This is a genomic window from Sorangium sp. So ce204 (assembly GCF_051526795.1).
In the GTDB taxonomy this organism is placed as follows: Bacteria; Myxococcota_A; Polyangia; order Polyangiales; family Polyangiaceae; genus Sorangium; species Sorangium cellulosum_B.
Genome location: NZ_CP150317.1, coordinates 8085005 through 8142675, shown reverse-complemented (window position 1 = coordinate 8142675; position 57671 = coordinate 8085005). Strand labels below are relative to the sequence as shown.

Sequence of the window (57671 nt, the reverse complement as noted above, 5' to 3'; positions counted from 1 at the left end):
GTGAAGAAGACGACGTTGGCCTTCACCCCGGCGCTGTACGGCGTGAAGGTCCCGTGCGGCAGGCGGAGCACCGTGTGCAGGTCGCAGCCCCTGGCGAGGATCTCCAGCACCGCGCCTGCCTGGTCGGCGAACAGGCAATGGTCCGGCAGGACCATCGCCGCCCGGCCGCCGGGCCTCAGGATCGTCAGCACGTGCTGGATGAAGTTGAGCTGCTTGTTCGCGGTCGCGATCGCGAAATCCTCGCGGCGCGGCGTCTCGTAGGCCCCCTTCGTGCCGAACGGCGGGTTCGTCAGGATCACGTCGAACCGCTCGTCCGGCGGCGGGGCGTCGAGCGAGTCGCCGAGGGTGATCCTCGGCTCGATCCCGTGGAGGACCAGGTTCATCAGGGCGAGCCGGCGGGGGCGCGCGACGAGCTCCTGGCCGAAGAACGCCCCGGCCTTGATCCGGCGCGCCGCCTCCCGGTCGAGCGCCCCCCGCGCCTCGGCCTCGATCCACTCCCATGCGGCGACGAGGAAGCCCCCGGTCCCGCACGCCGGGTCGCAGAGGGCGAAGCCCGGCTTCCCCTGCGGATCGGGCCTGATGCACCGCACGATCGACTGGATCAGGGCGCGGGGCGTGAAGTACTGCCCCGCGCCCTTCTTGCCCTCGGCGGCGGCCTTCTCCAGGAGGCCCTCGTACGCCGCTGCCTGGATGTCCACGCCGAGGCGCGTCCACGCGATCTCGTCGATGAGGTCGACGAGCTTCCCGAGGCTCGCGGGGCTCTTGAAGCGCGGCTGCGAGCCCGCGTAGATCTCCCCGAGGACGCCGGGGGCTCCGTCGAGGGATCGGAGGACGTCGGCGTAGCGGTCGAGCAGCGCTTGCCCGCTGCGCGCGCGCAGCGCGGGCCAGGAGCAGTCGGTCGCGTCGACCTCGCCGCGGGGCGTCCTGTGCTCGACGCGCGAGAGATCGATGCCTCGCTCGGCGGCCATCTTCAGGAAGAGCAGGTAGGTGATCTGCTCGATGTAGTCCCCGTGGTCGATGCCGTCGTGGCGGAGCGTGTGGCAGAACCCCCAGAGCTTTCCAACAACGTCGATCATGCGGCGGCGGCTTCGTTCGGGTCGTGGAGCGGGAAGGCGAGGCGCGGGAGGAGCCGGCTTACCACGGCCGGGCGCCTCACGGCGGCCGCCGCGCTCGTCCATGGCGTTGGGACGCGCCGCCGCCGATGTACTAGGCTCGTCCCGTGCCGCGCGCCCTCACCTCGCTGCTCGCGCTTCTCTTGCCGCGATCGCTCCGATCGTCGCTGCCGTCGCTGCCGTCGCTGCCGCCGCGGCTGCCGCTGCCGCTCCTGTCGCTCTTGCCGCTCTTGCCGCTGTCCGGCCTCGCCTGCGCGTCGCCCTCGCTCCCCGATCCCAAGGAGGCGGTGCAGGTCTACGCCGACGCGGCGGCGCGCGGCGACGCCGACGCCATCTACGGCATGCTGAGCGACAAGAGCCGCACCGCGATGTCGCGCGACGAGGTGCGGCGGCGCGTCGCCGAGGCGCGCGCCGAGCTCGCGGAGCAGGCGCGGAGCGTCACGGCGCCCGGGGTCGTGGTCAAGACCCGCGCCCGCGTCCGCTACCCGGACGGCGAGATCGCGACCCTCGAGCTCGACGAGCGCGAGCGCGCCTTCCGGATCTCGGCCGCCGACGCGCTGCCCGCGGGCGGCCGCACCCCCGAGCAGGCCCTCGAGCAGCTCCGCCGCGTCCTCGCGCGCCGCAGCTACGCCGGCCTGCTGCGCGTCCTCACGCCGGCCACGCGCGCCGCCATCGAGAGCGACCTCCGCTCGCTCGTCGAGGGGCTCGCTCAGCCCGAGGGGCTCGAGGTCCGGATTGCCGGCGACTCCGCGACGGTGCAGATCCCGGGTGGGCACGAGGTGAAGCTCCGGCGCGAGGCGGGCGTATGGCGGGTCGAGGACTTCGATTGAGACGATGGCTCGTCCGGCTCGGCGCTCGCCGGCCGCGCGGCCGGGGCGGTGAGGCGGCGCCGCCGCCCGCGCGCCCCGCCGCCTCGGCCCGGCCGCGGCGCCTCGCCATGGCGCGGCCGCGGCGCCTCGCGGCGGCGGCGCTGGTGCTCGTCTCCGCGCTGCTCCTCCTCGCGGTGCCGCGCCCCGTGCGCGCCTTCGGCGAGGAGGGGGCGTGGAACCCGCGGCCGCTGCTGACGGGCGACGCGCGATGGGAGGGGGTGCGCGCCACCGCCCCCGCGCGCTGGTCGTTCGAGCTGGAGCGGCGGACGAGCGCGCCGGCGCGCCGCAACCCGACCACGGTCCGCGCCGACGACCCGGCGCTGCTCGCCGAGCCGTTCGCGCTCTGGGGCGGCGAGGGCGACCTCCCGCCGCTCACCGAGCGCGAGGTCTTCGGCCTGCGTCGCTTCCTCGCGCTCGGCGGCGTGCTCCTCGTCGACGACTTCGCCCCGGGCAGCGGCGCGTTCGGCCGCGCCGCGCGGCGCGAGCTCGCCCGCGTCCTGCCGGAGGGCTCTCCCATCCCGATCGGCACGGAGAACGTCGTCTTCCGCTCCTTCTATCTCCTCCCGCGCGCCGTCGGCCGCGTCGAGGGCCCGCCGAAGCTCTCCGCGATCGTGCGCGGCGGCATGCCGCAGGTGATCTTCTCCGACCACGACCTCGCCGGCGCCCTGGCGCGCTCGGAGGGCGGGGGGCCGAGCGTCGAGGTCACGCCCGGGGGCGAGGCGCAGCGGGAGCGCGCGTTTCGCCTGGCCGTGAACATCGCGATGTACGTGCTCTGCTCGAACTACAAGGACGACCAGGTGCACGCGCCGTTCCTGATGCGCCGCCGCGCCATCGACGACAACCGACCCCGCTCCGCGCCTGCGCGGCCGTGAGGCACGATGACCCCGGGTCGCCTCGCCGCTGCGCCGAAGCTGGTCTGGCAGGACGACCATTTCACCGTGCTGTTCGACGCGTCCCTGCGCGTCGTCTGGACCGTCCGCAGCTCCAGGCCGTTCGCCTCGCTGGAGGAGATCGAGGCCGTGATGGGCGAGCTCATCCGCGTCCTCGACAGGCTGGGCCGCGCCCATCACGCCCTCTTCATCGACATCCGCGCCGTCCCCGGAAGGAACGACCCGTCGTTCGAGGCGACGATGAAGCGCTTCCGGCCGCACTGGCTGCGGGGCTTCCGGCGGGTCGGCGTGCTCGTGCAGAGCGTCGCCGGCGCGCTCCAGATCCAGCGCTTCGCGAGGGATGACGGCATCGAGCGGCTGATCACGAGCGATGAGGCCGCGCTCCTCCAGTACCTCACGCAGGAGGGCTGAGCGGCCAGGAGCTCTGGTGTCTGGCCGCGCTCAGCTACCGTCTGGCGTGGCGGAGGGCGTGCGCGATGCCACTCTGCAGCGTGCTCAGCGTGGTGATCCCGGAGAGATCCACGCCGAGCGTGACGAGCGTCTGCGCCACCTCCGGGCGGACGCCGGTGAGCACCACGCGGGTGCCGAGCAGCTGGGCGGCGCGCGCGGTGCGCGTCAGCGCGTCCGCGACGTGCGTGTCGACGGCGCGCACGCCCGTGATGTCCAGGATCGCCGTGTGCGCGCCCTGGCTGCTGATGCCGGAGAGCAACGTCTCCATGATCTGCTCCGCGCGCCCGCTGTCGATCGTCCCGACGAGCGGCATCGCGACCACCCGGTCGGCGAGCGGGATGAGCGGCGTCGACAGCTCCCGGAGGGCGGTCTGCTGCGCGGAGATGATCTCCTCCTGCAGCGCGGCCCGCTCCGCCTCCGCGCGCTTCAGAGAGGTGATATCGGTCACGATGCCGCCCATGCCTATCGGCGCGCCGCGCTCGTCGTGGATCGGGAATTTGACCGTGAAGAAATGGTGTTGAGCGTCGCCTATCGGCACCACCTCCTCGAACTGCATGACCTGCCCGCCGGTCATCACCTCGCGCTCCTTCGCCACGATCATCTCGGTGGCCACGGCGTCCACGGCGGCCAGCTCGAACTCATCTCGGCCGATGACCTCGAGGACGTGCCTCTCCATCAGCTGCGCATGCAGCCGGTTGGCGAGGACGTAGCGCCCCGCGGTGTCCTTGACGAAGATGGAGCTGCGCGCGTTGTCCACCAGCTGCAGGAGCAGCTGGTACCGCCCCTGCACCGTCTTCTCCCTCCGCTGCCGGTCGCTGATGTCATCGACGAGCGCCGCGATCTCGTGCGCGTCGCCCCGGCCGTCGCGCAGCACGGCGTAGGTCCACCGGCAGAGGAACGCGTGACCTCCCTTCGTCCTGCACTCGCTCGTGGCCGCGGCGAAGCGGCTCTCCTCCCGGGCGAAGTCGAACGCCCGCGCCGCGGCGGCGGACACGGGGACCGCGCCCACGAGGTCGGCCAGCCGGCGGCCGACGGCCTCGCTCGCGCTCCAGCCGAAGAGGCGCTCGGCGCTGTCGTTCCAGTACGTCACCGCGCCGTCCAGGCGCCACTGGATCACCGCCGGCACCGCCGTGGGCAGCCCCTCGAGCGCGTCGAGGGCCTCCACGTCTGCCGTGCCTTCCGGCGCGGCTGCGCTCCGCGCATGACCGTTGGAGCGCTCCGCCAGCGCCTTCTCCAGCGCCTCGACGCGCGCGCGCAGCGCTGCGTTCTCTGCCCTGAGCCGCCCGGCCTCGTCCAGCTCTTCGCGCATCGTCACAAGAGTTCGAGCCTACGCGCGGCGCACCCGGCGTTTCAAGGTGGCGCATCGGTCGTTCGAGATCGCCCGAGAGGTCGCAGCAACGGCGCCGGGCTGGGACACCCCGCTCCGATGTACTAGGCTCCGCGCGTGTCACGCGCCCTCGACTCGCTGCCCGCGCTGTCGCTCTCCCGCGCCGGCGCGGCGAGCGGGACCCCCTCTCCTCGCGCGCTTCCCGCGCTCCTCTCGCTCCCGGAGCGGCCGTGACCCGGAGCTTCGCGCCCTCGGGCGACCTCTCGTCGCCCATCGTCGCCGTCGCCTGCGTCGTCGCGGCCCTGAGCTTCGGCCTGCTCGTGCTCGAGCTCGTCCGCGCGCGCGGCCGCGCCGCCGGGGCGGTGGGCGCCGCGCCCACGCGCGCGGCGCTCGGCACGGCGCTCACGGGCGCGCTCGCCGTGCTCGGCCTGCTCGCCGCCATCCTCCGCCCGGTCGCGGTCACGTCGCGCGGGAGCCTCGTCGGCCCCAAGGTCGTGGTGCTGGTCGACGGCTCCCGATCCATGGACCTGCCGGGCGTCGCGGGGACCCGCCGCGAGAGCGCCGAGCGCGCGCTCGAGGAGCTCGGGAAGCGCGCCGACGTCCGGCTCTCTCGCTACGTGTTCGGCGAAGGGGCGCCGCTGCCGGCCGACGGGCAGGCAGGCGAAGGCGGTGGCGCCGCGCCGGCGCCGGGCGCGAGCGCTGGCGCCGCGACAACGCCCGACAGGGACGCGGGGGCGCCGGCCGCCGCCTCCGGGCCGGCCGCGGCGCCCGCGTCGCCCGCGCGAGGCCGGCCGCAGCGCCGCTCGGATCTCAGCGCCGCGCTCGAGGCGCTCGCCCGCGCCGCCGACGAGCGGCCGTCGGCGTTCGTCGTCGTCTCCGATGGCCGGCTCGATCGCCCGGGCCCCGACGACACCGCCGCGGCGACGCGGGCCGCGCTGGAGGGGCTCGACGTCCCGGTGCACACGGTCGCGGTGGCGACCGAGTCCGTGCGCGACGCCGGCGTCCGCGCGGTCCGGACCTCCGGCGCCGCGGTCGCCCACCAGCCGCTCTCGCTCCGCATCGACATCGGCTGCAGCGGCGGCCTCGCGTGCGACGCGGTCCCTGTCGTGGCCCGCGAGCTGCGCGAGCAGGGCGCGCCCACGACGCTCGCCACGGGCACGGCGCACGTCGAGGGCGGCGTCGGCACGGTCGAGCTCGGCGTGACGCTCGACCGCGCCGGCACCCGCATCCTGGAGGTGTCGATCAAGGCGCCGGAAGGCGACGAGCTCCCCGAGAACGACGTCCGGTACATCACGCTCGACGTCGCGCGCGACCGCATCCGGGTGCTCCATGTGGCGGGCCGGCCGACGTACGACGTGCGCGCGCTCCGGATGTGGCTCAAGGCCGACGCCTCGGTCGACGTCGTGGCCTTCTTCATCCTGCGCACGCCCGGCGACGAGGTGAACGCGTCGTCGGACGAGCTCGCGCTGATCCCGTTCCCGGTCGACGAGCTCTTCAGCGTCCACCTCTCGAGCTTTGATGCGGTCGTCCTGCAGGACTTCGACGCCGCGCCGTACGGCCTGACCAAGCACCTCCCGGCGCTGGCCCAGTATGTCGACAAGGGCGGCGGGCTCATCATGGTGGGCGGCCCGAACGCCTTCGTGTCGGGCAACTATGCGCGCACGCGGCTCGCCCGCGTCCTGCCGGTGGATCTCGACATCGGCCGCGCGCCCAAGGTGGATCTCGGCGCCTTCGCGCCGCGCATCACCGCCGCCGGCCGCGCGGCGCCGGTGCTCGCGCCGCTGCTCGCGCTGATCGGCGACGAGATGCCGGAGATGCCGGGGACCAACGTCGTCGGCGATCCGCTCCCCGGGGCGACGGTGCTCATGACGCACCCGACCCGCACGACGGCCTCGGGCGCGCCGATGCCGGTGCTCTCGCTGGGCGAGCACGAGAGCGGCCGCACGATCGCGCTGACGCTCGACGGCAGCCACCGCCTGCTCTTCAGCGCGTTCGCCTCGAGCTCCGCGGGCCGCGCGCACGGCGCGTTCTGGGACGCCCTGCTCGGCTGGCTCATGCGCGATCCGCGCTTCGAGCCTGCCGCGATCGAGCCGCGCGGCGGATGCCTCGCGGGCGAGGAGACGGCGCTCGTGCTGCGCCCCCTCGCCGGGCAGCGCGGCGAGGCCAGGGTGACCATCGCGCGCCTCGGCAGCGGCGCGGTCGTGAAGACGTTGACCGCGCCGATCGGCGAGGGCGGCGAGCCGGTCGAGCTCGCCGCCGGTCGCCTCGAGCCCGGGGGCTATTCGGCCACGGTGGAGATCGTCCCGGAAGGCGCCGCTGGTGACGGAGGCGACCAGAAGCGGGCGACGACGCGGCGCGACTTCGCGTGCGAGCGCGGCGGCGACGAGTGGGCCGATCCCCGCCCCGACGTCGCCCGCCTGGAGGAGATCGCCCGCGCGACGGGCGGCGCGTCGGTGCTCCCGTCGGGCGCCGGCTCGCTGTCGCTGCCTGCAGCGACGCAGGTGGCGGCCGAGCGCCACGTCGCGCCGCTCCTGCCCCCCTGGGCCTGGACGCTGGCGGCGGCCGCGGCGCTCGGCGCGCACTGGATCGTGCGCCGGCGCGGGGGCCTCGCCTGAAGGGGAGGGCGCCGGCCGGCGCCCTGGTCTCGTCTCAAGGGAGCGACGGCTTCTCGAGCGGATCGGCCTTGTCGCCGACCCAGACCCGCAGCACCCCGAAGTGCGCGGGGTTCATGGTGAAGCTCGCGTGATTCACGATGAGCAGCGTCTGCGCCGGGTCGTTGAACGCCACGTTGGCGGGGGCGTCGAGGGGCATCTCGTCCCCTGGTGCGCTCTCGATGCGCGACACCTCGACCCCGTGCTTGTTGAGCACCGAGATCGCGTTGGCCGCCGCGAGCGTGACATAGAGCTTCCCCGACTTGCCGAACGCGAACCCGTCGGGCGCCTCGCCAGCATCGTAGTCGTGGACGAGCTCCAGATCGGCCTCTTCGGGGGCCTCGACGAGGGGGAGCCGGTAGATGGACCCCAGGCTCGGGTCCGACGGGGAGAACGACACCGAGAAATAGACGTGCTCCCGCTCCGGATCGAGCCGGATCCCGTTCACGCCGATCGGCACGTCGCCGCTGCCGACGAGGGCGGAGCTCTGGAACCAGATCTCCGGCGCGCCGCCCCCGGGCGGGTAGCGGAAGATCGTCGCCTGCATCGAGTCGGTCACATACGCATAACCCTCCTCGTCGAAGGCGATATCGTTCGGCAGCGGCGGCGCCGGGAAGGGCGCCGGCGAGCACGCCTCTCCCGGCGCGGCCATCACGCACGGAGGCAAATCCGGCAGCGGATCGCCGTAGCTCTCCTGGACATATCCGTGTCCAGTCTTCGTGAAGCGCAGGAGGCCGAGCTGCGTGCTGAGCGCGTAGACCCGGCCGTCGTCGTCGACGGCGATGCAGCTCAGCGCATGCTCCTCGGCGAGCATCTCGCCCGCCACGACGATCGTGCTCTTCTGGATTTTGGTGTCCCTGTCGAATACGATGATCTTCGACGGGCCTTGACCTGCGGTGCCGAACATCGCCGGGCCGGAGACGTAAACCCGATTCCCATGGACCGCGATGCCTTCGGGGAACCCCGGAGCCGCGGGGAACGTCGCGAACGTCTTGATCTCGCCGTAGTACCCCCCCTGCGCCAGCGCCGGACCCGGGATCAGCGGCGACACGGCGGAGAGGATCGCCAGCGCGCCGCAGGCCAACCATTTTCCGTTGGAGTGTGATGATTTTGACGTGACGGATTGCGACATGTGCCCTCCAGGGGTCCATGGTTGCCGGACCGGGGTTGTCGAAATAGGTCGCGTCCAGAAGCCAACGTGCAAATTGCCTGGCTTCGTCAGGCTGACGACGCGGCCATGATAGCTGGAGTATATGCGGTTGAGCTGATTGGCTGTCGAGTCGAAATTCTTCGGTTCATGAAATATCAGGGAGGCCGCTGCCCGGCTGACTCGTCCCGCGTCGCCCGACTCGGCCACGTCGGCCACGTCGCCCGCGTCGGCCACGTCGCCCGCGTCGGCCACGTCGCCCGCGTCATGTTTCACATGTGTGTCCGCGTAGTTGCGCGCTTGCGCCCTGCCTGCACAGCGCAGTCACGTCAGTCCAGGTTGGTCCACGTCAGTCCAGGTTGGTCCACGTCAGTCCACGTCAGTCCACGTCAGTCGACGTTGGTTACGTAGTGCACGTGGCGACGAATGTGTGCAACGGTCGGAGCGCGCGTCCTGGTGGCGTGTTGGTGAGCGCTGCCGGATGTTCCCGAAGGCAGCCTCTGGCGCGCGGCGGTCCCCGCGGTCGACGTGTCGCGCTAAGGCTGCGCCGGCCAGGCGACGCGCGTCGGCACGAGCCGGGGCTCGACGGTCCCGTCGCCCAGCTCGCCGTTCGTGTTGTCACCCCAGCAGAGCATCTCGCCCGTGCGCTTGAGCGCGCAGCTGTGGTCATTGCCGAGGGCCAGCTCGACCACATCGGTCAGGCGGATCGGCTCCGGAAGGAGCACCGGATCCTGCGTGCCGTTGCCGAGCTGCCCCTTCGCGTTGTCGCCCCACATGAGCACCTCGCCGCCCGCCAGCACCGCGCCGGAGTGCCTCGCGCCGAGCGCGATCCGGGTCACGTCCACGAGGGCCGGGATCTTCCGGGGATTCGCCTCGGGGTTCACGACGCCAGTCCCGAGGCGGAACTGCTCTCCCTTGCCCCAGCAGGAGGCCACGCCGCGCGCCGGCGCGGCGCACGTGTGCAAGGCGCCCGCGGCCGTCAGCGCGACGCTGGTGAGGCCCGCGACGGGCTGCGGGGTGTTCTGCTGGTTGAAGGTGCCGAGGCCGAGCTGGCCGCTCTCGTTGTGGCCCCAGCAGTTCATCGTGCGCTCGCCCATCCGCTCGATCATGCCCGCGCAGGTGTGCGAGAGGCCGGCGCTCACCGAGTCCACGCCGTCCAGCATCACGGTGGGCTCGACCCGATCGACCTCGTCGCCGTAGCCCAGCTGGCCGGAGCTGCCCTCGCCCCAGCAATAGAGCTCGTGCGACGCCGTCACCGCGCAGGTATGGGTCCCGCCGACGGCGACCTGGGTCGCGCCCGCGAGCTCCTTGGCGCGCACGGGGGAAGGGGAGTTCGTCGCCTCGCCGTCGCCGAGCTGTCCGCTGTTGCCCGCGCCCCAGCACGCCACCGCGCCGTCGGTCAGCACCGCGCAGGTGTGCGCGCGCCCCGACGAGATGCTCGCCGCGACCCTGGCAGCGCCGCTGAGGCCCATGACCGGCCTCGGGACGCGTCGATCCTGCTGCAGTGTCCCGTCGCCGAGGTTGCCCCAGGTGTTGCTGCCCCAGCACCAGACCGAGCCGTCGCTGAGCACCGCGCACGTGTAATCCGTGCCAGCCGCGATGTGCGTGGGCGCGACGCAGGCGCCCCGCACGCACTGGCCGCCGCAGGGCTTGTCGCACCTGCCGCAGTGCGCGGTGCTCGTGAGGAGGTCCACCTCGCACGCGTTCTCGGGGTCCTTGTCGCAGTTGCCGCGGTTCTCCTCGCACGCCGGCGACTGGCAGACCCCGTCCTGGCAGGTCGGCTCGCCGCCGAAGGTCGGGCAGGCGACGTCGCACGCGCCGCAGTGCTGCGCGTCCGTCATCGGGTCAACGCATGCGTCGCCGCAGGCCATGCCGCCTCCAGGACACCCGCCGCCGCTCCCGCCGCTCCCGCCGCTCCCGCCGCCGGTGCTCGAGCTCGTCGACGCGTCGGGCGGGCGCGCCGTGAACTCGTCGCCGCACGCGGCAAAGGCGATGGCGACGGCGGCAGGCACGTACGCCGCCGCGAGGGGCAGCGAGGCGAACGGGAGCCAGCTGGCCCGAGGTCGATGCGTGGAAGCCATGGAGGGCGCTCTTCCCTTGCGTTGAGGCGCGGCTGCGCCACGAGGCGCGGCGGCCGTGCGACATTCTAGACGAAGTCGCGCGCCGAGATCTCTCGCCGCGCGCCGCGCCTCTCGCGCCGCGCGCCTCTCGCGCCGCTCAGCGCGTCGCGACGAGCACCTCGTCGATCGGCGGCGCCTTCTCGAGCACGCCGAGGTCCACGAGCTGCTTCGCGAGCGTCTCCCAGCGCTCGCTGGTCATCACGCCGAGGCCCTTCTCCTTGGTCTCGGTGGTCTCGATCAGCGGCCGCTGCGCCTCGGCCGCGGCGACGAAGGTCTCCGCGTCCATCGAGGTGTTGAGCTTGGCCATGATCTCGTTGGACCGCGTCGGATCTTGGAGGTATGTGCGCCAGCCCTCGCGCGTCGCGCGGACGAACGCGCGGACGCGCTCCGGGTTCTCCTTCCAGAGGGCTGCGCGCGTGATCACGACCACGACGTACGGGTTGAACCCCTCGCTGGCCACCAGGAACGCGGCGGGATCGCTCCCCTTGCGCTTGGCCGCGATCGGCTCGGCGGTGATGAAGCACTGCTGGGAGAAGGCTTTGTCGGCGACGAAGCGGGCGACGCCGCCGTCGTACGGCACGACCTTCACCTTGTCGAACCCGTACTTCTTCTTGAGGTACGCGGCGTAAGGCAGCCCCGGCTCGATCGCGAGCGTGCCCGACTTGAGGATGTCGGCGATGCCCTTCGCGCCGCGGCTCTCGTGGGTCATGATGGCCTGCGGCGAGGTCTGGAACACGGCGAAGAGGGGGAGCACGTCCGCGCCGCGGGCGCGGGCGGTGAGCACCTCGTCGGCGCCGGAGATGCCGAAATCCACCTGCCCGCCGGCCACCATCTGGACGACCGGCACGCCGGCGCCGCCGCCGAGGATCTCGACATCGAGCCCCTCCTTGGCGAACGCGCCCGACTCGCGCGCGGCGTAGAACCCGCCGAACTCGGGCTCCGGGACCCAGTTGAGGGCGAGCTTCACCTTCGCGGCCGGCGCGCTGGGGGCAGCCGCGCCGGGCGCGCTCTGCGAAGGCGCGGCCGGCGCGCTTCCTTGCGGGGACGCGGACGAGGCGCGCCCGTCGCCCTCCGGCGACTGCGAGCGCGAGCAGGCGGGGGCGAGGAGGGGGACGGCGGCGAGGGAGGCGAGGCGTGCGAGGCGTCGGAGGAACGACCGGCGGCTGTCGGGGAAGTGCATCAGCGATTGATCTCCGAAGGATGCCAGCGCCGCAAGAGCCGCCTGCCGGCGAGGTCGACGGCGCCGAACAGCGCGAGGCCGAGCCCGGAGGCGAGCAGCACGGCGGCGAAGAGCAGATCCGTGCGCAGCTGGCGGTAGGCGGAGAGGACCAGGATGCCCAGGCCGGCGGCGTCCTCGGAGAAGCCGGCGACGAACTCCCCGACGATCGCGCCGATGACGGCGAGGCCCGCCGCGATCCGGAGCCCCGTCACGAGGTGGGGGAGCGCCGAGGGCAGCTCGAGCTTGCGGAGCGTGGCGAAGCGGCCCGCCCCGTAGAGCCGGAAGAGATCCCGCAGCGCGGGCTCGACGGAGCGCAGGCCCGCGAGCGTGTTCGCGATGACCGGGAACACGGAGACGATGAACGCCGAGACAGCGACCGCGCGCAGGCCGGGGCCGCACCAGAGCACGAGCAGCGGGGCGATGGCGACGATCGGGACGGTCTGCAGGAAGACGGTATAGGGATAGAGCGCCCTCTCGAGCGGGCGCGACGAGGCGAGCGCGATGGCGGCGAGCACGCCGACCGCGGCGCTGAGGACGAAGCCCGCGAGCGCGGCCTTCGCCGTCGTGACGGCGCCGGCGAGCAGGGTGGCGGCGTTCACCGCGCCCGCCCGCGCCACGTCCGAGGGAGGCGGCAGGAGGTAGGCAGGGACGCTGAGCGCTCGGGCGAGCGCCTCCCAGAGCGCCAGAAGGATCACGAGCGCGGCGAGCGGCGGCGCGACGGCTTGGAGCGGGGTGGGTCGCACGGCTCGGCCTTCTCTAGCGCGAGGCCGCCGCGCCAGGAAGATGCTGCGGTGGAAGAAATCAGGCTCGTCCGTGGCCCGGCGCCGAGCGACGCGCGCGCCGAGCCACGGGAGAGGCGAGGTGGGGTGGGGAGCTTTGTCGAAGCGGGGTGTGAACCGCGCGGAGCGCGGCCCCGCTCGATCCGGCTACTTGCCCTTCTTGGCGGGCGCGGCCGGAGCAGGCGACGCCTTGGCGGTCGCGGCTGCCTTCTTCTGGTTCTTCTCCGCCGTGTCCTGCTTCTTCTGTCGCTCTTTGGCCTTCGGAGATTTGTCACCCATGGGAGCACCGCCTCGGTGGATGTGTTGGTGTTATCCGCCTTGACCGAGGCTAGCACCATATCTCGTGGCGCCGTCACGAACTTTGTACTTCGCGAGCGCTTATGTCTCGGCTTCTCCGCCCGAGGCGTGTCCGAGGCGTGGCGCCCGCGGCCGCCGGGCTCGCTTGCCGGCATCGAGGGGCGGCGCTACGAAGGCGCCGCGTGTTCAAGGCCATCCTCTGGGACAACGATGGAGTCCTCGTCGACACCGAAGGGCTTTACTTCCAGGCAACGCGCGAGACGATTGCGTCGGTCGGCGTCGATCTCACCCTCGACGACTATCGCCAGCTGTTCCTCGTCGAGGCGCGCGGCGCCTGGCACCTCGCCAGCGCTCGCGGGGTCGACGAGGCGGGCGTGCGGCGGCTTGCCGACGAGCGGGATCGCCGGTACCTCGAGCTCGTCGCGGGCGGAGACACGCTGTTGCCGGGCGTGCGAGAGGTCGTCACGGAGCTCGCCGCGCGCTTTCGCATGGCGATCGTCACGAGCAGCAAGCCCGAGCCGTTCCACCGAGCGCACGCGGCGACGGGCCTCCTCGGGTGGTTCGAGTTCGCGCTCACGCGGGATCAGTACGCGCGCGCCAAGCCGGATCCCGAGCCGTACCGGATCGCCTGCGAGCGGCTGGGGCTCGCGGCGCGCGATGTCCTCGTGATCGAGGACTCCGAGCGCGGGCTCCGGTCGGCCAAGGCCGCGGGCCTGACGTGCTGGGTCGTCCCGTCGCCGCTCACGGCGCTGTCGGACTTCACCGGCGCGGACGCGGAGCTCGGATCGCTGCGCGAGGTGCTCGCTCGCCTCCGAGGAGCGTGAGCGCGACCTCACGTTCGCGCGATGAGATAGCTCACCGCGCCTGTGTGTGCGCGCCGCCACCGCGCTGCGTCGCCCCCTCCCTGGATTTTTGCACGCTGCACATCTGCTGGGTGCAGGAGCATCTGGCGGTTCACGAACGGTTCGTGGCACCTTCGGGCCCGTGGCTTCCGGTGACGGCATCTCGCTCATCGAGCTCGTCGTCCTCGGCTGGTCCTCGGCCACCGCGGCGCCGGCGCCGATCCCTATTCGCATCGACTTCGATGCCCCGGCGGAATGCTCGACCGCTGACCAGTTCTACGACGGCCTCCGTGCCCGGTCGGACCGCGTGCGCCTCGCGGCTGACGGAGAGGACGGCTGGGGTGTCCGCGTCCGGCTGAGCCGCGGCGGGGCCGGGGTCCACGGCGAGCTGCGCGTCGTTCACGCAGGCGGCGAGACCGACACGCGGATCGTCGATGCCACGTCGTGCGACGTCGTGGTCCAGGCGCTCTCGCTCACCGCGGCGCTCGCGCTCGACGAGGTGGTCGAGGTGACCGCGCCCCTCGCTCCCCCTGCGCCGCCGCCCGCTGTCCCCCCTGCGCCGCCGCCCGCCCCGCGAGAGGTGCCTCCGCTCAGGTTCGCGCTCGGCGCGCACGTGGTGGTGGCCCACGTCGTCGCACCTCATGCGAGCCTGGGCGCCGCCCTCGGTGCCAGGGTGACCCCGCACGTCGAGGGCCCATTGAGCCCTTCGTTCGGTCTCTCGCTGATGTACGCGCGGAACGACCTGCTGTCGGGCGGCGACAGCGCCCTCATCCAGTGGGCGGCCGCGGCCCTCTCCGCGTGCCCGGTGCGCTGGCAGCTCGGCCCTATCGTCAGCGCAGAGCCGTGCGTCGTCGCCGCCGGCGGCTGGCTCGCGGCGACGGGACGAGGTATCTCGAACCCGGAGTCCGCGGTGCGATCGTGGTGGAGCGCGGGAGGCTTTGCGCGCGCCGCTGCGCTCCTCGGCGGGGGCACCGCCCTCGAGCTCGAGGCCGGCGCCCTCGTGCCGCTCGTTCACCGGCGGTTCACCATGGGGTGGTCTGCAGAGACCGTTGGCGAGACGCCGGTGATCTCGCCGCTCGTTGGCGTTGGAATCGTGCACAACTTCTAAGCCAGGATTCTGTGATCACTCCGACTCGCGCTGGGAATTATGACCCATGGACGGCATCCGGAAGCTGGGCCGCAGGCACGCTGCCCCCCCCGACGCTAGCAATTTGTTCCGCTCCGGCTGTCGCCCATTGCTTCCCGGTAGTGTCCGTTCTTCACTGGTCTCATGCCTCGCCTCGCGGTGAGTATGGTCGCCGACGTCATGGCATCGCCTGCTTTGCCTGAAAGCGAGCCGGCGAGCGTGGCGCCATCGGCGGCCAACGTGAAGCAGCGGGACGCGCGTCTGCGACGGATGGTGGACGCTCATCTTGACTTCATCGGGCGGGTGCTCCGCAACGCGGGGACCCCTGCTGCCGAGATCGACGATGCGGTGCAGCGCACCTTCATCGCCGCCGCGCAGCGGCTGGACGACGTCCGGCCCGGCGCCGAGAAGAGCTTTCTTCTCCAGACCGCGCTTCACGTAGCCGCCCACGCGCGCCGCAGCGCCGCGCGCCGGCGAGAGTTCCCCGCGGCCGAGCCGCCGGAGGTTGTGGACGCTGCGACACCCGAGCAGCTCACCAGCCAGAAACACGCGCGACAGATGCTCGATCAGGTCCTCGACCAGATGGAGTCCGATCTGCGGACCGTGTTCGTGCTGTACGAGTTCGAGGAGATGAGCATGGTGGAGATCGCCGGCGTGCTGGGGATCCCGCAGGGCACCGTGGCCTCTCGGCTGCGAAGGGCCAGGGCCGATTTTCGTGAGCGCGTCCGCGCGCTGGAGCTCGTTTCGACGAGCGAGGTGAGACGATGATGGAACCACGTCGCCTACTGGAGGAGAGCGACAACCCGCTCGAACGCGCGCTGCTGAGCGCAGGCGCGTCGTATCCCACGTCACCGGAGACGCGCGCGAAGACGCTGGCGGCGCTGGGGCTCGCCGGCGCTGCCGCCCTGTCGGCCAGCGTGGCGGCGCCTGCGGCGCTCTCCGCGGCAGGCGGGGCCGCTACGTCCTCGTCGCTCGCCGTGAAGCTCGGCTGGACCAAGATCCTCGTCGCGCTCTCGACGGTGGGCATGCTCGCCGGCATCCCGGCGGGCTACCTCGCCTGGCGCGGGCAAGACGCGCCGGACGTCGCCGCGGCGCACCGCTTCGGCCCCGCGCTCGCCGACCCGGTCGTGCAGACGGCGGCGCGGCCCGTGCAGGCGCCTGTCTCGGCGCCAGCGCCGGTGGAGGCTCTCGCGGAGGAGACGATGGCCCCGGCGCTCGCGGGTGGCAGCAGCGCTGCGGCCACGAAGCTCGAGCCGAAGCCGTCCGGTGCGGGCGCCGCCCTGGAGGCGGAGCTCGGCGCGCTGGACGCGGCGCGCACCATGCTCGCGAGCGGGAACGCGCGAGGCGCGCTCTCGCTGCTGGACGCCTACTCCAGGGCGCATCCGCGCGGGCGGCTGAGCCTCGAGGCCGAGGTCCTGCGGATCGACGCGCTCGCGAAGAGCGGCCGCTCCGACGCTGCCTCGCAGCGCGCCGCGGCATTTCTTCGCCGGCATCCGAACAGCGTGCTTGCTTCCCGGGTACGGCGCTATGTAAACAACTAAACTCTGGGTCATGCGTTGCCCTGCCCTCCTCCGTTCGTTCCGCGCAGCTTCCGGCGTCGCCGGTGCCTGGATGGCGGTGTGTGTGCTGCCTGGGTGTGTGACCACGGTGGATTCGCTCGGCTACGACCGGATGAGCAGCGATGAGCTCGGCCCGCTGACGGGCCCTTCCGAGTATCCCAACGCGTTCCGCGACGTGCTCGGCAAGACGGACGAGGAGATCGCGGCGAAGATCGAGGACAGCTTCGATCAGCTCTTCTACGGCGATCGCGACGAAGAGACCGTCTACTACCCGGTGCCCGGCACCGAACAGGCCTACATCTGGGACGACTACCACAATAGCGTGCGCTCCGAGGGCATCGGCCTCGGGATGATCATCACGGTCGAGCTCGACAAGCGAGACGAGTTCGACCGGATCTGGAGATACGCCAAGTCCACTCTCCAGCTCAAGTCCGGTCCCGGCCAGGGATACCTCATGTCATGGTGCGACGTCCCGGGGGGCACGGCGGTGGCGTGCTTCGATCCCTTTGGCCTCCAGCAGGTCGCGATGGCGCTGTTCTTCGCCCATGGCCGCTGGGGGAGCGACACCGGGACCATCGACTATGGGCAGGACGCGATCAGCCTGCTCGAGGTGATGCGCCACAAGGAGGCCCTGAACGGGGGGGTCGCCTCGGGGGTGACCAACACGTTCGATTCGACGACGAAGCTCGTCTACGACTACCCGCACGTCTCGGCGGCGGACGTCACCCGTCCTTCCATCGAGATGCCAGCCTATTACGAGCTCTGGGCGCAGGCCATGCGCGACCCCTTCTGGTCCGAGGCTGCCGCCAGCGCGCGCACCCACTGGCAGGAGGCCGCGCACCCGAGCACGGGGCTCATCCCAGTGCGCACCCATTTCGACGGCACGCCGGTGCTCAACTGGGACTACTTCGGCTCCGAGGCCTACCGCACGCAGCTGAGCCTCGCGCTCGACCACGTCTGGTTCGGCGTCGACCCGTGGCAAGTGGAGGAGGCGGACCGGCTGCTCGGGTTCTTCTCGAAGCTGGGCATCGACAAATACGGCGCGGTCTTCAAGATCAACGGCGCGATGCTCAGCGCCACGCCGGAGTCGGCGCTCATCTTCATGAACGGGGTCACCGGGCTGATCGCGACGAACGACGATCGCGCCGCCTACATCGAGGCGGTGTGGACGACGCCGCCGGCGACCGGGGAGACCCGCTACTTCTCGAGGTTGCTCCACATGCTCTCGCTGTTGACGCTGAGCGGGCAGTTTCGCGTGTACTGATCCGGCGCGCGGGCATCTCCGCGCGGCGCGTTGGCTTTGTTGTTGATATTGAAAGTGATGTTCAACTTCAGTACACGGTGATCTCGCTGACGTCAAGCGAAAACGGGCACCGTCGAAAGGGCCGCTCCGATCGCGGGCGACGGCATGGGCGCCGGCGGGAGGATCATCGGAGACCGGCGTTGGTTACAATGAGCGCCAGATGAAGCCTCTCCGCGCAGATCGTCCTCTCGCGATCTCCATGAAGTCCGTTGTTGCCCTCGTCCTCTCCGCGTCGCCGGCCGTCGCGCTCGGCGCGGGCTGCGGCGTGGCGGACAGCGTGCCGATCCCGAGCGCCGGAGCGCACGAGGGGACAGGCCATGAGCCGACCAGCACGGGCGCCGCGAGCAGCGGCGCCGGGCCGAGCGGCGGGAGCGCCGCGGGTCCCGGAGCGAGCTCGGGCGCGGGGCGCGAACAGGTCATCGGGACCGTCGTCTCTCGCCATGATGTCGTCAGGATCATCGCGATCGGCGACACCGGCGAGGGAAACCTCGCGCAGAACCAGGTCGCCGATCGGATGAGCGAGAAGTGCATCGAGGTCGGGGGCTGTCACGCCGTGATGATGAACGGCGACAATTTCTACGACCACGGCGTGGTCGACACGATCGATGCGCAGTGGGGCCCCAAGTTCGAGCAGCCCTACGACAGACCGGGGCTGAACGGCCTCCCGTTCTACGCGGTGCTGGGGAACCACGACTACGGCCCCAGCAGCAGCGGCGTGCGGCAAGCGCAGATCGACTATTCGCAGCTGCCCGTGGGCGACGGGCCCGGCATGCGGCTGACCGATAAGTGGCACATGCCCGCCTCGTATTACGACGTTCGCGTCGGCGACGTCCATCTCTTCGGGATCGATACCGTCGACTTCACGTCCGATGACCAGGCGCGCTACATGAGCGCGCGGGTCGCCGCCTCGGACGCCACGTGGAAGATCGTCTTCGGCCATCACCCCCGCTACACGTCCGGAGCTCACGCCGCGGACAACCCGTCGCTCGGGATGAGCGGGATGTTCGCCATGCAGCAGGCCATCTACTGCGGGGCCGACATGTACATGGCGGGCCACGACCACAACCTCGAGTTCATCGACAAGGGGCGAGACGAGGGCTGCCCGAACACCTATTTTCCCATCAGCGGCGCCGGCTCGAAGACCCGCCCGGTCGCCTCCTCGATCCCGACCGAGCCGAGGCAGCTCTTCTTCACGGACAAGACCGAGGGCTTCGCGTATCTGCGGTTCGAGGGGAGGAGCCTGCTGTTCGAGTTCATCGACAAAGAAGGCGCGGTGATCTTCACGAAGATCATGACCAAGTGAGCGGGCGCCGCGCTCTGCGGCCGAGCGACGCCGCGGCCGTCAGCGGCGCTCGCCGTCGCGCGGCGGGCCGTCGTGCTCGTCGTGGCGCCGCCTCCCGAACGAGATCGTGCTCTCGGTGCCCGCGAGCATCCGCCGGATGTTCGGGATGTGCTTGAGCCAGACGAGCGCGGCGAGGAGCAGCGAGAGGCAGAGGGCCGGGGCGCCCCGCTCGCCGAGGAGCCAGAGGAAGAGGGGCAGGGCGAGGGCGCCGGCGAGGGAGCCCGCCGAGACCATGCGGGTCGCCCGAACGACGACCGCGAAGACGGCCAGCGTGGCGAGCGTGGACCGCGGCGCCAGCACGAGCAGGACACCGCAGGACGTCGCGACGCCCTTGCCGCCCCGCATCCCGAGGAAGACCGTGTAGTCGTGGCCCAGCACCGCGGTGAGGCCGCCCGCCGCGGCGACCCACCCGCCGGGCGCGACGGAGAGCCACGACGCGAGGGGCCCGGCGACGAGCGCGCCCTTCGCCACGTCCGCGGCGAGGACGGCCAGGCCAGGCCCCCAGCCGAAGGCGCGCAAAACGTTCGTCGCGCCGATGTTCCCCGAGCCGACCTCGCGGAGGTCGACCCCTTTGACGAACCGCGCGAAGAGGTAGCCTGTCGGGATCGCTCCGAGGAGGTAGGCAAGGGCCAGGTAGATTGCCGTCATCTGCCGTCACCGCGCGCCTCCATGCCCGCGCTCACGGCGGGTGTAGCACGCCGCGGCGACGCGTGAAGCGCGCCAAAGAGACCATGTCGCGACGGCGATCATGGTATTCTGCGAGCATGCCTGACCTGGCGCCCGTCTCGACCCGGAGTGGCCGCGCCCCCAAGATCGCGCTCGTCCTGGCCGGCGGCGCCGCGCGCGGCGCTTACGAGGTCGGCGTGGCGCAGCACATCCTCGAGGGCGTCTCTCGCGATCTCGGCCGCGAGGCGCCGCTCGACATCCTGTGCGGCACCTCGGTCGGCGCCATCAACGTCTGTGGGCTCGCCGCGTTCGCGGACGAGGCGCGGAGCCGCGCGCGGCGGCTCGCCGCGGTGTGGACGCGCCTGCGCATCGACGACCTCGTGCGCCTCGACGTGCGCGGCGTGCTCGCGGTGGGGCACGACCTGCTCCGCGGGGGCGCCGCGAGCGCGCCCTCGAGCGGCGGCCGCGCCGCGCTCCTCGACACGTCGGGCCTCGAGCGGCAGATCGCGGAGGCCGTGCCCTTCGAGCGGATCGACGGCCACCTCGAGAGGGGCCTCCTGTCGGCGCTTACCGTGTCGACGACGCTGGTCAAGAGCGGCCGCACCGTCGTCTTCGTCCACCGCCGCGAGCCCGGCCTGCCGCCCTGGAGCCACGACCCGACGATCTCCCCGCGCGCAACCGCGATCCGCGCGCAGCACGCGCTCGCCTCGTCCGCGCTCCCCATCCTGTTCCGCCCGGTGAACATCGACGGAGAGCTCTACTGCGACGGCGGGCTGCGCCAGAACGTCCCGCTGTCGCCCGCGCGGCGCCTCGGGGCCGACGGCGTGATCGTGGTCAATCCGCGGTACATCGAGCCCGCGTCGAGCGCGGCCGAGCGCGACGCGCCGGGCCTCCCCGGGCCCCTCTTCCTGCTCGGCAAGACGCTGAACGCGCTGATGCTCGACCGGATCGACAACGACCTGGCGCGCCTCGAGAGCATCAACGGGATCCTGGAGGCGGGGCGGCGGCGCTATGGCGAGGGCTTCATCGACGGGCTCAACGACGAGCTCGGGCTGCCGCCGGGGCGCGCGCTCCGGCCGATGCGGTCGCTGCTCATCCGCGCCTCCAAGGACATCGGCAGCCTGGCGGCGGAGTTCGTGCGATCCCCGTCGTTCCGCGCGCGGACCACGAGCGTGCTCGGCCGCGTGATGCGGCGCCTCGCCGAGGGAGACGAGCAGCGCGAGGCCGACTTCCTGTCCTACCTGCTGTTCGACGGGGAGTTCGCGGGGCGGCTCATCGAGATCGGCCGCGCGGACGCGCGCGCGCGGCACGAGGAGCTGTGTGCGTTCTTCGAGCGGGCGCTGAGGCCGGGCGGGTTCGAGGAGCGGGCGCCCTGAGGGGGCTCGGAGACACAGGGACGCTCTGGATCCGTCCGGATCCTCTCGGGCGCTGAGGCTCAGACGCCGTGGGGCGCTCGGCGCCTGGCTGGGCGCGAGCTCCGCGCGGCCGCGGCGCCCGGTGTAGACTCGCGCCGCGAGATGGCACCTTCGGATCCCTTCGGCTGGGTGGGCGCGACGATCGACGGCAAGTACCGGCTCGACGCCGTGGTCGGCGAGGGCGGGTTCGGCGTCGTCTACCGCGGCCAGCACCTCGGGTTCGACGAGCCGGTCGCGGTCAAGTGCCTGAAGCTGCTCGGATCGCTGGCCCCGGCGGAGCGCGCGTCGTTCCAGCGGATGCTCCTCGACGAGGGGCGGCTCCTCCACCGCCTCTCCCGGGCGAGCGCCGGCATCGTGCAGGCCCTCGACACCGGCGCCGCGGTCTCGCCGTCGGGCGAGTGGACGCCTTATCTCGTGCTCGAGTGGCTCCATGGCGTGCCGCTCGACCGCGAGATCGCCGAGCGGCGCGCCCGCGGCGAGGCGGCGCGCCCGCTCGCCGAGGCGATCGCCCTGCTCGCGCCCGCGGCGTACGCGCTCGAGATCGCGCACGCGCAGGGCGTCGCCCACCGCGACGTCAAGCCGGCCAACCTGTTCCTCGCCGAGATCGGCGGCCGGCGCACGCTGAAGGTCCTCGACTTCGGGATCGCCAAGGTGCTCGGCGAGCTCTCGAGCATGACGCAGGCGATGGCCGAGACAGGGAGCGCGCTCCGGGCCTTCACCGTCCATTACGGCGCGCCCGAGCAGTTTCACCACCGCTTCGGCGCGACCGGGCCGTGGACCGACGTCTTCGCGCTCGCCCTGGTGCTCATCGAGGTGGCCTCGGGCAACCGCGCCCTCCTCGGCAGCGACGTCACGCAGCTGTACATCGCCGCGACCGATCCGGCGTTCCGCCCGAGCCTGGGCGGCGCGGGCGTGAGCGCGCCCGACGCCGTCGAGGCGGTGGTGCGCCGCGCGCTCGCGATCGACCCGCGGGAGCGCTACCGCACCGCAGGCGAGCTCTGGGGAGCGCTCGAGGCCGCGATGGCGACGGCCGCGCCCGCCGGCGCGGGCGCGCTCGCAGCGGGCAGCCCGCCAGCGGGCGCGGCGCCCGGCGCTGCGGCGCTGGGCACGGCGGGGACGGAGCGCGTGGCCGCTGGCCTACCCGCCGGCGAGCTGCCCACGTCTGTCGGCGCGCCGCCAACGTTCGCCGGCGCGCCGCCCACGCCGTCGCTCACGACGATTCGCGGCCTGGCGACGAGCGCGCCGCCGCAGGCTGCCCCGCAACCGGCGTCGCCCCCTCCCACGCCCCAGGCCGCCAGGGCCGCTCCGCGGCGGCGCCTGTTGCCCGCGCTCGTCTCGGCGGCCGCCCTGGCCGCGGCCGGCGCAGGCGCCGTCGCGTTCGTCCGCCACCGCGCCCCCGACGGCGCGCGGCCGGCGCGCGCGCTCGGCGGCCTGAGCGCGCCCCCGATGAAGGCGCCGTCCCCGCCCGACATGGTCCGGATGCCGGCGGGCCGCTTCACGATGGGCAGCGCGAAGGGCGGCAAATCCGAGCGCCCGCCCCACGAGGTGACGCTGACCCGCGCGTTCGACGTCGATCGCACCGAGGTGACGGTCGCCGCCTACCAGCGCTGCGTCGAGGCGGGCCGGTGCACGCCGAGCGGCCTGCACGGCCCCCGCGCGACCGACGCCGAGGTCGCGCAGCGCGGCGCGCTCTGCACCGCGGCGGATCCCGCGAAGTCGCAACACCCGATCTCGTGCGTCGACCAGGCGCAGGCGGCCGCGTACTGCGCCTTCGCCGGCAAGCGGCTCCCGACCGAGGCCGAGTGGGAATACGCCGCGCGCGGCGCCGACGGCCGCGAGTATCCGTGGGGCAACGAGCCGCCAGGGTGCGCGCACGCGGTCGTGTCCCGGCCTCCTGGGCAGGGCTGCGGCGGGCGCGGCAGGGGCACCCAGGACGTCGGCTCGGCCAAGGCCGGAGCGAGCCCGTCGGGCGCGCTCGACATGGCGGGCAACGTCTGGGAGTGGGTGGCCGACGGCTGGGACCCAGGCGTGTATGCCAGAGGCGCCCAGACAGATCCCCAGGTGCCGGCGACTGGCAGCAGGGGCGTGCTCCGCGGAGGATCGTGGGACTTCTCCGCCAGCACGGCAAAAGCGACGTTCCGGCTGGCGTATGATCGTGAGGCAGGCGACGTCTCGACCGGGTTCCGTTGCGTTCGCTCGGTCGATTGAACATGAGGTCCCGAGAGCGGGCAGCAGGGAAGCGCGGATCAGCCGCGCCGGGCTCATTTCAGCCGCGCCGGGGATAGGCTATCTATCCCATCTTGGTCGAACGTCGATTCACACGCCCGATCGCGAGGTAGGATGTTGGGATACGTAGAGCCGTGCGATCGGGCGCACAAGCCCAGGTCACCGCGAGCACGTCCTCCCGTGCGGGCCGGCGAGGTCCACCCCGCGCATGAGCCCGGTGACTCCGCTTCCTCACCGGTCAACCCCTGCTGCGCCCACAGGAGCCCATGCAAGAATCCGAGAAGTTGATCTCCATCGAGGAAGGCCGGATGCAACGCGTCATCGACGCGGTTGCGCTCGCGTCCACGGGAGAGGTCGAGCTCGCGCTGAAGCAGCTGGCGGCGGTCGAGCACGACGCCTTCGGGGTGATCGAGGAGGCGCTGCGCGTCTTTCTCTCCGAGCTCTCCGCGACCACGCAGCAGAAGAGCCAGGCGCTCGCCGCGCTCGCCGCCTCGAAGCGCGAGCTCGAGCATCAGCTGGACACCATCCAGCGCCAGGAGTGCGCGATCCGGGAGCTCTCGGTGCCGATCATCGACATATGGCACGGCATCCTCACGCTCCCGCTCGTCGGGCTGTTCGACTCGGTGCGCGCCGTCGAGGTGACCGAGCGGCTCCTCGTGCGCGTGGCGGAAGACAGCGACGTCGAGTGGGTGATCCTCGATCTGACCGGCGTCACGCTCATCGACTCCATGACCGCCCAGCACCTCATCAAGCTCGCTCAGGCGGTGCAGCTCCTCGGCGCGCGCTGCGTCCTCACCGGCCTCGGCGGTCATGTCGCGGAGACGCTCGTCACGATCGGCGTCGCGTTCGACGAGCTGAACCCGATGCGCAGCCTGCGGGAGGGGCTCAGGTTCTGCCTTGCGCAGCGGGGGCGCACGATCGCGCAGCGGTGATCCGCGGAGCTCCGCTTCGCGCGGCGTCGCCTTTGCGGGGCGCGGCCGGTGTGCCAAGGGATATCCTGTTGCAGCCCATGGAGAACGCGACGATCCCCGCTCGCTTCCAGGACACCCCAGACGCCCGCCGTCGCTTCGGCGACCAGCTCGATCGCCTGGGGCCCTTCCTGCTCCGCGTCGATCCGGTCGCCGACGCCGTCGTGGACGCGTTCGCGTCGATGCCGCCGGGTCAGGGCTTCCGCCTCCTGGAGGCCGCCCTCGCGCGCGGCATGCGCGGCATGGACGATGACCGCACGGCGAAAGAGGCCCCGGCCGAGCTGCGGGCGCTCTTCGCGTCGGTCGATCACGTGCCCCTCTGGGTGGACTGGGAGGCGGTGAACCGCGGCGGGGCGGCGTTCCTGCGCACGGGCGTCCTCGGCGGGATCCTGCTCGCGATGCAGTCGCTCATCCTCGGGTACGCGTCGCCCGGCGGGAACAAGCCGCTGGTCTTCTCGGGGAGGCTCCGCGAGCAGGCCGAGCGCCGCCTCGCCGAGACGAGCCGGTTCGTCTACGCCGTGAGCCAGGCGAACGGAATGCGCCGCTCCGGCGAGGGCTTCGCGATCACCGTCAAGGTGCGCGTCATGCACGCGCAGGTGCGGCGCCTCATCCGCGCGAGCGGCCGGTGGCAGGCGGCCCTCTGGGGCGAGCCGATCAACCAGCACGACATGGTGGCGACGGCGCTGCTCTTCTCGGTCGCGGTCATCGACGGCCTCGACAAGCTCGCCTACCGCTTCGCGCCCGCCCAGAGGGAGGACCTCATCCACCTCTGGCGCTACGTGGCCCACGTCATCGGCGTCGAGCCGGAGCTCATCCCCGGGTCCTACGCCGAGGCGCGACGGCTGGCCGAGATGATCTTCGCGACGCAGGGCGCGCCGGACCACGACTCGCGCATGCTCGTGGACGCGCTGCTCACCCGCAGGGTGCGCAGCGCGCGGACCGACGGCGAGCGCCGGAGCGCCGAGCGGTTCATGGCCATCTCCTGCGGCCTCTCCCGGGCCGTGCTGGGCGACGAGCTCGCCGAGCAGCTCGGCGTGCCCCGGCAGCGCTCGCCCCTCGTCGTGCCGCTGCTCCGCGCGATCGCCGCCGCGTCGAGCCGCGCGCACGCGCTGCCGCCCCTGCAGGATCTCGCGCTCGACCTCGGCGACCTCCGCTGGCGGCGCGTCATCTCGATGGGCCTCGGCGGCCGCCCGGCCGACTTCGCGCCCCCGGAGCGCCTCGCCGGCAGCGGCACCTGAGCGGTCGCGCCGCTCGCGGGGCGAGGCGGCGCGGCGCCGGATGTCCAGGGCGATGGCGTGGGAGCGGCCTCGGCAGTCGGGGTTGAACCGCCCTCCGGTTCTGCGCTACGAGACCTCCGGCATGGAGATCATCCCTTACGGCGGTTGGAAGCGCGCCGCGCGCCTCGTCTGCGGCGACACGGAGCTCGTCGTCACGCTCGACATCGGCCCGCGCATCATCCGGTACGGCGTCATCGGCGGTCCGAACGAATTCGCCGAGATCCCCGAGGACATGGGCGCGACAGGCGGGACCCACTACAGGTTCTACGGCGGTCACCGGCTCTGGATCGGCCCCGAGGACGAGCAGCGGACGTTGCAGCCCGACAACGATCCCGTGCAGCACCGGGAGGAGAACGGCGCGCTCGTGCTGCGGACCGCGCCGGACAGGTACGGAATGCAGAAGGAGGTCCGCATCGCGGCGGACGCGGCGGCGGGCAGGTTCGTCGTCGATCATGCGATCGAGAACCACAGCGCCTATGCCGTCGAGTTCGCCCCGTGGTCGCTCTCCGTGATGGCGGGCGGCGGCGAGTGCCTGTTCCCGCAGGCGCCGTTCGTCCCGCACCCCGATCGCGTCCTGCCGGCGCGGCCGCTCGTGCTGTGGTCGTACACCGACATGGCCGAGCCCCGGTGGACCTGGGGCAAGCGCGTGATCCGCCTGCGGCAGGTCGCGGGCAAGGGGCCGCAGAAGGTGGGCGCGCTCGTGACCCAGGGCTACGCGGCGTACGCGAACCACGGGAACGTGTTCCTGAAGCGGTTCCCGTTCATCGAGGGCGCCACGTACCCGGACATGGGGTGCAACTTCGAGACGTTCACGAACGCGGACATGCTCGAGATCGAGTCGCTCGGCCCGCTGCAGCGCGTTTCGCCCGGCGCCCGCGCGGAGCACCGGGAGGCCTGGTATCTCCTCAAGGGCGTTCAGCCGCCCGTCGAGGACGGCGCGTGCGCGGACTGGCTCGAGGCGGCGGCGAAGGACAGGCCGCTGTGAACCGCTGATCCTGAGCGCGTGGCGGTCGCGCCCTCCCCGCCGCCGCCACGGCCTCCCGCGGGGGGCGGCGAGGCGAGCGGCGCTCAGGCCTCCACCTTGCCGGCCCAGCCGCGCCCCTGCGCGGCGCCCGGGGCGCCCCGTGGAAGGGTTGGCTCGTCCCGCGCGCTCGACTATGCGGAGGCTCATGCCGCTACACCCCCTCGCAGGCCGCAAGGCCCCTCCCGATGTGCTGATCGATCCCGACGCGCTGCGCGCGCAGTACTACAGCGAGCGCCCCGACATGGCCGATCCGCAGCAGCGCGTCGCCTTCGGCACCTCCGGCCACCGCGGCTCGGCCGCGCGGCGCAGCTTCAACGAGGCGCACGTCCTCGCGATCGCGCAGGCCATCTGCGACTACCGCGCGAAGGAGGGCACGACGGGCTCGCTCTACCTCGGCATGGACACGCACGCGCTCTCGGAGCCGGCGCAGCGCAGCGTCATCGAGGTCTTCGCGGCCAACGGCGTCGACGTCCTCATCGCCGAGCGGAACGGCGTCACGCCGACGCCGGCCATCTCGCACGCGATCCTCACCGCCAACCGCGGGCGCACGTCGGGGCTCGCGGACGGCGTGGTGATCACGCCGTCGCACAACCCGCCCGACGACGGCGGCATCAAGTACAACCCGCCGAACGGCGGGCCGGCCGACACCGCCGTCACCGGCTGGATCGAGGCGCGCGCCAACGAGCTGCTCCGCGCCGACAACGCGGGCGTGAAGCGCACGCCCTACGAGGCCGCGCTGCGCGCGCCGACGACCCACCCGTACGATTTCATCGGCCCCTACGTCGCCGATCTCGGCAACGTCGTCGATCTCGAGGCCGTCCGCGGCGCGAAGCTGCGCATCGGCGTCGACCCGCTCGGCGGCTCGAACATCGCGTACTGGGCGCCGATCGCCGAGAAATTCGGGCTGGACATCACGGTGGTGAACCAGGCCGTCGACCCCACCTTCAGCTTCATGCCCCTCGATCACGACGGCAAGATCCGCATGGACTGCTCGTCGCCGCACGCGATGGCGAACCTCATCGCGCTCAAGGACGACTACGATCTCGCGTTCGGCAACGACGCCGACTCGGATCGCCACGGCATCGTCACGCGCAGCGCCGGGCTGATGAACCCGAACCATTACCTCGCCGTGGCGGTGTCCTACCTGTTCCGGAGCCGCCCGCTCTGGCGGCCCGACGCGGCCGTGGGCAAGACGCTCGTCTCGAGCAGCATGATCGATCGGGTGGCGAAGGACCTCGGCCGCCCGCTCCGCGAGGTGCCGGTCGGCTTCAAGTGGTTCGTCGACGGGCTGCTCGACGGCTCGCTCGGCTTCGGCGGCGAGGAGAGCGCGGGCGCCTCGTTCCTGCGGAAGAACGGCCAGGTGTGGTCGACGGACAAGGACGGTATCCTCCTCGACCTGCTCGCCGCCGAGATCCTCGCCCGCACCGGGCGCGACCCGGCCGAGCACTACCGCGACCTCACCGCGCGGTTCGGCGCGCCGATCTACACGCGCATCGACGCGCCGGCCACGCCGAGCCAGAAGAGCGTGCTCAAGAAGCTCTCCCCCGACGCCGTGCGCGCCGAGACCCTCGCGGGCGAGCCGATCACCGCGAAGCTCACGCGCGCGCCCGGCAACGGCGGCGAGATCGGCGGGCTCAAGGTCGTCGCGGAGAACGGCTGGTTCGCCGCGCGGCCCTCGGGCACCGAGGACGTCTACAAGATCTACGCGGAGAGCTTCAAGGACCAGGCGCACCTCGATCGCGTGCTCGACGAGGCGCGCGCGATGGTCACCGACGCGCTGTCGGCCAAGTGAGCTCCCCGGGCGCGCCCGGGAGCGCTCGATCTCCCGGCGCTCCTTCGGGGACTCCGCCACGCGCCCGCCCGCCCGCCCCCGGGTTCGCCTCGCGCGACGAGCGCCGGGTCAGAACAGCGAGAGCTGCCGCCGCGCGCCCGTCATCTCATCGAAATCGGCCCCGCCCAGCCACCGCAGCACCGAGTCCGCGATCGGCTTGAGCTGCTGCGACACGTAATGATCGTAGTCCGGCGGCGCCGTCGTCTGGCCCGCCGGCTCCGGGCCAGCGCGCGTGATCACATAGGCCACGATCCGCCCCGCGTCCCCGCCCAGCTTGCGGGCCGCCTTCACGTGCGGCGGCGTCGTCTTCGTGTAAGCGCCGAGCGGCTTCCTCAGCGCCTTCTTGTACACGAGCTCCGCGTCGAACCGCCCAGCGCGGAGCTCCGTCACGAAGCTCCGCACGAAGGCCTCCACCGGGCGATCGTGGAAGACCAGGTCGAGCAGCTCCCGCTGGAAGCGCCGCGCGACAGCGCTCGCGTCCCGCCGGACCGCCTCGAGCCCGACGATCTCGAGCTTGTCGCCGCCCTCCCCGGCGACGAGGCCCGCATAGCGCTTCTTGCTGCCCTGCGCGGCGCCGCGCAGCTCGGGCAGGAGGAAGCGCGCATAGACCTTCTCGAACTCGAGCTCCAGCCGGCTCTCGCAGCCGAACGTCCTCGCGATCTCGGCGGCGACCGCCCCGGAGATGGCGTCGCGCAGCTCCTCGGCCCGGGCGACGGCGCGCGCCGCGTCCGGCTCGCCGATGTCGACGAAGAGAGAGTCGGTGTCTCCGTAAAGCACCCGGTGCCCGGCCCTCCGCACCGCCTCGGCCGTGAGCCTGATGACGTGCTGCCCGGCGCGCGTGATGGCGTTCGCGACCTCGGGGGAGAACAGGCGCGACGCGGGAGAGCCGAGCACGCCGAAGAGCGAGTTCATGAGGATCTTGATGGCCATCGCGCCCCGCTCGTCGCCCGCCCGCCGCGCCTCGGCCCGCTCGTCCCAGAGGCGCGCGACGAGCTCGGGCAGGATGCCCGGCTCGCCGCGCCGGAACGCCGCGCCGCCCGGCGTCACGATGAGCGCCTCGGGCGGCCCGTCGCCCCCGGCGACGAACGTCAGCGGGTCGATGTTGAAGGTGCGAATGAGGCTCGGATAGAGGCTCTTGTAATCGTACACCACGATGTTGCGGTAGAGCCCCGGCAGCGAATCGAGCACCAGGCCGCCGGCGATCTCCGCCCCTCCCTCCGACCCCTCCCTCGCTACCGAGGGCGCGACCTTGCCGCGGGCGCGGAGCGCGGGCAGGTAGAGGGAGTCGATCGCGGCGATCTGCGCCCCCACGCGGTCGAGCTGCATGCCGGTGAGCAGGCTCCTCCGCACCGAGAGCTCGATGAGCCCCGTCTTCTCCAGCAGATCCCGGACGAGGCGCGCGTCCTCGAGGTTGTACTCCGCGAGCCGCGCCGGGTCGTCGCGGTACGACGCCTCGATCTGCTCGCCCCGGTCGTCTGGCCCGAACAGCTTGCCGCGCCCGAGGATCGTCCGAGCGGCGGTCTCCAGACGGTAATCGTCGAGCCGCAGGAAGGCGCCGCGGAGGAGCGCGAGGCCGTCGAGCACCACCCGCCCCGGCAGGACGGCGCGCGCCTCGCGCGAGAAGCCCGGATCGCGCAGGATCGCGATCTCGTCATCGCCCCTCCCGAGCGCGCACCGGAGCCCGGCGCGCCGGCAATAGCGCTGGAGCGCGGGCAGATCGAAATCCGGGATGTTCCAGCCGGTGAGGACGTCGGGGTCCGCCTGCGCGACGAGCTCGAGGAAGCGCTCGAGGAGCGTCCTCTCGTCAGGGAAGCGCTCGACGAAGGCGGGGAGCCCGCCGGGCACCGGCTCGTCGCGGACGAGGAGGCAGCGCTCGCCGCCCGCGCCCGCCACAGCGATGGCATAGAGGTGCTCGCCGTCGAGGCTCGTCTCGATATCGAGCGAGAGCACGCGGAGGCGGGGGACGAAGCTCGCGGGGACGAGCGTTGGATTGCGGTACACGCGCCCGACACCCGGGTGGAGCTCGAAAGGCCCGGAGACAGCGAACGCCCCGCGGATGCCGCGATCGATGAGAAAGCGGTAGGGAAAGCGCACGTCCGCCTCGAGGGCGTCGGCGCCGGCCTCGGCCAGCCTGTCGCGCAGCGCCGCGACGTCCCGCGGGAGCGCGGCCTCGACGCGCAGGACCGGCTCTCCGTCGAGCGTCTCGAGCGCCTGCGCAGAGACGCGGCGGTCCGCGAGCCGCCGCGCGACGTCCTCGTCGCGGGCGCGCACGAAGAAGTAGGGCCTGAACCTGTCCTCGATGACGAGCGCCGGCGCGCCGTCCTCCATCACCGCGTGGAGATGGAGCTCCGGGCACCCGGCGACGACCCGGGTCGTGGGCGTGAGGATGAAGCCGCGGTCAGGCATGTGCGAATTCGCGGAGGCCTCCGGGCGAGCTCTTCGCCAGCGCGCGAGGCGGCCCGGGGGCCGCGCCACCCTGCACTTGACCACCGGGACCGGCGCCCCGCAAGCCCCTCTCGCCCCGGGCGCAGGGGATTTCCCGGAGGAGCGCGATTGTCGAGGGAGCCGGGCCTCCGCCGGAGAGGGCGCCTTTCGAGGAGGCGAGCGCCTTTGCAGGGTTGCACGCTCGATTCGACGGGGGATGGCGAGCCCTCTTGGCTTGACGTGGAATCCCGAGATACGGCGCGGACGACTCCCCGGGTGTGCGGCGATCGCCCCGCGAGCGCGCCCGCGCGCAGCGCCATGAGCACGGCAGTCCCTCGGATGACGTCTCGGATTACGTCGAGAGCGGGTCCGCCGCTTGCTTGACGTTCGAGACGTCGTGAGCCGCGGGCATCCACGGATCGGCCGGTGATGCGCGCCGCGGAAATCCAGGAAGGAAATCCACCATGATGCGCCATCATTTCAAGCATCGCGTCGCCGTGATCGCCGCGCTCGCCGCGAGCGTCATCGGCAGCTCCGCGCACGCGGCTGGGCGTGGAGGTCACGTCCATCAGGACGCGCAGATCTCCCAGCTGCAGCAGCGGCTGAAGGAGGTGAGCCCGCGGTCCGAGGAGACACAGATATCGGACGGCGCCCTCGCGAAGGTGATCTCCGCGGCCAACGAGGTGGAGATCTCCCTTGCGATGATCGCCCGCAAACAGGCGCGGTCGCGCGATGTGAAGGATTTCGCCAGGGAGATGATCGAAGCCCACACCCAGGGGGACAGCCGCCTGAGCGCGCTCCTCCGGCGTCTCCGGATCAAGGCGGAGCCGACGCGGGCGAGCGCGATGATCGCCGGGCACTCGTCCATCCTCGCGGCGTACCTCCAGAAGCAGCCGGCCGAGAAATTCGATCAGACGTACATGGCCATCCAGGTGAGGATGCATGCCCATGCCGTGCGGATGCTGGACGAGCAGGCCATCCCGAGGGTGAAGAACCGGGAGCTGAAGCAGGAGATCCAGCGCATTCGCGATGATGCGGCGAGCCACCTGAAGCGGGCGCAGGCCATCCAGGCGACGCTGGCGAAGGGGCGGGAGCGCTAGCGCTCGCGGTCGGGGGCGGCGGCCCCGCCAGGGTCAGGGGGCGAACACCGCGCGCACGCACGCCTCCGCGCGCGCCTCGAAGAGGCGGTATCCGCGCGGCCCGTCGTCGAGGCACATCCGGTGCGTCAGGAGGTACGACGGATCGATGTCGCCGCGCTGGATGTGATCGAGCAGCCGCGGGATGTACCGCTGTCCGTGCTGCTGGCCGGTCCTGACGATGAGCGCCTTGTTCATGAGCGCGCCGAGCGGGATCTTGTCGGCGAACCCGGAATAGACGCCCACGATGGACACCGTGCCTCCCTTGCGGCAGGCCAGCATCGCCTCGCGCAGCACGTGCGGGCGGTCGTTCTGCATCCGGAACGCCTGCTTCACCCGATCGACCGCGTGCTGCAGGCCCGTCCCGTCGGCTTCCATGCCCACCGCGTCGATGCAGGCGTCGGGGCCGCGCCCGCCCGTCATCTCGCGGAGCGCCTCCTGGACGTCGACCTCGGCGTAGTTCAGGGCGTCGGCGCCCCCGTGCGCCTTCGCCATCGCCAGGCGGTCCGCGATCCGGTCGATCGCGATGACGCGCTCGGCGCCGAGGAGATAGGCGCTCTTGATCGCCATCTGACCGACGCCCCCGCACCCCCAGACGGCGACGACCTGGCCCGGGCGGATGTCGCAGAGCTCGGCCGCCATGTAGCCCGTCGAGAGCGCGTCGGAGGCGAACAGCGCGCTCTCGTCCCGCACCCCGTCGGGGACCTTGAACGCGCCGTGATCCGCGAACGGCACGCGCACGTACTCGGCGTGGCTGCCCGCGAAGCCCCCGAGGGCATGCGAGTAGCCGAAGATCGCGGCCGTCGTGTCCCCGAACAGCCTGTCCGTCGCCACGTGATGAGGATTCGAGTTCTCGCAGAGCGACCACAGCTCGCGCTGGCAATACGCGCACCGCCCACACCCGATGATGGACGACACGACGACGCGATCGCCCCGCTGCACCCGCTTCACCTCGGCGCCCGTGTCCACGACCTCGCCGAGGAACTCGTGCCCGAGGATGTCGCCCTGCTTCATCGTCGGGACGTACCCGTGGAGCAGGTGCAGATCCGAGCCGCAGACCGACGACAGCGAGACGCGGACGATGGCGTCGTGCGGGCTGATGAGCTTCGGCTCGGGCACCGACTCCACGACGATGTCATCCACCCCATTCCAGCAGATCGCGCGCATGGTCACTCCCTCTCACGGTCTGCCCGGCCGGACGGCTGCCCCGCCGTCGTCGGGATCTCGCCGATCTCGATCCATTGCCTCAGGCGCCGCAGCTCGCCCCGCAGCTGCCGCCTGGGCAGCTCCGCCAGCAGGTCGCCCGCCGCGCGCGCGAGCCGCCTCCGCGGCCGCGCGCCCGGCAGCACCACCTTGATCTCCGTGCCCCTGTCGCCCGGCGCTGTCGCGAGCGAGACGACCCCCGCCGGCGTGCGCTCCGGGCCACCCGCGCCGGCCGCGCCGGCCGCCCGGACCGTCGAGGCTTGCCTCTTCGCGCCGGCCTCCACGCGCCCGATGCTCGGCAGGAGGCGCCGCACGCCCGCCGCGTCCTGCAGCGCGTGCAGGACCGCCGCCCGCGCGTGGCTCACCGTGACGCTGCTCACGACCCGCGGCGCGCGCGCCCCGAGCGCCCGCAGCGCCGACGCCGCGATCTCGACCCCGAGCGCCGGCCGCTCCTCGGACAGCCCGGCGACCCGCCCGTAGATGCGGTATGCCGCCGTCTCCAGCCGGCTCAGGAGCAGCCCCGCGATTCCCCTCCTCCCCGGCAGCCGCGCGCAGCTCCCGCGCTGCGCCGCCGCGCTCTGCCGCTCTCCCTGCGGGGCTCTCTCCTGCTCCGTCGGGGGCGCGCCTTCGCCGCCGCTCCGCTCCCGGTCCGCGCTCTGCGCGCTCCTCTGCGACGCGGCGCGCGCTCGCCGGCCAGCCTTCGCCCGTGCCATCTCTCCTCCTTCGAGCCTCGCCGAGAGAGCCCGCGAAGGCGCCTTGCAAGCAGGCGGCCACTCGCGCTGATCCAGGCGCTCACGTCTCAACGACGCTCCGAACATGCTACCGCCGTTGCGAGCGGCCCCAACAAGGACATTCGCGCGAGCCTCGCCTCCAGGGCGAACGACGGCGAGCGAGGGCGAGCGATGACAAAGATGGATTGCAGCGAGGAAAGAAGAAGGTTGCAGGGCCTGAGCTTCCAGGCGATACTCGCCGCGCCAGGACGCTCCTTGATTCAATCGACGTCCGGCCCAGAGCGAGCGCTGATTAGAATAACGTAGATACGGAGATGTGAACGTATGAAGACTAGAATTTTCTTGCGTGCTTTTAGCTTGGCGGTCTGTGGACTGGCTGTCGCGGCGTGCGCCAGCGGCGACGATGGTGGCGGGAGCGGGAGCGGGAGCGGAGGCGCGGGCGGCTCCGGCAGCGCCGGCAGCACCACCTCCTCTTCGGGCACCGTGGACCCGTCGACCACGACGGCGAGCACGGGGACCATCGATCCCGCCACGACCTCGACGGCCGCGAGCACCTCGGCGTCGACGGGCTCGGGCGCGGGCCCCCAGACGATCGAGATGATCGATGACATGGAGGACAACGACAACGCCATCCTCGCCAAGGGCGGGCGGGTCGGTTACTGGTACACCTTCAATGACGGGTCGGAGGGGGCCACGCAGACCCCGCCGCCCGATCCGGAGGGGACCGGGGAAGAGCCTTTCACGATGGCGGCGCTCGCGCCGGCGCGCGCGCAGAGCATGTACGCGGCGCGCTCGTGGGGAGAGGGCTTCGAGACGTGGGGCGCTGGCTTCGGCTTCGAGCTGAACAGCCCCGAGGGCGTCAAGACCGCCTATGACGCCTCGGCGTACACGGGAATCACGTTCTGGGCCAAGATCGGCGCGGGCTCTGCCACGAGCGCGAGCGTCATGCTCTCGGACCCGGGCACGGATCCGGCCGGCGGCTCCTGCTCGGACCAGTGCGACAAGTGGCAAAAGTCGCTCGCCCTCACCGAGGAGTGGCAGCAGTTCACGATTCCCTTCGCGGACCTGAAGCAGGGCGGCTGGGGTGATCCGGCGGGCACCGACCAGATCGACGCGACGAAGCTCTACGCGATCCAGTTCCAGGTCGGCATCGCGCCCAAGTTCGACCTCTACATCGACGACCTCGGCTTCTACAACTGAGGGCCCTCACCCGGGCCGCTCCGGGAGCCCCCGCGCAGGGGGCTCTCCACCACTCCTCTTCGCCCCCGGCGCTTCCCAGGGCACATGCGTGATGCGCGACACGCGACACGCGGCGACCTGCGCGCCTGGATCCTCTTCTGCGCGCTTCCAACAAAGTGCTTGCATCGCAGGCCCCTCCCAGGCGAACGTGGCCGCGCGCTGACGCCCCTTGCGCCCAGGACAATGCCTCTCCTCGAGCTCGCATCGATCACGAAGCAGTTCCCCGGGGTGAAAGCCCTCGATGGCGTCTCGTTCGACCTCCAGGAAGGCGAGATTCACGCCCTCTGCGGCGAGAACGGCGCGGGTAAGAGCACCCTCATCAAGATCCTGTGCGGCTACTACCCCGCAGGCACCTACGGCGGCGAGATCCGCTTGAACGGCGGCGTCGTGCAGTTCAGCAGCATGCGCAGCGCCGAGGAGCACCGCATCGCGCTGATCGCGCAGGAGCTCGCGCTCGTGCCCGATCTCACCGTCGCCGAGAACCTCGTGCTCGGGCGGGAGCCCCTCCGCGGGGGGCTCATCGACTGGGACGCGGTGCGGGCCCTGGCGCGGGAGGCGCTCGCGCGCGTCGGGCTCGACATCGATCCCGAGCGCCCGATCAAGGACCTGGGCATCGGCCAGCAGCAGATGGTCGAGATCGCGAAGGCGCTGCTCAAGGACGCGAAGATCCTCGTCCTCGACGAGCCCACGGCGGCGCTCACCGAGTCCGGCGTGAGGACGTTGCTCGGCCTGCTCGGCGATCTGCGCGCCCGCGGCGTCTCCTGCATCTACATCAGCCACCGGCTCGAGGAGGTCTTCGAGATCGCCGACCGCATCACGGTCCTCCGTGACGGGAAGTCGATCACGACCCAGCCGCGGACCGCGCTCTCGCCCGACAGCGTCATCTCGTACATGGTCGGCCGCGAGGTGACGAACCTCTACCCCTGCCCCCCGCCGCCGGAGGGCCCCGTCGCGATGTCGGTCCAGGGCTGGTCGGTCGAGGACGCCGGGCACCCCGGGCGGTTCGTGCTGCGCGACGTGAGCTTCGAGGTGCGCGCCGGCGAGGTGCTGGGCGTCGGCGGGCTCATGGGCGCCGGCCGCACCGCGCTCCTCTCGACGATCTTCGGCGCCGCGACGAGCCGCGTCACCGGCGCGATCTCGGTCCGAGGCGGGCCCGCGACGCCGCCGTACACGGCGCCCGCGCAGGCGATCGACGCGGGCATCGCGCTCGTGAGCGAGGATCGCAAGCGCTACGGCCTCGTGCTCGAGGCGACGCTCCTCGACAACATCACGCTCGCGACCCTGCGGCGGTTCGTGAAGGGGCTCTTCCTCGATCACGCCGATCGCGAGGTCACGGCGGTCGAGCAGATGAAGGCGCTCAGGACCAAGGCGTCCGGGCCGCTCGCGCTCGCGAACCAGCTCTCGGGCGGCAACCAGCAGAAGATCGTGATCGGCAAATGGCTGATGACGGGGCCGCGGGTGCTGCTGCTCGACGAGCCGACCCGGGGAATCGACGTCGGGGCGAAGGCGGAGATCTACCAGCTCATCCACAAGCTCGCTTCGGATGGGCTCGCCGTGGTGCTCGTGTCCTCCGATCTGCCGGAGCTGCTCGGCATGAGCCACCGTGTGCTGGTCCTCAACCAGGGCAGGCCGACGGCCTGCCTCGACCGGAAGGACGCGACAGCGGAGCGCGTGATGGCTGCTGCAACGAGGAAGGTGACGGAATGAGCGAGGCCAAGCTTCGCGTGCGTATCCCCTGGCGCGCCCTCTCGATGGTGGGCTCGCTCATCGCGATCTGGATTGCCTTCTCCATCACGACCGATGGGACGTTCGTGACGCCGCGCAACCTGACGCTCCTCGCGCGGCAGATGTCGGTGACGTCGATCCTGGCCATCGGCATGGTGATGGTCATCGTCGCGGGGCAGATCGATCTCTCGGTGGGCGCGCTCGCCGGTCTGCTCGGCGCCTCGTCGGCGATGATCTACGTGAGCCTCGGCTGGCCGCTGCCGGCCGCCTTCATCCTGCCGCTCCTGCTCGGGGCCGTCCTTGGCTTCGTGCAGGGCACCCTCGTGGCGCGGCTGCGGATTCCCCCGTTCATCGTCACGCTCGGCGGGATGCTCATCTTCCAGGGCTGCATCCTCGGCTTGACAGGCGGTGTGTCCATCTCGCCGGCGCGTCCTTACCTGTTCGTGGGCCAGGCGTACGTGCCGCACACCCTCGGCTGGGCGGGCGCTGGCATCCTCTGCGTCGGGCTGCTGTACAAGGCGGTGCGCGCGACCGGCACGGCGCGCTACCCGTGGATCGGGCTCGCCATGTTCTCCCTCGCGTTCGCCGCCCTGATGAACTCCTACGAGGGTGTCCCGTTCCCCGTGCTTGTCGTGCTCGTGCTCGCGACCGTGTTCACGGTTCTCGCGAAGCACACGACGTTCGGGCGGCACCTCTACGCGATCGGCGGCAACCGCGAGGCGGCCTTCTACTCCGGCATCAGCATCGATCGTCACCTCATCGCCGTGTTCACGCTGATGGGCGTGATGGCGGGCATCGCGGGCGTTGTGCTCACCGCCCGCGTCGGCTCTGCGACCTCGGACGCCGGCCGGATGATGGAGCTTGACGCCATCGCGGCCGCCGTCATCGGCGGCACGTCGCTCCTCGGCGGGCAGGGCACCATCTGGGGCGCGCTGCTCGGCGCGCTCGTCATGGCCTCGCTCGACAACGGCATGAGCCTGATGAACACGGAGAGCTTCTGGCAGCCGATCATCAAGGGCATCATCCTCATCCTGGCCGTCGGCATCGACATGGCCAGCCGCAAGACGCGAGGCCACTGAGCCGCCGCTCGCGGTGCGATGAGGGTGAGTTGCCGCCTCCCGGCTCCGCGAACACGTAGGCCCCGGGAGAGGGGGTCCGCCGCGCGGCGCGGGGGATGGGCCGATGTTTGAGCCTGAGACGACGCCCCTCCGGCGAAGCCGGAGGGGCGTCGTCTCAGGCGAGTTCGGCGGGGCCCCCGCGCCGCGCGGCGGACCCCCTCTCCCGGGGCCGGGCAGCCCGGCAGGACCTCACTACTGCGCCTGAACCGCCCCGAGCTCCGCGATCTCCTGCTCGATCTGCTCCCACTCGGCCATGAGCGCGTCGATGCGCGGGCCGAGCGCCTCGTCCTCGGCCTGGAGCGCCGCGATCTCGGCCTGTCCGGTGCGCTCGAAGAAGCCGTCGCTGCAGTAGAGGTCGTGGATCGCCTTCTTCCGCGCCTCGGCCGCCTCGATGGACGCGAGCACCTTGTCGCGCCGCGCGGGCAGCTCCTTCTGCCGGTTGCGACGCCGCTTCTGCTCCTCCCAGGAGCCGCCCGCCTCCGCGGGCGCGGCCGCCTTCTGGTGCTCGCGCTTCGCCTTCAGCACCACCGTGTCGGCGTCGAGGTGATCGTCGCCGCAGCCGGCCAGGTACTCCTCGTAGGTGCCGGGGAAATCGCGCGGCCCGCTCGGCGTCACCTCGAGGATGCGCGTCGCCAGCTCGGAGACGAAGTAGCGATCGTGGGAGACGAAGAGCACCGTCCCCTCGAACGCCTTGAGCCCCTCGACGAGCCCCTCGATCGCCTCGAGATCGAGGTGGTTGGTCGGCTCGTCGAGCACGAGCACGTTGGGCCGCTCGACGATGATCCGGCAGAAGATGAGCCGCGCCGCCTCGCCGCCGGAGAGCGAGCCGACGCTCTTCTCGACGTCGTCGCCCGAGAACAGCGCCCTGCCGAGCTGGCCGCGGACGTAGCTCGGCGACTCGTCGGGGCACGCCGCCCACAGGAAGGAGAGCGGCGTCATCGACCCGTCGACGAGCAGCTCGCGGTGATCCTGGGCGAAGTAGCCGACGCGGGCCTCGTGCCCCCACGAAGCGCCGCCGGCGTCGGCCGCGAGCCGGCCCACGAGGATCTTGAGCAGCGTCGATTTGCCGAGCCCGTTCGGCCCGATCACCGCGACCCGCTCGCCCCGTCGCACCGATAGCGACACGTCGCGCAGCACCTGCTTCGCGCCGTACGACTTCGAGATCCCCTTTGCCTCGAGCACGTCGCGCCCGCTCGGCCTCTGGATCGCGAACCGGAACAGCGGCGAGCGGCGCGACGTGTCGGCGAGCTCCTCGACCTCGATCTTCTCGATCTGCTTGAGCCGGCTCTGCGCCTGGCGCGCCTTGGTCGCCTTCGCGCCGAACCGCTCCACGAACGCGCGCTTGTCCGCGATGATCTTCTCGGCGCGGGCGATCTCGGCCTGCTTGCGCTCGCGGATCGCCCGCTTCTCGACGACGAAGGCGGCGTAGTTGCCCGTGTAGAGCGTGATGGTCTCGTAGTCGACGTCGAGGATGTGCGTGGCGACGTTGTCGAGGAAGCGCTGGTCGTGGGAGATGACGACCGCGCAGCCCTTGTAGCCGGTGAGGAACCTCTCGAGCCACCGGATGGAGAGGATGTCGAGGTGGTTCGTGGGCTCGTCGAGCAGCAGCACGTCCGCGCCGCCGAGGAGCACCTGCGCGAGCAGCACGCGCAGCTTGAAGCCGCCCGAGAGCGTGGAGAGCGGCCTCCGGTGCGCCTCCACGGGGATGCCGAGCCCCTCGAGGACGGCGCTCGCGCGCGCCTCCAGCGTGTAGCCGTCGTGGGCGCGGATGCGATCCTCCAGGTCCGCCACCCGGCCGGCGTCACCGCCGCCCTCCGCGAGGCGGCGCGACTCGACGAGCGCCTCCCACACGACGCGATCGCCCATCATCGCGAGATCCAGGATGATCTGGTCGTCGCTGAGGAACCGGTCCTGCCGGAGCACACCCACGCGGGCGTCCTTCGGGATGCTGACGCTCCCGTCGCTCGCGGGCTCGTCGCCCGCCACGATCTTCAGGAAGGTGGTCTTCCCCGAGCCGTTCGCGCCCACCAGGCCGTAGCGGGATCCGCCGTTCAGCTTGAGCGAGACGCCCTCGAAGAGGGTCCGATCACCGAATGATTTCGCGAGGTTCGAGGTTCCGAGCATGACGCTGTGGGGGCTTGGGTCGCCGCGCGCGGGGCGCGGGGTGCAGCGCGCCGGGGCGGCGCGCCGTCAGCGGCGCGGCGGGACGGCGGGGCGCACAGGCATAGCACCGCGCCCCGGGCGGGAGCCGATGATCGTGCGCCAGCGCGCGCCAGCGCGGCGCGCGGCGCCGGCGTGGCGCGCGTCCGGCTGGCGGGGAGGCCCGCCGGCCGGACGCCGGCGCGTCAGTTGATCTCCGGGCACAGGATCTTGTCCGAGGCCGCGTCCTTGTTGTTCCCGTCGTTGCACTCGTCGATCGCCCCGTCCGGATCGACGACGGCGTAGATCAGGATCGACAGGTTCGACGGGAACTTCTCGATGGTGGCCGTGAGATTCACGCTCGCCCCGGGCGCGATCGGCCCCGGGATGACCTCCTCGTGGAGCGCCGTCCCGCCCTGGCCGGGATCGCCCGCGTAGTACCGGATCCGCACGTCGCTGGCCGGCGCGGAGCCGGCGTTGGTGACGGTCGTCGGGACGTCGACCTGCTTCACGGCGCACTTCGTTGTGTTCACCCGGCCGACCTCGATCTCGAGATCCGGGCGCGCGCTGCCGGCGTCGAGGGGCGCGGTGAACGCGTTGTTGTCCTCGTGGCACTCGCGCTCGACGGCGTCCTCGTCCACGACCGCGCGCACGCGGGCGGGCAGCGTCCCCTGCGCGTTGTGCGCGGCGCTGTAGCTCACCGTCAGGAGCAGCGAGCTGTGCGGCTCGATGCTGCTCTGGAGGACGAACTTCAGCGGGGCGAGGTCCTCACCGTAGAGCGGCTCATCGACCTCCGGCGTGTCCCACTCGCCGTAGAAGTTGATGGCGACGCCGGGGCCCACGCGGAGATCGCCGAGGTTCTCGACGCGCACGGTGATGGCGACCTCGTCGGTGAGCTCGCCGCAGGTCGCGTCCGGGGACGAGACCTGGATGCCGCTCAGCGCGAGGTCCGGCGCGATGCCGTACGACCGCGGGTTCGAGCGGTACGTGTTGTAGACGCGGCCGCCGTACGGCTTCCAGCTCTCGGGCTCCTTCAGGGGGATGCCGCCGCTCTCGAGCACGTTCGTCACGTGGTAGCTGTGCTGGTTCCAGATGCGGCGCGCCGAGACCCAGAGGTCGTTCTGCGCGCCCCAGACCTCGAGGCCGTTGTTGTAGTCGGTGCCTTGCGAGCAATAGGTCGATTCGTTCGAGGTGCCGAACACGATCTCCGCGTTGCCGTCGTTGTCGACGTCCGCGACGATCGGGTACTCGGACCGGGTGCGGCTCGGCGAGGGCACCTTGAACAGGACGTCGGCCGTGACGCCGTCGTAGATGCGGAAGTAGCACTCGTCGTTGTAGATGACCTCGGCGGCGCCGTCGCCGTTGAAGTCGAACACGCTCGACCCGGTGGTGCGGCTCGAGTCGTCCTCGGTCAAGCGCTGCCACCCGTTGTGGTAGCAGACGCAGGTGCCCCGCTGCTGGTTGCACGTCGCCGCGCCCGGGGCGCCGCATTCCTCGTCCGTGGTGCACGGCTTCCCGTTCGGGGTCCGCTCCGGGTTGCCCTGCAATCCGGTGACCCCGTCGGTGAGCGCGTTGGGCCACGCCGGGCACTCGGCCGTCGGCGCCTGGAGATCGAACATCATGTAGCGGAGGCCGAACGCCGTGCCGACCTCGGGGAAGCCGTCGCCGTCGAAGTCGTCCACGTTCGGGGCGCCGCCGTCGAAGGTGGTGCCCGAGGCCTTCATCTCCTCGTGGCGCTGGATGGTGCCGTTCTGCCCGTTGAGCACGAAGAAGTGCCCGTTGTTGAACAGGATCACCTCCGGGCGCTGATCGAGCGGGTTGTTCGGCCCGGGCGCGGCGTCCTGGTCCTCTCCGAGGACGTCGGCCACGGCGCAGAGGCCGTCGCGCTGTTCGGACGGGATCCCGGCCGTGCCGTTGACGGTCTGCCCGTCCCAGACCTCGATGAGCTTCCCCTCGCAGTACGCCGTCGCCTCTTTGTCGGTGTACGGCGGCGCGCACCCGGCCCTGCTCGTCACGCCGGGCGGCGGGCGGGGCAGCCCATAGGCGGTGCTGCCCGCGACGATCTCCAGCCGGGGGTCGTCGTTGAGGTTCGCGACGCACGCGATGGGCCCGAGCCGGTTGCTCGCGTTCCCCGGTGACCCCTGCATGCCCTGGGCCTTGTCGCCCTTGAAGTGGTCGACGATCGAGAGCTCGCGGGTGTCCTTGTTGACGTCGAGCGTGAACACGTTCGGCCCGACCACGATCTCCGGGAGCCCCTGTCCGTCGATGTTGGCGAGCGCGGGCGACGGCTCGTTGTAGCCCGTCCAGATCTCGTTCATGAGGACCCTGGTCTCGCCCGTGTTGCTGAAGATCTGGAGCCCTGTCTTCGTCACCTCCGTGGCCCCAGACCCCGTCACGACGGCGGTGATCGCGACGATCTCGGGGACGCCGTCGCCGTCGAGATCGCCGACGGCCAGCCCGGCGGTCGGCATCAGCGTCGCGTCGGCGCAGGCGTAGGGCGCGTCGATGGGCTCGCCTTCGTGCCAGACCTGCGCGCCGAGCACCGCGAAGTAGTTCTCTCCCTTGCGGGGCCCGCCGCCGTGGATCGCCCGGAGGACGCCCTGCTTGCCGAAATTCGAGCCGCAGAACGTCGTGAAGATGATCTCGGGGAAGTCGAGCTCGTTGATGAGCCCGTCGCCGTTGTCGTCGTCGAGGTTGGCGACGAGCGGCGTCATGACGGTCTGCGCCGAGGTCTTGAACGGGCTGTTGGCGGCGTCGGAGCTGGCGCGGTTCTCCCCTCCCCACTGGATCTCGTTCTGCGGCAGGGCGCCCGCGAACGGCTCCGGCGGCAAGAGGCACGTGGGCGCGGCGCCCGTGCCGGAGCAGGAGCCGACCTCGCAGGAGGCGTAGGTGGGGCAGTCCCAGTCGTCCTCGCAGGGGCAGCTGGCGGTCCCGGCGCCGTCGTCGGTGCACTTGCTCTCGAAGTAGGCCGATCCGCCGCACGTGAAGAGCTCGCTCGTGGTGCTGCCGTTCGACACGCACAGCTGGAGGCTGTCGCCGTCGCACGTCCGCGCGCCGGCCGTGCAGGCATCGACGACGCAGATGGTGCCGTTGCAGTACTGGTTGAAGGCGCACTCGAGGTCGCTCTGGCAGGCGATATCGACGCAGCGCGCGCCTGCGTCCGGGGGCGTCTCGCACACCTCGGTCGCGTCGCAGGTGAGGTCGTCGCACGTGTTGTCGACGCAGGTGCCCTGTCCGTCCTCCTCCTCGCAGTGCTGGTCCTCGCGGCAGCTCACGCCCTCACAGCCGCTCTCGCCGCCCGCGCCGCCCGAGGCGGCCATCGACCCGACGAACCCGCCGCCATCGCCCGAGCTGCTGCTCGTGCCGCCGTTGCCCCCGCCGCCATCGCCGGGTGGCAGGACGACATCCGGATCATCGCCGCAGGCCGCTGCAGCGAGCAAAAACCAAGGAAGGGCGCGGGGAAGCAACCGCCGGGGGCACGTGGGCATGAGGCGATTGTACGAGCGCGCTGTCGGCATGGAAGCGCGTTCGCGCGCGGGATCGTGCGGCGAGTGGGAGCTCTGCCCACGATGGCCACGATGGACGGCGCTTCGCGGCAGGGGGCAGCAGCGCGGTGGAATGGGCGCGCGGACCGCCCCGGGGGTCGTGGGGACGGCCGTGCCGGGGAGGGGCCGGGCTCAGCGGGCGCGCGGGAACGACGGTTCGACGTGGCGGCGCCGGCGTCGCTGCCCTGTCACGATCCGGCCCAGAGCACCGTGGCGCCGTAGCGAGTGAGCAGCTCGTCCACGGTGACGAGCGCTGCCCCTTCGCAAAGCGCCTGTGCCACGAGGAGGCGATCGAAGGGATCTCGGTGATGGTACGGCAAGGCCGCGGACGAGATCGCGTGACGGGAGGTCACGGGGAGCTCGATCCCTTCGAGCGCGGCGATGACCCGCGGGACGAGGAGCTCCGGCTTTTCGGGGAGCGGGAGCTTGCCGATCGCATGCTTGACCGCGATCTCCCAGGCGCTTGCGGCGGAGATCAGGAGGGTGTTGTGAGGATCCTCGATGGCCTGCCGGGCCGTCGTGGCGATGCGCTCCGGCGTGAGCGCAGCCCAGAGCCACACATGGGTGTCGAGGAGCAGCTTCACGTCTCTCCATCTCCCTCGAAGGCGTGAAGCATGTCCTCAGGCAGGGGAGCGTCGAAATCGTCAGGGACGTCGAACAGGCCTCGGAGCGCCCCGAGCTTGCGCGCCGGCGGCGTGAGGCTGCGCGGGGCCGACTCCTCCTCGAGGATGATCACCTCGACGTTCTTGCCCGCGAGCGCCGAGAGCTCCGGGATGTGGAGGATATCGGAGGTGACCTGGGTGCGAATGCGGATCGCGTTGGCCATGGTGGGCAGGAGGGACTGTAGCGCACGTCAGGAGTCGCGCGGCGCGCCGCCGTAAAGTGCGCGGCGGCAAACGGGAGCGGCAGGGACCTCCGGCGCGCCGAACTGCCGCATCCTCGTCCACCTCGACCCGTGAAGCAGTGGGAATGCCGGGCTCGCCGGTCCGCGCCTCACGCCCCGCCGCTCTCCAGCGCCTCCTGCAGCGCGCGCACCTCGCGGGCGAACGCGGGCTCGGTGCGCAGCGCGGCCGTCCGCCTGTCCGGCAGCGAGAGCGTGCGGTCGGCGACGACGCGCGCCGGCCGCGGGGACAGGACGACGGCGCGCTCGGCGAGGTAGGCGGCCTCGGTGATCGAGTGGGTCACGAAGAGCACCGTCATGCCGAGCTCGGCCCAGAGCGCGCGGAGCTCGTCGTCGAGCCGGCTCCTCGTGAGCTCGTCGAGCGCGGCGAACGGCTCGTCGAGCAGCAGCAGCCGCGGGCGCGTGACCAGCGCGCGGGCGAGCGATACGCGCATGCGCATGCCGCCGGAGAGCTCGGCCGGGTACCGCGCGCCCGCGTCGGCGAGGCCGACCTGGAGGAGCGCGGCCCGCGCCGCCGCGCGGCGCTCGTCGAGCGGCGCGCCGGCGAGCTCGAGCGGCAGGGCGGCGTTCTCGAGGACGCTCCGCCAGGGCAGGAGGTGGGCGTCCTGGAAGACGTACGCGAGGGGGGCGCGCGCGCCGCCTGCGCCGCCCGGCGCCTCCTCGGCCTCCACGACGGCCGCGCCGGCGTCGGCGCGGTCCAGCCCGGCGACGAGCCGCAGCAGGGTGGATTTGCCGCACCCGGAGGGCCCGAGCAGCGCGACGAACGCGCCAGGCGCGATGTCGAGATCGATGCCGTCGATCGCGACGACGCCGGGGGCGCCGTCCCGCGGCGCGCGGCCCGCGTCGTCCAGCACCGGGAAGACGCGCCGGACGCCGGTCAGCCGCACGCGGACGCCGCCGCTCGTCCTGGCCCTGTTCGTCTGCATCTGCGCCCGGCGTTCTATCCGCGCCGCCGCCGGTTGACCAGGCGCTCGTGCGCCGCGCGCGTGAGCCGAGCGGCCGCGCGCCGAGCAGCCGCCGCGCCCGCGCCTCAGCTCGACGAGGCCGTTCGCACGCAGCGGAAGCCGCCGCCGGCGAAGCGGTAGTGCGCCTCGAAGCTCGTGCGCGCCCAGGTGCGGAGCGACTGCGCGCCGTACATCCACGAGCCGCCGCGCATCACGAGCAGCGGCCGATCCGAGGGCCGCGTGTTGCGCGGGTTGTGGGAGGGGCCGTCCGCATAGAAGTGCGGATCGTCGTAGTCCTCGCACCACTCCCACACGTTGCCGGCGAGGTCGAGGATGCCATAAGGAGAGGCGCCCCCCGGCAGCGAGCCGACGGGCACCGTCCCGCCCTCGCGGTTGTCGTAGTTCGCGCGCGCGGGCCCGGGCTCGGCGCGCCCCCACGGGTATTTGCGGCCGTCGGTGCCGCGCGCGGCCTTCTCCCACTCGGCCTCGGTCGGCAGGCGCTTGCCGGCCCAGTTGGCGTAGGCCCGCGCGTCGTCCCACGACACGTACACCACGGGGTGGTCCTCGAGGCCCGCGGGGATCTCGCCGCGCCTGAAATGGGCAAGGAGCCGGCTCGCGTCGTCGTCGTCGGGGCGGTACCCGGTCACGTCGAGGAACGCCTTGAACTGGCGGTTCGTGACCGGCGTGCGATCCATGTAGAACGCGTCGACATGGACCTTCCTGCGCTGCTGCCCGCTCAGGAACGGCCCGCCGGGGACCAGGATCATCTGCTCGCCGGTCTTCTCGCGGACCGTCGGCGCGAGCTCGCGCCCGTCGGACGAGGGCCGCGACGGGGCGGGCGAGAACTCCGAGAGCGCCTCGTCGAGCCGCGCCCGGAACTCCGCGCACGACGCCGGCCTCCCCGCCGGGTCCTTCGACAGCGCGTCGAGCACGAGCTGGTCGAGGGCCGGCGGGAGGTCGGGGCGCAGCGACGAGGGGGGCGCCGGGGCGTCGGCGACGTGGGCCATCATCACGGCGAAGTGGTTGGGGCTGTCGAACGGCACCTGCCCTGTCGTCAGCTTGTAGAGCGTCACGCCGAGAGAGTAGATGTCCGAGCGCCGATCCGCGGCGTGGGGGCTCTTCACCTGCTCTGGCGACATGTAACAGCACGTCCCGAGGAACGCGCCGCTCAGCGTGTACGTCGTCCCCTCCAGGATCTTGGCGATGCCGAAGTCGACGATCTTGGGGGAGAGGCCGTCTTTCCCGGTCGTGACGAGGATGTTGTCGGGCTTGAGATCGCGGTGGATGATGCCCATGCGGTGCCCCTCGTCCATCGCGTCGAGGACGCCGCCGAACAGCGCGCGGATCTCCTGGAAGGGGATGCGCCCGCGCCACCGCTCGAGGTGCCGCACCAGCGTCGACCCGTCGACGTACTCCATGACGATCGCGAGCAGGTGATCGCGCTCGACGAAATCGTAGACGGCGACCACGTTCTCGTGGCTCCAGGACCGGAGCACCCGCGCTTCCCGCGCGAACCGCCGCCGGATCTCCGGGTTGCCGCAGAGGTTCGAGTGCAGGCATTTGACGGCCACGACGCGCTCGCGCGCCCGGTCGTAGGCGCGGTAGACGACGCCCATGCCGCCCTCGCCGAGCGTCGATTCGATGCGATAGACGCTGATCTCCGTCCCTGGCAAGAGCCGGACCGGCGGCAGCGGCAGGGAGGCTTCCGGCAGCCCGACGGCGCCGAGCTGCGTCGCGGGGAACGCCGTCGCGGCGAGGGCGGCGCTGGGATCCGGCGCGGCGACGAGCTGGCCGCACGAGGGGCAGAAGCGGGCGTTCTCCGGGAGCGGAGCGCTGCAGCCGGCGCACCGGGGAGAGGTGTCCTGGCCCATCGGTGGCCGGGGAGTCTGGCACAGGTCGGGGCGGCCGTGGGCGGCGAATGTGCGGCGCGCGGGGGCCGGTGACATCGACGGAGGTGAGGTAAGATCCGCCCCATGGACGACTGGCTCCACCGCGCGCCGACCGCCTTTGGCGGCAAGCGCGTCTTCCGGCTCGGGCTCGCGGCGAACTACGGCATCGACGAGGGCGGGGTGCGCGCGGCGGTGGACCGGGGGGTCAATCTCTTCCTCTGGACGATGCGCTCGGGCGGGCTCGGCAACCCGCTGCGCGAGGCGCTGAAGGGGCGCCGCGACAGCGTGGCGGTTGTCGGCTTCGCGCAGCTCGGCTGGTTCGGCTGGGGCGTGCGCCGGGGCGCGGAGAAGCTGCTCCGGGAGCTCGGGACCGACCACCTCGATGTCTATCTGCTCGGCTGGCTCGGCGTCGGGTCTGCCTGGACGAGCGCGACCGAGCGCGAGCTCGTGCACCTGCGCGAGAGCGGCAAGGTGCGGGCGCTCGGGGTGAGCATCCACGACCGCCCGCGGGCAGGCGGCCTGGCCGGGTCGTCGCCGCTCGACCTGCTCATGATCCGCTACAACGCCGCGCATCCCGGCGCGGAGCGTGACATCTTCCCGCACGTGCGCGACGCGAAGCCGAGCATCCTCGCCTACACGGCGACGGCGTGGCGCCGGCTGCTGAAGCGGCCGAAGGGCTGGGATCGCCCGGCGATGACGGCCGGCGACTGCTATCGATTCCAGCTCTCCAGCCCGCACGTGGATCTCGCGCTGACGGGGCCGAAGAGCCGGGCCGAGGTGGAGGAGAACCTCGACGCGCTCGCGAGGGGGCCGCTCACCGCGGACGAGGAGGCGTGGATGCGGGAGTTCGGGCGCGCCGTGCACGGGTGAGGAGGAGGCGCCTTTGGATCGGCTGATCATCGCGAGCACCGTTGTTCTGCCGCCGGAGGCGGCGCGCTCGCTCTCGGAGGGCGTCGCGCCGCACGCGCTGGAGCTGGCCGCGGCGCGCTCCGCGAAGAACCTCGCCGTCGTCGCGCCGGATCCGCTCGTCCTCGGCGCCGAGGTCGTCTTTGGCCAGCCGCACCCCGACGACGTGCGCGCGGCCCCGCGGCTCCGCTGGGTGCACCTGAGCACCGCGGGGTATGCCCGCTACGACGTGGCGGCGGTGCGCGCCGCGCTCGCCGCCCGCGGCGCCGCGCTGACGACGAGCAGCGGCGTCTACGCCGATCCCTGCGCGGAGCACGCGCTCGCGTTCCTGCTCTCGGCCTCGCGGCGGCTGCCCGAGTGCCTCGAGAACCAGCTCGGCCCGCGCGGCTGGCCCGACGCGCACGTGCGGTCGCGGAGCGCGCTCCTGCGCGGCCGGCGGGTGCTCCTCCTCGGCTTCGGCGCGATCGGCCGCCGCCTCGCCGAGCTCCTCGCCCCGTTCGAGGTGGAGCTCTGCGTCCTGCGCGCCCGCCCCCGCGGCGACGAGCCTTTCCGCGTGGTCGCGAGGGAGGAGCTGGGCGACGCCTTCGCCTGGGCGGATCACGTTGTCTCGAGCCTGCCCGAGGCCGAGGGCACGCGGCGGCTGGTCTCGGCCGCGCTGCTCGCGCGGATGCGGCCGGACGCGTGGTTCTTCAACGTCGGCCGAGGCGTCACGGTGGACCAGGCCGCGCTGATCGAGGCGCTCGAGGCGCGCCGGATCGCGGGCGCGTACCTCGACGTGACGGATCCCGAGCCGCTGCCGCCCGACCACCCGCTCTGGCGCGCTCCGGGCTGCGTCATCACGCCGCACTCGGCCGGCGGGCGGCGCGAGGAGCCGATGGCGCTGGTGGAGCATTTCCTCGCGAACCTGCGGCGGTTCGAGCGGGGGGAGCCGCTCGCGGACCGGGTGATCTGAGGCGGCCGCGCGCGCCGGGCAGCGGGCGGCGCGTCACGCCAGCTGGATCTGATACCGAGGCAACGGGTCTCTGCTCGTCCCCTGCAGCCACCTGGCGTCGTGCCGCCACGCGCCGTTCACCTCCTCGCGGCAGCGCGTCTCGACCGTCATCATCCCCCCGGAGAACAGGAGGAGATTGTACTGGAGCGGGTATCCCGACACCCATTGCCGCGCGGGCGCGCCGAAGGTGCCGGCGGAGACGAGCTCGAGCCGCCTGCCGCCAGGGCTCATGTCGTACCGGTAGATCTCCTTTGATGATCAGCTCGGCGATCATGACGTCCTTCTGGCGATCCATCTGGATGATCCGGAATCGACCGGAGAGGTCGGGTAGCGCCTTGGTGAACGAGCTGCCGATCGGGTTGATCCGCCCGGGATGTTATCGCGATGCGCACCGCGGCATCGCCGAGCGCCTTGTGGCGCAGAACTGTGCTCTTCCAGTACGGCGGTTCCCGGTCGGGTGAGCGACCAGGAACGTCGGTCAGCTCGCCGAGCGCGGAGAGGAAGCGGGAGATGCGGCTTGGCTCGGTCACCATGGCGGCTCTCGCGTACCCCGCCGTGAATTACCAGCGATAGTGCTGCCCCCACGGTGGCCTCACGGTGGAAAGATGCCGACAGCCTGCAGCGATCTCCGGCGTGGGTTGCTTGATTTCGAGAATCGGTGCGTGCCTTGTTGCAAGATCGACCTTTCTCGCCCTATTCTGCGAAGATGATTCATTCAACCCGACGCCACTTTGGTCACCAAGTGTTGATGAGCGCGCTGCTGCTCGCGATAGCCGGTGTCGAGCGGAGCGCCCGGGCGGACGCGGGTGAACCTCTGGAATTGACGGCAAAGCTCGTTGAGATTCCCTCCAAGATGCCCCCCGATGACCTGTACGATTACGCCTACGTGATGCGCTACCAGGTCGAGGGCGGGGCGCTCGACAAGCAGTTCATCCTTGTCGCGCACTACAAGCCGCTCGTGCCGCGCTCCAAGATCAAGGACAAGATGAAGGAGCAGGTCGGCGGAAAGCTGCGTAGCTTCAACCAGGGCGACGTTCACAAGCTTAAATTGAAGGCCGATCTGAAGGCCATCTGGAAAGGTGCACTCGTGGACGAATATGCCGCTACGGATCGCGGGAGCGTTCGCTACTGGTGCCTCCAGGTCGACCCGGCTTGACCTTGCGCCTGGGAGAAACTCGCTTGAACTTCATACGACTACGTGCCCCGGGCGCCTGGCTGGTAACATGTGGTTTGGCCGTGGTCGCCAGCTTTCCGTTCATTGCGGCCGAGCGCGCGGCTCGGCAAAACGATGTGCGAGTGGCCCGCCTGGAGGCGACTCTCGGCGAGCGAGGCGACGCGCTCGCCGAGCTCGGACCAGCGCTGTCTTTACGAGTTTCACGGTTGGAAGGCCTGCTCTCGAGCTGGGAGACGATCGGCGGCTGCGGAGCCGGTAGCTCCACGGGCGCGGGGGGCGGAATCAAGTGGATCGGCCACAGCGTGACCGGGGGGCTATTCGAGCTGCAGACGCTCGGCACGTACACGCACCTGGACGACGGCTACAACCTCAGCTTGAGTCCTCAAGTCTCGCGCAATTTGAACGAGAAATGGAACGTGGGGCTCGTGGTTCCGCTGCTCTACAAGTACTACCGCGACTACTACGGCCTGCCCGTGGACGTCTCGAACTCCGGCGTGGGTGACGTCGCGGGGTTCGTCACGCGGCGCTTCGGCGAGATCAACTCCACCAGCCTGACGTTGCTGGTCGGCGTCCCGACCGGCGTGCACGACGCCCAGTACAAGAACGACTATCTCACGCAGGAAAAGCAGCTTGGCCTTGGCAAGGTGAGCGGCAGCCTGACGCTCGACCATACGATCGACAAGACGTGGGGGCTGATCGTGCTCGGCGGCTCGTTCGGCTACCGCGGCGGGGAAAACGAGCTGGGCAACTACCGCGCACCGGCGGCCGCGATCTACGGCTACTCGGGCTATTTCTGGGGGCCGCTGGTGCCGTCGGTCGGCCTGTCGCTGTCGCATTTCTTCGGTGCGGATCGTGACCGTGGGCTTGACCAGGAGGTGCAGCTGTGGGCCGTCACCGGCACGCTCGCCGTGGAGTGGTCGAACGCCTGGCTGGCGATCCTGGGGGGCGTGTCGCTGCCGCTCGGCTGGGACAAGCGCGGAGTCGTCGACGGCGCCGAGAGCAGCAGCCAGGGCGTGGGCCTGCAGCCGTGGACGGCAGGCATCGGCTTCACCGTCTCACCGTTCTGAGAAGTGGCCATGTTGCCCGTCGCCGCCCTGCTCCGCCATCGCACGCCGCTCGTCGCGGCGTTGCTCGGCCTGGGTGCGGCCTCGACGGGGCTCGCGCCTTCGGCCGACGGTGACATCTGGTGGCACCTCGCGGCAGGTCGCGAGATGGTCGCTCGGCGTGGGCTCCTGTTCACCGATCCCTTCTCGGTCAGCGCGCAAGGGCGTGCCTGGGTCGACGTGCACTGGCTTTTTCAGCTTGCGGTGTACGCGGTGCACCAGGCGGTCGGCCTCGTCGGGCTCGTTTTGGTCAAGTGCGCGCTGATCGGCCTGGGCGCGGGCTTCCTCTACTTCGCGCTCGAAGCGCGACGCGGCTCGTGGGCGAGGGGGCTCCTCGTGACGTCGCTGGTCGGCGGGCTCCTGGCGGCTCGCTCGCTCTTGCTCGTCCGGCCCGTGATAGGCACGCTCGTCCTGCTCGCGTTCTTCTTGTTCGCGCTCGAGCGCTTTCGGCGCGACGGCCGGGTCCGGCACCTGCTGCTCTTGCCCTTGGCGCAGCTGGTTTGGGCGAATTTTCAGGGCCTTTCGGCGCTTGGCCCCGCGGTGATCGCGGCGTACGCGGTGGCGGCGCTCGGCTGGGCGAGCTTTGGCCAGACGCGTGCGTGGCCGTTTGCGCGCGAGCACGCTGGTGCGCTGGCACCGTGGGCGCGGGTACAGCAGCTGTTCGCGACGCTAGGGGGGTGTTTGCTGGCGACGTGTCTCACGCCGTTTGGCTTGCGCGGCGCAGCGTTGCCGGCGGTGCTGCTCGGGCGCTTGTTGCCCGGCGAGCACCAGGTCTTCGCCCACGACGTGGCGGAGAACCTACCGCCCTTCGAGCTCGAGCGCCTGTCAGACGGCGAGTTCTGGCACTTCAAATGGTGTTTGGCCCTGCTCGCTCTCTCCGTGCTCCTGGCCGGGCGCCGCTTGAGGCTGAGCCATGCGCTGCTGCTGCTCGGCTTCGCGGGGCTGGCCTTGATGAGCAACCGCAACGTGCTCCTGCTGTACTGGGTCGGGGCGCCGATCTTCGCGGTCAATCTGGCCCCGGCGCTCCGGCGGTTTTGTGTCTCGAGCTTTCGCCGCGCGGGCGTGCGCGTGGCGGTGGGCCTCAACGCGGCGCTCCTGAGCGCGCTGCTGCTCGTCTCGGCGTCGGCGGCGGCGCGCGAGCCGCCGCTGGCGGATCCGAGCCCGTTCCGGGTGCCGGCCGAAAGCGCTGTGCGCCTCGACGCGCTGCCCGGGGGCGACGTCTTTGCGGCCGATCATTACGGAGGCTACCTGATCTGGCGGCTCTATCCGCGGTTTAGGCCGTATATCGACACTCGGCTCGTGTTGCGCACCGCCGACGAGTTCGCCGAATACCTGAGGCTCGCGGACGAGCCAGAGCGTTTCGAAGCTTTTCAGGCGCGTCATTCCTTCGCCTACGTGGTCTTGCCGGTGATGTTCCCCGAGCGCTACCAGCGCTTGATTGGCCACCTCTACGCGAGCGCTGATTGGAAGCTACTCTACACGGACGGCTCGGAGGTGCTGTTTGCACGCCGCGACCTCACGCCCGGCGTCGCGGAGCAGCCGTTCCGTGAAGCCAGCGAGACGGACCGCACCTTGGTCCAGCTGGAGCAGCGCTTCGCGGATTCCCCGAAGGTGCATGCCGCGGCACGTCTGAGCCTGGCCACGTTGCACGGCGTGCTCGGCCAGTTCGAGCAAGCGCAGCGTACGCTCGCGAGCCTCGACACGCCGCAAGCCCGAGCCCTCGAAGCGCGTCTTCGCTTTGCAGCGGGTGAGCTCGATGCCGCCGAGCGGCTCGCCCGGCAGAGCCTGGTTTCCCAGCACGACGACGTCGGGAGCCTGAATCTCATGGCGTTGATCGCCCTGCGAAGGGGCGAATCGGCGCAAGGCCTGGGCTTTCTACGGCGTGCCTTGCGCGTCCGGCCTTTCGACCCCGAAGCGACGCGGATCTTGGTGAACTTGGAGGAGAGTCGACGATGAAACCACTTCTCAACGTGAGCCTGTCCAGGTCTCGGTGGGCGCTCGTTTCCTTGTTCGCGCTGGGCGGCGGGCTCGCCTGCGGGGTCGTCGAGCACCCGCACGACACGCAGGCCGCCGGGACGGGTGACGACTTCGGGCCTTCGAGCGGCGCTGGAGCGGCGACCACCACGGGTGGAGCTTCGGTCGGCGGCGCCATGACCGCGGCGAGCGGGAGCGGCGGCGGCGGGAGCAGCGGGACCAGCGACGTGGGGTCCGGCGGAGGGCCGGCGCCTTCGGGCGTGACCATCAACCTTGGAGGCGTCGACGTCCCGAGGGAGCGCGCGATCGCCTTCATTCACATCGGTCACTCCAACATGGCCGGTCGCGCCACGAGGCCCCAGAGCTCACGCCCGTTCCATTTCACGGAGACCCACCCGCACGCCTTCATGTACCACCCTGGCTCGGCGCCGGAGCTCGCGATCGAGCCGAAAACCGCGGGTGACACCGCCGCCGGCGGGCCGGGTACGGCGCTGGTCAAGGAAGCCGCGATGCTCGCGCCCGACAACTATTTCATCTCGCTCGGGTTCGGGTGGCCCTCGGCCTACTGCTCCCAGTTCATTCCGGGCGGCCTCTACTACGACCAGCTGATCGCCGCGCCGAAGGCCATCAAGGGGCGGGTGACCTTCGGCGGTATCTTCATCTATCTCGGGATCACCGAGCGACACGGCACTGCCGCCGATCGCACCGGTTTTCCCGACTGCATCAATACCCTCGTGACCGCCATTCGCAACGACGTCGGCGAGCCCACGCTGCCTGCGTTGATGAACGACTACGAGGTGGAGAGCTCGGGCGAGTTCGTGGTCGGCGGCGCCGTGGCGAACGCCATCCGTCCCGAGATCGAAAGGTGCCCGAGCGTGGTGTCGAACTTCGCGCTCGTCTCGGCCGAGGGCGTGGGCATGCAAGACGACCATCACTTCAATTTGGACGGCCATCGCACCTGGGTGCAGCGAGCGCTCGCGACGATGAAGGACAAGGGCTGGCGCCCGTGGGCCCCGTGAGCCGCTGAGATGGTCTTTTCCAGCCATATCTTCCTGTTCTACTTCTTGCCGCTGGTACTGGCCGCGTACTACGCCCTGCCGGGCCGGGCCCGCACGGCCCTCATCGCCGTGTCGAGCTACGTATTTTACGGCTGGGCGAACCCGAGCTGGGCCGTGATCATGTTCTTCGGCTCGAGCGTCGACTACGTGTGCGGTCTCTTGCTCCTGAAGATGTCACGGCTGCCCGACGTCGACGGCCTACCGCCCGTGATTGGCCCCGAGGTCGTGCGGACCCGCCAGATGAAGCTGGTGCTGGCGATCTCCATCGTCACCAACCTCGGGCTGCTCGCGGCGTTCAAATACACGGGCTTCGTCGCCGAGAACATCAACGCGCTCGGCGCGCTCTTCGGCAGCTCGACGCAGATCGTGCCGGTCTTGCACGTCGTTTTGCCGGTGGGCATCTCCTTTTACACGTTCAAGGCGATGAGCTACGCCATCGACGTGTACCGCGGCGACGCCCGACCGATGCGGCGCTTCACGGACTACATGTGTTTCGAGGCCTTCTTCCCCGACCTGGTGGCGGGCCCCATCATCCGTTATGCGGCGATCGAGGAACAGATGCGCGTGCGCCAGCACACGCTCGAGAAGTTCGCGCGCGGCGTCGCGTTCTTCTCGCTGGGGATGGGCAAGAAGATCCTGCTGGCCAACCCGATGGGGCACATCGCCGATACGGCGTTCGCCGGTGGCGCCAAGCACTTCTACGACGCGTGGTTCGGGCTGGTCGCCTACGCGTTCCAGATCTACTTCGATTTCTCCGGCTACTCGGACATGGCCGTGGGCTTGGCGCTGATGCTCGGCTTCGTGCTGATCCAGAACTTCGACTCCCCCTACAAGTCGCGCAGCATCACGGAGTTCTGGCGGCGCTGGCATATCAGCCTGTCCACGTGGCTGCGCGACTATTTGTACATTCCGCTCGGTGGCAACCGCAAAGGACCCCTGCGCACGTACGCCAACTTGATGGTTGTCATGTTGCTCGGCGGGCTCTGGCACGGTGCCAGCTGGAACTTCGTGATCTGGGGCGGCATTCACGGCGGCATGCTCGGGGTGGAGCGCAGGCTCGGTAAAGCTCATCCGCTGCGCCGCCTGCCACCTGCTGTCGGCGTCGCCTTCACCTTCTTGATCGTGTGCTTGTCGTGGGTGTTCTTCCGCGCCAAGACGCTCGATCAGGCGGTGACCTACCTGGGCTCGCTGTTTGGGCTCGCCGCCGTTTCGCCGGCGGCGGACGTCGTGGCGGGCGCGCTCCACCCGCGGTACTACGTGGGGCTATTCGCGTTGGCCGCGGTGGTGATCTTCGGCATGCCCAACAGCTGGGAGCTCACGCGGCGCTTGTCCTTGCCCCGTACCGCGTTCGTGGCGGCCACGATGGCGCTCGCGACGTTGATGATGTGGACGCAGACCATCAACCCGTTCCTGTACTTTCAGTTCTGAGGCCGCGCGATGCAAAGTACCTTGCCTCCCTCGTCCTCCGCCATCGAACGCAGCGGCGGTCCGACCGACCCCACAGGCGACGAGCAGCTGCGCCGCGGTATCATCGCGACCGACGTGAGCCGCGGCGCGGCCTGGCTGCTCACGCTGCTGTTTCTGGGGGCGATCTACGCTGTTCCGCTCGCGCAGGCCTACCTCGAGAAGCGCGAGGATGAGGAATCGCCTCTCGTGGATCTGGTGCGTCGCCCACCGACGGCCGAGAACCTGCGTCAGCTCGAGAAGGGCATTGAGGATGCCTCGTACGCCAAGTCCTGGGTCCAGCCCCGCGTGCAGCTGCTGCTCACTCGTCTAGCTCGTGTGGGCAACAAGCTCGCGGTCGTCGGACACGGCGGCTGGCTCTATTACACGCCCGGTGTGCAGCACGTCGGCGGGCCCGGATTCTTGGAGCCCGAGGTGCTGCGGGGCCGCGCCAGGGAAGCCCTCGACGCAGGCCAGGAGCCCATTTACCCGGATCCGCGACCCGCCATCTTCGCGTTCCAGCAAGCGCTCGCGCAACGGGGGATTCGCCTCGTGCTCCTGCCGATGCCGGACAAGGCTGGGATCGAGCCGGGTCCACTTCTTGGGCGTGATGGGCGCGTCGAGATGGCGCAGAATGTCGACTACGACCGCTTCCTGAGCGAGCTTCGAGCAGCCGGCGTGGCCGTGCTCGACGCGCGCCGCAGCGTGCCCGAGCCCCGTACCGAGCCGCTCTTCCTGGCTCAAGATACGCATTTTACGCCCGGCTACATGGAGCGCATCGCCGCCGACCTCGGCCAGCTCGTGATCGGGCTTGGGGTATTGCCAACGCTGGCAGAGAAGCCCGTGCTGCGCGGCGTCCCGCAGCCGGCTTCGCGCGTCGGTGATCTGGTCGACATGCTCAAGCTGCCCGACGATCAGAGCCTGTTTCAAGCGGAGAGCGTGGTCGTGCACCAGGTGCAGGACGCGGCCGGCACGCCCTGGGAGCCTGACGAGAGCGCCGACGTGCTCCTGCTCGGCGACAGCTTCACCAACATCTTCACGCTCGAGGGAATGGGCTGGGGCAACGCGTCCGGCCTGGCCCCGCACCTGGCGCTGGCGCTTGGTCGCCCCATCGACGTGATCGCGCAGAACGACTCCGGCGCCTTCGCTACGCGCCAGGCGCTCGCGCGCGAGCTGAACGCCGGCCAAGATCGCCTGGCGGGCAAGCGCGTGGTGGTCTGGGAGTTCGCTGCGCGCGAGCTGTCGGTCGGAGATTGGATTCCGCTGGATTTCCCGACTCCCAAGCCTGCGGAGGCTCCGTAGGATGGCGACAGCCCTGGTGACTGGCGCCGCCGGCGTGATGGGCGCCCGCTTGACGGCGCGGCTGCGCAGAGCGGGCTGGCAAGTGCGAGCGCTCGTGCTGCCCGGTGATCCGTCGCGAGCGCGCGTGGATGCGCTGGGCTGCGACGTGCGCGAAGGCGATATCAGCGATCCGAGCACCTTGGCCGGCGTGTGTCGCGGCGTCGACCTCGTCTACCACCTGGCCGCCATCATCATTACCCACGACCCCACGATGTTTCAGCGCGTCAACCGCGACGGCACGGCGCAC

General features: G+C 71.3%; 48 protein-coding genes (2 of these 48 running past the window's edge). 29 read left to right on the top strand and 19 right to left on the bottom strand.

All coding sequences use genetic code 11. The features are described from left to right. On the bottom strand, window positions 1-1076 hold the 5' portion of the coding sequence (locus WMF22_RS30160; RefSeq protein ID WP_437293469.1) for an N-6 DNA methylase. Its footprint begins 388 nt before the window's first position; only the first 1076 of its 1464 coding nucleotides appear in the window; its start codon is at window positions 1074-1076; its stop codon lies off the left edge, out of view. A 143-nt stretch (window positions 1077-1219) separates the two neighbouring features. Between WMF22_RS30160 and WMF22_RS30155 the strand changes: the two genes are divergently transcribed. From WMF22_RS30155 to WMF22_RS30145, 3 genes are read left to right on the top strand one after another with little or no spacing between them, the layout of a single operon-like run. Further along, window positions 1220-1942 (top strand): hypothetical protein, encoded by a 723-nt coding sequence (locus WMF22_RS30155; protein WP_438032020.1) that lies wholly within the window; start codon window positions 1220-1222, stop codon window positions 1940-1942. After that, window positions 1939-2853: a DUF4159 domain-containing protein gene (locus tag WMF22_RS30150; protein WP_437293467.1), complete on the top strand. Its 915-nt coding sequence runs from the start codon at window positions 1939-1941 to the stop codon at window positions 2851-2853. Before WMF22_RS30155 ends, WMF22_RS30150 begins: the two co-directional genes overlap by 4 nt. A gap of 6 nt (window positions 2854-2859) precedes the next feature. Further along, entirely contained in the window at window positions 2860-3282 is a 423-nt protein-coding gene (locus WMF22_RS30145; protein ID WP_437293466.1) for a hypothetical protein, read from the top strand. 34 nt (window positions 3283-3316) lie between these two features. Here WMF22_RS30145 and WMF22_RS30140 read toward each other — a convergent pair whose 3' ends face one another. Further along, on the bottom strand, window positions 3317-4630 hold the full coding sequence (locus tag WMF22_RS30140) for a PAS domain-containing protein (protein ID WP_437293465.1): 1314 nt from the start codon (window positions 4628-4630) through the stop codon (window positions 3317-3319). Window positions 4631-4878: 248 nt separating this feature from the next. Here WMF22_RS30140 and WMF22_RS30135 point away from each other — a divergent pair, with 248 nt between their 5' ends. Beyond that, window positions 4879-7263: a glutamine amidotransferase gene (locus WMF22_RS30135; protein ID WP_438032019.1), complete on the top strand. Its 2385-nt coding sequence runs from the start codon at window positions 4879-4881 to the stop codon at window positions 7261-7263. Window positions 7264-7297: 34 nt separating this feature from the next. Here the strand turns inward: WMF22_RS30135 and WMF22_RS30130 are convergent, their stop codons facing one another. From WMF22_RS30130 to WMF22_RS30110, 5 genes are all read right to left on the bottom strand, one after another. Next, window positions 7298-8431: an SMP-30/gluconolactonase/LRE family protein gene (locus WMF22_RS30130; RefSeq protein WP_438032018.1), complete on the bottom strand. Its 1134-nt coding sequence runs from the start codon at window positions 8429-8431 to the stop codon at window positions 7298-7300. A 551-nt stretch (window positions 8432-8982) separates the two neighbouring features. Then, entirely contained in the window at window positions 8983-10527 is a 1545-nt protein-coding gene (locus tag WMF22_RS30125) for a hypothetical protein (protein ID WP_438032017.1), read from the bottom strand. 136 nt (window positions 10528-10663) lie between these two features. Then, window positions 10664-11746 (bottom strand): ABC transporter substrate-binding protein, encoded by a 1083-nt coding sequence (locus WMF22_RS30120; protein ID WP_437293461.1) that lies wholly within the window; start codon window positions 11744-11746, stop codon window positions 10664-10666. After that, window positions 11746-12528, bottom strand: coding sequence for an ABC transporter permease (locus tag WMF22_RS30115; protein WP_437293460.1), 783 nt, complete (start codon window positions 12526-12528; stop codon window positions 11746-11748). The genes WMF22_RS30120 and WMF22_RS30115 overlap by 1 nt, the downstream gene beginning before the upstream one ends. Before the next feature lie 183 nt (window positions 12529-12711). Further along, on the bottom strand, window positions 12712-12843 hold the full coding sequence (locus WMF22_RS30110; RefSeq protein ID WP_269454198.1) for a hypothetical protein: 132 nt from the start codon (window positions 12841-12843) through the stop codon (window positions 12712-12714). A gap of 200 nt (window positions 12844-13043) precedes the next feature. Between WMF22_RS30110 and WMF22_RS30105 the strand changes: the two genes are divergently transcribed. From WMF22_RS30105 to WMF22_RS30080, 6 genes are all read left to right on the top strand, one after another. Continuing rightward, a complete protein-coding gene (locus tag WMF22_RS30105; RefSeq protein ID WP_437293459.1) occupies window positions 13044-13685 on the top strand; it encodes an HAD family hydrolase in 642 nt (213 codons plus the stop codon). 160 nt (window positions 13686-13845) lie between these two features. Next, window positions 13846-14811: a hypothetical protein gene (locus tag WMF22_RS30100; RefSeq protein WP_437293458.1), complete on the top strand. Its 966-nt coding sequence runs from the start codon at window positions 13846-13848 to the stop codon at window positions 14809-14811. A 288-nt stretch (window positions 14812-15099) separates the two neighbouring features. After that, entirely contained in the window at window positions 15100-15597 is a 498-nt protein-coding gene (locus WMF22_RS30095) for an RNA polymerase sigma factor (protein ID WP_438032016.1), read from the top strand. Further along, window positions 15594-16370, top strand: a complete 777-nt coding sequence (locus WMF22_RS30090; protein ID WP_437293456.1) for a hypothetical protein — start codon at window positions 15594-15596, stop codon at window positions 16368-16370. Before WMF22_RS30095 ends, WMF22_RS30090 begins: the two co-directional genes overlap by 4 nt. A 97-nt stretch (window positions 16371-16467) precedes the next feature. After that, window positions 16468-17652, top strand: coding sequence for a glycosyl hydrolase family 8 (locus WMF22_RS30085; RefSeq protein WP_438032015.1), 1185 nt, complete (start codon window positions 16468-16470; stop codon window positions 17650-17652). A gap of 238 nt (window positions 17653-17890) precedes the next feature. Then, window positions 17891-18994, top strand: a complete 1104-nt coding sequence (locus WMF22_RS30080; protein WP_437293454.1) for a purple acid phosphatase family protein — start codon at window positions 17891-17893, stop codon at window positions 18992-18994. Between the two features lie 39 nt (window positions 18995-19033). Here WMF22_RS30080 and plsY read toward each other — a convergent pair whose 3' ends face one another. Beyond that, window positions 19034-19681, bottom strand: coding sequence for a glycerol-3-phosphate 1-O-acyltransferase PlsY (gene plsY, locus WMF22_RS30075; RefSeq protein WP_437293453.1), 648 nt, complete (start codon window positions 19679-19681; stop codon window positions 19034-19036). Between the two features lie 116 nt (window positions 19682-19797). On the opposite strand from plsY, the gene WMF22_RS30070 reads away from it, so the two are divergent. The 6 genes from WMF22_RS30070 (at window position 19798) to pgm (ending at window position 28401) form a co-directional block, all read left to right on the top strand. After that, a complete protein-coding gene (locus WMF22_RS30070; protein WP_438032014.1) occupies window positions 19798-21075 on the top strand; it encodes a patatin-like phospholipase family protein in 1278 nt (425 codons plus the stop codon). A 141-nt stretch (window positions 21076-21216) separates the two neighbouring features. Further along, window positions 21217-23322 carry a bifunctional serine/threonine-protein kinase/formylglycine-generating enzyme family protein gene (locus tag WMF22_RS30065; protein ID WP_438032013.1) on the top strand — a complete coding sequence of 702 codons (2106 nt, stop codon included), beginning with the start codon at window positions 21217-21219 and terminating at the stop codon, window positions 23320-23322. Window positions 23323-23606: 284 nt separating this feature from the next. Beyond that, window positions 23607-24272, top strand: a complete 666-nt coding sequence (locus WMF22_RS30060; RefSeq protein WP_437293450.1) for an STAS domain-containing protein — start codon at window positions 23607-23609, stop codon at window positions 24270-24272. A 77-nt stretch (window positions 24273-24349) separates the two neighbouring features. Continuing rightward, on the top strand, window positions 24350-25546 hold the full coding sequence (locus WMF22_RS30055; RefSeq protein WP_438037294.1) for an oxygenase MpaB family protein: 1197 nt from the start codon (window positions 24350-24352) through the stop codon (window positions 25544-25546). 121 nt (window positions 25547-25667) lie between these two features. Continuing rightward, window positions 25668-26570, top strand: a complete 903-nt coding sequence (locus WMF22_RS30050) for a hypothetical protein (protein WP_438032012.1) — start codon at window positions 25668-25670, stop codon at window positions 26568-26570. A 184-nt stretch (window positions 26571-26754) separates the two neighbouring features. Further along, window positions 26755-28401, top strand: a complete 1647-nt coding sequence (pgm, locus tag WMF22_RS30045) for a phosphoglucomutase (alpha-D-glucose-1,6-bisphosphate-dependent) (RefSeq protein WP_438032011.1) — start codon at window positions 26755-26757, stop codon at window positions 28399-28401. Between the two features lie 108 nt (window positions 28402-28509). Here the strand turns inward: pgm and WMF22_RS30040 are convergent, their stop codons facing one another. Further along, on the bottom strand, window positions 28510-30846 hold the full coding sequence (locus tag WMF22_RS30040) for a DNA polymerase II (RefSeq protein WP_437293447.1): 2337 nt from the start codon (window positions 30844-30846) through the stop codon (window positions 28510-28512). A gap of 482 nt (window positions 30847-31328) precedes the next feature. Here WMF22_RS30040 and WMF22_RS30035 point away from each other — a divergent pair, with 482 nt between their 5' ends. Continuing rightward, on the top strand, window positions 31329-31964 hold the full coding sequence (locus tag WMF22_RS30035; RefSeq protein ID WP_438032010.1) for a DUF4142 domain-containing protein: 636 nt from the start codon (window positions 31329-31331) through the stop codon (window positions 31962-31964). Between the two features lie 33 nt (window positions 31965-31997). Here the strand turns inward: WMF22_RS30035 and WMF22_RS30030 are convergent, their stop codons facing one another. The 3 genes from WMF22_RS30030 to WMF22_RS30020 all read right to left on the bottom strand — a co-directional run bounded on the left by WMF22_RS30030 (window position 31998) and on the right by WMF22_RS30020 (window position 34545). Continuing rightward, the gene (locus WMF22_RS30030) at window positions 31998-33167 is read right to left on the bottom strand and encodes a zinc-dependent alcohol dehydrogenase (protein WP_438032009.1); all 1170 of its coding nucleotides are present in this window, start codon (window positions 33165-33167) and stop codon (window positions 31998-32000) included. Between the two features lie 2 nt (window positions 33168-33169). Further along, window positions 33170-33916, bottom strand: coding sequence for a hypothetical protein (locus WMF22_RS30025; RefSeq protein WP_438032008.1), 747 nt, complete (start codon window positions 33914-33916; stop codon window positions 33170-33172). Window positions 33917-34194: 278 nt separating this feature from the next. After that, complete coding sequence (locus tag WMF22_RS30020) at window positions 34195-34545, bottom strand: hypothetical protein (protein WP_437293443.1); 351 nt, start codon at window positions 34543-34545, stop codon at window positions 34195-34197. On the opposite strand from WMF22_RS30020, the gene WMF22_RS30015 reads away from it, so the two are divergent. The 3 genes from WMF22_RS30015 to WMF22_RS30005 all read left to right on the top strand — a co-directional run bounded on the left by WMF22_RS30015 (window position 34532) and on the right by WMF22_RS30005 (window position 37977). Further along, window positions 34532-35134, top strand: a complete 603-nt coding sequence (locus WMF22_RS30015) for a hypothetical protein (RefSeq protein WP_437293442.1) — start codon at window positions 34532-34534, stop codon at window positions 35132-35134. The genes WMF22_RS30020 and WMF22_RS30015 overlap by 14 nt on opposite strands. A 222-nt stretch (window positions 35135-35356) precedes the next feature. After that, window positions 35357-36880, top strand: coding sequence for a sugar ABC transporter ATP-binding protein (locus WMF22_RS30010; protein WP_437293441.1), 1524 nt, complete (start codon window positions 35357-35359; stop codon window positions 36878-36880). After that, complete coding sequence (locus WMF22_RS30005) at window positions 36877-37977, top strand: sugar ABC transporter permease (RefSeq protein WP_438032007.1); 1101 nt, start codon at window positions 36877-36879, stop codon at window positions 37975-37977. Before WMF22_RS30010 ends, WMF22_RS30005 begins: the two co-directional genes overlap by 4 nt. A gap of 231 nt (window positions 37978-38208) precedes the next feature. On the opposite strand, the gene WMF22_RS30000 is transcribed toward WMF22_RS30005, so the two are convergent. The 6 genes from WMF22_RS30000 to WMF22_RS29975 form a co-directional block, all read right to left on the bottom strand. Then, a complete protein-coding gene (locus WMF22_RS30000; protein WP_438032006.1) occupies window positions 38209-40140 on the bottom strand; it encodes an ABC-F family ATP-binding cassette domain-containing protein in 1932 nt (643 codons plus the stop codon). Between the two features lie 221 nt (window positions 40141-40361). Further along, the gene (locus tag WMF22_RS29995; RefSeq protein WP_438032005.1) at window positions 40362-43643 is read right to left on the bottom strand and encodes a CARDB domain-containing protein; all 3282 of its coding nucleotides are present in this window, start codon (window positions 43641-43643) and stop codon (window positions 40362-40364) included. Between the two features lie 245 nt (window positions 43644-43888). After that, complete coding sequence (locus tag WMF22_RS29990; RefSeq protein ID WP_438032004.1) at window positions 43889-44284, bottom strand: type II toxin-antitoxin system VapC family toxin; 396 nt, start codon at window positions 44282-44284, stop codon at window positions 43889-43891. Then, a complete protein-coding gene (locus WMF22_RS29985; protein ID WP_437293436.1) occupies window positions 44281-44526 on the bottom strand; it encodes a type II toxin-antitoxin system prevent-host-death family antitoxin in 246 nt (81 codons plus the stop codon). Before WMF22_RS29985 ends, WMF22_RS29990 begins: the two co-directional genes overlap by 4 nt. Before the next feature lie 167 nt (window positions 44527-44693). After that, entirely contained in the window at window positions 44694-45527 is an 834-nt protein-coding gene (locus WMF22_RS29980; RefSeq protein ID WP_437293435.1) for an ABC transporter ATP-binding protein, read from the bottom strand. A 104-nt stretch (window positions 45528-45631) separates the two neighbouring features. Then, a complete protein-coding gene (locus WMF22_RS29975; RefSeq protein ID WP_437293434.1) occupies window positions 45632-47416 on the bottom strand; it encodes an SUMF1/EgtB/PvdO family nonheme iron enzyme in 1785 nt (594 codons plus the stop codon). Window positions 47417-47518: 102 nt separating this feature from the next. On the opposite strand from WMF22_RS29975, the gene WMF22_RS29970 reads away from it, so the two are divergent. Beyond that, window positions 47519-48304: an aldo/keto reductase gene (locus tag WMF22_RS29970; protein WP_438032003.1), complete on the top strand. Its 786-nt coding sequence runs from the start codon at window positions 47519-47521 to the stop codon at window positions 48302-48304. Between the two features lie 13 nt (window positions 48305-48317). Beyond that, entirely contained in the window at window positions 48318-49292 is a 975-nt protein-coding gene (locus WMF22_RS29965; protein ID WP_438032002.1) for a D-2-hydroxyacid dehydrogenase, read from the top strand. A 33-nt stretch (window positions 49293-49325) separates the two neighbouring features. On the opposite strand, the gene WMF22_RS29960 is transcribed toward WMF22_RS29965, so the two are convergent. Next, entirely contained in the window at window positions 49326-49562 is a 237-nt protein-coding gene (locus tag WMF22_RS29960; RefSeq protein ID WP_437293431.1) for a hypothetical protein, read from the bottom strand. A 517-nt stretch (window positions 49563-50079) separates the two neighbouring features. Between WMF22_RS29960 and WMF22_RS29955 the strand changes: the two genes are divergently transcribed. The 7 genes from WMF22_RS29955 to WMF22_RS29925 all read left to right on the top strand — a co-directional run. After that, window positions 50080-50487 (top strand): hypothetical protein, encoded by a 408-nt coding sequence (locus WMF22_RS29955; protein ID WP_437293430.1) that lies wholly within the window; start codon window positions 50080-50082, stop codon window positions 50485-50487. Window positions 50488-50561: 74 nt separating this feature from the next. Then, window positions 50562-51572: a hypothetical protein gene (locus tag WMF22_RS29950; protein ID WP_438032001.1), complete on the top strand. Its 1011-nt coding sequence runs from the start codon at window positions 50562-50564 to the stop codon at window positions 51570-51572. Window positions 51573-51581: 9 nt separating this feature from the next. Beyond that, a complete protein-coding gene (locus tag WMF22_RS29945) occupies window positions 51582-53564 on the top strand; it encodes a tetratricopeptide repeat protein (RefSeq protein ID WP_438032000.1) in 1983 nt (660 codons plus the stop codon). Next, complete coding sequence (locus tag WMF22_RS29940; protein WP_438031999.1) at window positions 53561-54601, top strand: sialate O-acetylesterase; 1041 nt, start codon at window positions 53561-53563, stop codon at window positions 54599-54601. Before WMF22_RS29945 ends, WMF22_RS29940 begins: the two co-directional genes overlap by 4 nt. Window positions 54602-54610: 9 nt before the next feature. After that, window positions 54611-56068: an MBOAT family O-acyltransferase gene (locus WMF22_RS29935; RefSeq protein ID WP_437293426.1), complete on the top strand. Its 1458-nt coding sequence runs from the start codon at window positions 54611-54613 to the stop codon at window positions 56066-56068. A gap of 9 nt (window positions 56069-56077) precedes the next feature. Further along, entirely contained in the window at window positions 56078-57385 is a 1308-nt protein-coding gene (locus WMF22_RS29930) for an alginate O-acetyltransferase AlgX-related protein (protein WP_438031998.1), read from the top strand. Window position 57386: 1 nt separating this feature from the next. Next, window positions 57387-57671, top strand: the 5' end (the start) of a protein-coding gene (locus WMF22_RS29925; protein ID WP_438031997.1) for an NAD-dependent epimerase/dehydratase family protein. 675 nt of this gene lie beyond the right edge of the window; only the first 285 of its 960 coding nucleotides appear in the window; it begins with the start codon at window positions 57387-57389; the stop codon falls past the right edge of the window.

Bases quoted from the DNA above. Each gene is read 5' to 3' on its own strand.
- WMF22_RS30145 (WP_437293466.1), top strand. From the start codon at position 2,860: ATGACCCCGGGTCGCCTCGCCGCTGCGCCGAAGCTGGTCTGGCAGGAC.
- WMF22_RS30140 (WP_437293465.1), bottom strand. From the start codon at position 4,630: ATGCGCGAAGAGCTGGACGAGGCCGGGCGGCTCAGGGCAGAGAACGCA.
- WMF22_RS30130 (WP_438032018.1), bottom strand. From the start codon at position 8,431: ATGTCGCAATCCGTCACGTCAAAATCATCACACTCCAACGGAAAATGG.
- WMF22_RS30125 (WP_438032017.1), bottom strand. From the start codon at position 10,527: ATGGCTTCCACGCATCGACCTCGGGCCAGCTGGCTCCCGTTCGCCTCG.
- WMF22_RS30120 (WP_437293461.1), bottom strand. From the start codon at position 11,746: ATGCACTTCCCCGACAGCCGCCGGTCGTTCCTCCGACGCCTCGCACGC.
- WMF22_RS30110 (WP_269454198.1), bottom strand. From the start codon at position 12,843: ATGGGTGACAAATCTCCGAAGGCCAAAGAGCGACAGAAGAAGCAGGAC.
- WMF22_RS30095 (WP_438032016.1), top strand. From the start codon at position 15,100: ATGGTGGACGCTCATCTTGACTTCATCGGGCGGGTGCTCCGCAACGCG.
- WMF22_RS30090 (WP_437293456.1), top strand. From the start codon at position 15,594: ATGATGGAACCACGTCGCCTACTGGAGGAGAGCGACAACCCGCTCGAA.
- WMF22_RS30080 (WP_437293454.1), top strand. From the start codon at position 17,891: ATGAAGTCCGTTGTTGCCCTCGTCCTCTCCGCGTCGCCGGCCGTCGCG.
- plsY (WP_437293453.1), bottom strand. From the start codon at position 19,681: ATGACGGCAATCTACCTGGCCCTTGCCTACCTCCTCGGAGCGATCCCG.
- WMF22_RS30070 (WP_438032014.1), top strand. From the start codon at position 19,798: ATGCCTGACCTGGCGCCCGTCTCGACCCGGAGTGGCCGCGCCCCCAAG.
- WMF22_RS30065 (WP_438032013.1), top strand. From the start codon at position 21,217: ATGGCACCTTCGGATCCCTTCGGCTGGGTGGGCGCGACGATCGACGGC.
- WMF22_RS30060 (WP_437293450.1), top strand. From the start codon at position 23,607: ATGCAAGAATCCGAGAAGTTGATCTCCATCGAGGAAGGCCGGATGCAA.
- WMF22_RS30055 (WP_438037294.1), top strand. From the start codon at position 24,350: ATGGAGAACGCGACGATCCCCGCTCGCTTCCAGGACACCCCAGACGCC.
- WMF22_RS30050 (WP_438032012.1), top strand. From the start codon at position 25,668: ATGGAGATCATCCCTTACGGCGGTTGGAAGCGCGCCGCGCGCCTCGTC.
- pgm (WP_438032011.1), top strand. From the start codon at position 26,755: ATGCCGCTACACCCCCTCGCAGGCCGCAAGGCCCCTCCCGATGTGCTG.
- WMF22_RS30040 (WP_437293447.1), bottom strand. From the start codon at position 30,846: ATGCCTGACCGCGGCTTCATCCTCACGCCCACGACCCGGGTCGTCGCC.
- WMF22_RS30035 (WP_438032010.1), top strand. From the start codon at position 31,329: ATGATGCGCCATCATTTCAAGCATCGCGTCGCCGTGATCGCCGCGCTC.
- WMF22_RS30030 (WP_438032009.1), bottom strand. From the start codon at position 33,167: ATGCGCGCGATCTGCTGGAATGGGGTGGATGACATCGTCGTGGAGTCG.
- WMF22_RS30025 (WP_438032008.1), bottom strand. From the start codon at position 33,916: ATGGCACGGGCGAAGGCTGGCCGGCGAGCGCGCGCCGCGTCGCAGAGG.
- WMF22_RS30015 (WP_437293442.1), top strand. From the start codon at position 34,532: ATGATCGATGACATGGAGGACAACGACAACGCCATCCTCGCCAAGGGC.
- WMF22_RS30020 (WP_437293443.1), bottom strand. From the start codon at position 34,545: ATGTCATCGATCATCTCGATCGTCTGGGGGCCCGCGCCCGAGCCCGTC.
- WMF22_RS30010 (WP_437293441.1), top strand. From the start codon at position 35,357: ATGCCTCTCCTCGAGCTCGCATCGATCACGAAGCAGTTCCCCGGGGTG.
- WMF22_RS30005 (WP_438032007.1), top strand. From the start codon at position 36,877: ATGAGCGAGGCCAAGCTTCGCGTGCGTATCCCCTGGCGCGCCCTCTCG.
- WMF22_RS30000 (WP_438032006.1), bottom strand. From the start codon at position 40,140: ATGCTCGGAACCTCGAACCTCGCGAAATCATTCGGTGATCGGACCCTC.
- WMF22_RS29995 (WP_438032005.1), bottom strand. From the start codon at position 43,643: ATGCCCACGTGCCCCCGGCGGTTGCTTCCCCGCGCCCTTCCTTGGTTT.
- WMF22_RS29985 (WP_437293436.1), bottom strand. From the start codon at position 44,526: ATGGCCAACGCGATCCGCATTCGCACCCAGGTCACCTCCGATATCCTC.
- WMF22_RS29980 (WP_437293435.1), bottom strand. From the start codon at position 45,527: ATGCAGACGAACAGGGCCAGGACGAGCGGCGGCGTCCGCGTGCGGCTG.
- WMF22_RS29975 (WP_437293434.1), bottom strand. From the start codon at position 47,416: ATGGGCCAGGACACCTCTCCCCGGTGCGCCGGCTGCAGCGCTCCGCTC.
- WMF22_RS29970 (WP_438032003.1), top strand. From the start codon at position 47,519: ATGGACGACTGGCTCCACCGCGCGCCGACCGCCTTTGGCGGCAAGCGC.
- WMF22_RS29960 (WP_437293431.1), bottom strand. From the start codon at position 49,562: ATGAGCCCTGGCGGCAGGCGGCTCGAGCTCGTCTCCGCCGGCACCTTC.
- WMF22_RS29955 (WP_437293430.1), top strand. From the start codon at position 50,080: ATGAGCGCGCTGCTGCTCGCGATAGCCGGTGTCGAGCGGAGCGCCCGG.
- WMF22_RS29945 (WP_438032000.1), top strand. From the start codon at position 51,582: ATGTTGCCCGTCGCCGCCCTGCTCCGCCATCGCACGCCGCTCGTCGCG.
- WMF22_RS29940 (WP_438031999.1), top strand. From the start codon at position 53,561: ATGAAACCACTTCTCAACGTGAGCCTGTCCAGGTCTCGGTGGGCGCTC.
- WMF22_RS29935 (WP_437293426.1), top strand. From the start codon at position 54,611: ATGGTCTTTTCCAGCCATATCTTCCTGTTCTACTTCTTGCCGCTGGTA.
- WMF22_RS29930 (WP_438031998.1), top strand. From the start codon at position 56,078: ATGCAAAGTACCTTGCCTCCCTCGTCCTCCGCCATCGAACGCAGCGGC.